The organism is Nostoc sp. PA-18-2419, from assembly GCF_005869855.1.
GTDB lineage: Bacteria > Cyanobacteriota > Cyanobacteriia > Cyanobacteriales > Nostocaceae > Nostoc.
Window position 1 is genome coordinate 115343 of record NZ_SZNH01000007.1, and the last position, 57671, is coordinate 173013.

The 57671-nt window shown below is 40.7% G+C and carries 46 protein-coding genes and 1 pseudogene (2 of these 47 running past the window's edge); 25 read left to right on the top strand and 22 right to left on the bottom strand.

Annotated elements, in window-relative coordinates; genetic code table 11:
• From FCR06_RS09590 to tilS, 5 genes are all read left to right on the top strand, one after another.
• Positions 1-474, top strand: the 3' portion of a protein-coding gene (locus FCR06_RS09590; protein WP_138498957.1) for a chorismate lyase. It extends 180 nt beyond the left edge of the window; 474 of the gene's 654 nt are visible here — the last part of the coding sequence; its start codon lies off the left edge, out of view; its stop codon occupies positions 472-474.
• 755 nt (positions 475-1229) lie between these two features.
• Positions 1230-2930 carry a DUF3352 domain-containing protein gene (locus FCR06_RS09595; RefSeq protein WP_138498959.1) on the top strand — a complete coding sequence of 567 codons (1701 nt, stop codon included), beginning with the start codon at positions 1230-1232 and terminating at the stop codon, positions 2928-2930.
• A 400-nt stretch (positions 2931-3330) separates the two neighbouring features.
• Entirely contained in the window at positions 3331-4404 is a 1074-nt protein-coding gene (ccsB, locus tag FCR06_RS09600) for a c-type cytochrome biogenesis protein CcsB (protein WP_138498961.1), read from the top strand.
• 162 nt (positions 4405-4566) lie between these two features.
• On the top strand, positions 4567-4875 hold the full coding sequence (locus FCR06_RS09605; protein WP_138498963.1) for a KGK domain-containing protein: 309 nt from the start codon (positions 4567-4569) through the stop codon (positions 4873-4875).
• Between the two features lie 139 nt (positions 4876-5014).
• On the top strand, positions 5015-6079 hold the full coding sequence (gene tilS / locus FCR06_RS09610; protein WP_138499199.1) for a tRNA lysidine(34) synthetase TilS: 1065 nt from the start codon (positions 5015-5017) through the stop codon (positions 6077-6079).
• A 91-nt stretch (positions 6080-6170) separates the two neighbouring features.
• Here tilS and hmpF read toward each other — a convergent pair whose 3' ends face one another.
• Positions 6171-7931 carry a pilus motility taxis protein HmpF gene (hmpF, locus tag FCR06_RS09615; RefSeq protein WP_138498965.1) on the bottom strand — a complete coding sequence of 587 codons (1761 nt, stop codon included), beginning with the start codon at positions 7929-7931 and terminating at the stop codon, positions 6171-6173.
• 589 nt (positions 7932-8520) lie between these two features.
• Here hmpF and FCR06_RS09620 point away from each other — a divergent pair.
• The 5 genes from FCR06_RS09620 (at position 8521) to FCR06_RS09640 (ending at position 19411) form a co-directional block, all read left to right on the top strand.
• Positions 8521-9696, top strand: a complete 1176-nt coding sequence (locus FCR06_RS09620; protein ID WP_138498967.1) for a response regulator — start codon at positions 8521-8523, stop codon at positions 9694-9696.
• Positions 9697-9952: 256 nt separating this feature from the next.
• Complete coding sequence (locus tag FCR06_RS09625) at positions 9953-10318, top strand: response regulator transcription factor (RefSeq protein ID WP_138498969.1); 366 nt, start codon at positions 9953-9955, stop codon at positions 10316-10318.
• Between the two features lie 13 nt (positions 10319-10331).
• Complete coding sequence (locus tag FCR06_RS09630; protein WP_138498971.1) at positions 10332-10862, top strand: chemotaxis protein CheW; 531 nt, start codon at positions 10332-10334, stop codon at positions 10860-10862.
• Between the two features lie 14 nt (positions 10863-10876).
• Entirely contained in the window at positions 10877-13795 is a 2919-nt protein-coding gene (locus FCR06_RS09635) for a methyl-accepting chemotaxis protein (RefSeq protein WP_138498973.1), read from the top strand.
• 105 nt (positions 13796-13900) lie between these two features.
• Complete coding sequence (locus FCR06_RS09640; RefSeq protein WP_138498975.1) at positions 13901-19411, top strand: response regulator; 5511 nt, start codon at positions 13901-13903, stop codon at positions 19409-19411.
• A gap of 242 nt (positions 19412-19653) precedes the next feature.
• Here the strand turns inward: FCR06_RS09640 and FCR06_RS09645 are convergent.
• Positions 19654-20232 (bottom strand): annotated as a pseudogene (locus FCR06_RS09645) (Uma2 family endonuclease).
• A gap of 220 nt (positions 20233-20452) precedes the next feature.
• Between FCR06_RS09645 and FCR06_RS09650 the strand changes: the two are divergent.
• Positions 20453-22519, top strand: a complete 2067-nt coding sequence (locus tag FCR06_RS09650; protein WP_138498977.1) for a prolyl oligopeptidase family serine peptidase — start codon at positions 20453-20455, stop codon at positions 22517-22519.
• A gap of 732 nt (positions 22520-23251) precedes the next feature.
• Positions 23252-26044 carry a M16 family metallopeptidase gene (locus tag FCR06_RS09660; protein WP_138498979.1) on the top strand — a complete coding sequence of 931 codons (2793 nt, stop codon included), beginning with the start codon at positions 23252-23254 and terminating at the stop codon, positions 26042-26044.
• A gap of 814 nt (positions 26045-26858) precedes the next feature.
• On the opposite strand, the gene FCR06_RS09665 is transcribed toward FCR06_RS09660, so the two are convergent.
• Positions 26859-27470: a DUF4231 domain-containing protein gene (locus FCR06_RS09665; RefSeq protein ID WP_138498980.1), complete on the bottom strand. Its 612-nt coding sequence runs from the start codon at positions 27468-27470 to the stop codon at positions 26859-26861.
• Between the two features lie 3 nt (positions 27471-27473).
• Positions 27474-28223: a hypothetical protein gene (locus FCR06_RS09670; RefSeq protein WP_138498988.1), complete on the bottom strand. Its 750-nt coding sequence runs from the start codon at positions 28221-28223 to the stop codon at positions 27474-27476.
• 334 nt (positions 28224-28557) lie between these two features.
• Here FCR06_RS09670 and FCR06_RS09675 point away from each other — a divergent pair, with 334 nt between their 5' ends.
• Entirely contained in the window at positions 28558-29463 is a 906-nt protein-coding gene (locus FCR06_RS09675) for an ABC transporter ATP-binding protein (protein WP_138498990.1), read from the top strand.
• Positions 29464-29465: 2 nt separating this feature from the next.
• On the opposite strand, the gene FCR06_RS09680 is transcribed toward FCR06_RS09675, so the two are convergent.
• On the bottom strand, positions 29466-30146 hold the full coding sequence (locus FCR06_RS09680) for a tetratricopeptide repeat protein (protein ID WP_138498992.1): 681 nt from the start codon (positions 30144-30146) through the stop codon (positions 29466-29468).
• Between the two features lie 682 nt (positions 30147-30828).
• On the opposite strand from FCR06_RS09680, the gene FCR06_RS09685 reads away from it, so the two are divergent.
• Together FCR06_RS09685 and FCR06_RS09690 are read left to right on the top strand one after the other, a co-directional pair.
• Positions 30829-31155 carry a YbjQ family protein gene (locus FCR06_RS09685; protein ID WP_138498994.1) on the top strand — a complete coding sequence of 109 codons (327 nt, stop codon included), beginning with the start codon at positions 30829-30831 and terminating at the stop codon, positions 31153-31155.
• 335 nt (positions 31156-31490) lie between these two features.
• A complete protein-coding gene (locus FCR06_RS09690) occupies positions 31491-32129 on the top strand; it encodes a hypothetical protein (RefSeq protein ID WP_138498996.1) in 639 nt (212 codons plus the stop codon).
• Positions 32130-32311: 182 nt separating this feature from the next.
• On the opposite strand, the gene FCR06_RS09695 is transcribed toward FCR06_RS09690, so the two are convergent.
• Positions 32312-32572 carry a hypothetical protein gene (locus FCR06_RS09695; RefSeq protein WP_138498998.1) on the bottom strand — a complete coding sequence of 87 codons (261 nt, stop codon included), beginning with the start codon at positions 32570-32572 and terminating at the stop codon, positions 32312-32314.
• 137 nt (positions 32573-32709) lie between these two features.
• Entirely contained in the window at positions 32710-33390 is a 681-nt protein-coding gene (gene sufR / locus FCR06_RS09700; protein ID WP_138499000.1) for an iron-sulfur cluster biosynthesis transcriptional regulator SufR, read from the bottom strand.
• Positions 33391-33633: 243 nt separating this feature from the next.
• On the opposite strand from sufR, the gene sufB reads away from it, so the two are divergent.
• From sufB to FCR06_RS09720, 4 genes are all read left to right on the top strand, one after another.
• On the top strand, positions 33634-35073 hold the full coding sequence (gene sufB / locus FCR06_RS09705) for a Fe-S cluster assembly protein SufB (protein WP_138499002.1): 1440 nt from the start codon (positions 33634-33636) through the stop codon (positions 35071-35073).
• A gap of 130 nt (positions 35074-35203) precedes the next feature.
• The gene (gene sufC, locus FCR06_RS09710) at positions 35204-35992 is read left to right on the top strand and encodes a Fe-S cluster assembly ATPase SufC (protein WP_138499004.1); all 789 of its coding nucleotides are present in this window, start codon (positions 35204-35206) and stop codon (positions 35990-35992) included.
• Positions 35992-37350, top strand: a complete 1359-nt coding sequence (gene sufD / locus FCR06_RS09715; protein WP_138499006.1) for a Fe-S cluster assembly protein SufD — start codon at positions 35992-35994, stop codon at positions 37348-37350. The genes sufC and sufD overlap by 1 nt, the downstream gene beginning before the upstream one ends.
• An 89-nt stretch (positions 37351-37439) precedes the next feature.
• Positions 37440-38705: a cysteine desulfurase gene (locus FCR06_RS09720; protein WP_138499009.1), complete on the top strand. Its 1266-nt coding sequence runs from the start codon at positions 37440-37442 to the stop codon at positions 38703-38705.
• 167 nt (positions 38706-38872) lie between these two features.
• Here FCR06_RS09720 and FCR06_RS09725 read toward each other — a convergent pair whose 3' ends face one another.
• Positions 38873-40693 carry an ABC transporter ATP-binding protein gene (locus tag FCR06_RS09725; RefSeq protein ID WP_138499011.1) on the bottom strand — a complete coding sequence of 607 codons (1821 nt, stop codon included), beginning with the start codon at positions 40691-40693 and terminating at the stop codon, positions 38873-38875.
• A gap of 112 nt (positions 40694-40805) precedes the next feature.
• Positions 40806-41582 (bottom strand): DUF6816 family protein, encoded by a 777-nt coding sequence (locus FCR06_RS09730; protein WP_138499013.1) that lies wholly within the window; start codon positions 41580-41582, stop codon positions 40806-40808.
• Positions 41583-41798: 216 nt separating this feature from the next.
• Here FCR06_RS09730 and FCR06_RS09735 point away from each other — a divergent pair, with 216 nt between their 5' ends.
• The gene (locus tag FCR06_RS09735; RefSeq protein ID WP_138499015.1) at positions 41799-42137 is read left to right on the top strand and encodes a carbon dioxide-concentrating mechanism protein CcmK; all 339 of its coding nucleotides are present in this window, start codon (positions 41799-41801) and stop codon (positions 42135-42137) included.
• Positions 42138-42142: 5 nt separating this feature from the next.
• Here FCR06_RS09735 and FCR06_RS09740 read toward each other — a convergent pair whose 3' ends face one another.
• From FCR06_RS09740 to ffh, 5 genes are all read right to left on the bottom strand, one after another.
• Positions 42143-42547: a ChuX/HutX family heme-like substrate-binding protein gene (locus tag FCR06_RS09740; protein ID WP_138499017.1), complete on the bottom strand. Its 405-nt coding sequence runs from the start codon at positions 42545-42547 to the stop codon at positions 42143-42145.
• A gap of 57 nt (positions 42548-42604) precedes the next feature.
• Positions 42605-43558: a PhoH family protein gene (locus tag FCR06_RS09745; RefSeq protein WP_138499019.1), complete on the bottom strand. Its 954-nt coding sequence runs from the start codon at positions 43556-43558 to the stop codon at positions 42605-42607.
• A 473-nt stretch (positions 43559-44031) separates the two neighbouring features.
• Positions 44032-44466, bottom strand: coding sequence for a KH domain-containing protein (locus FCR06_RS09750; RefSeq protein WP_138499021.1), 435 nt, complete (start codon positions 44464-44466; stop codon positions 44032-44034).
• A complete protein-coding gene (gene rpsP, locus FCR06_RS09755) occupies positions 44429-44689 on the bottom strand; it encodes a 30S ribosomal protein S16 (protein ID WP_138499023.1) in 261 nt (86 codons plus the stop codon). Before rpsP ends, FCR06_RS09750 begins: the two co-directional genes overlap by 38 nt.
• Before the next feature lie 140 nt (positions 44690-44829).
• The gene (ffh, locus tag FCR06_RS09760; RefSeq protein WP_138499025.1) at positions 44830-46293 is read right to left on the bottom strand and encodes a signal recognition particle protein; all 1464 of its coding nucleotides are present in this window, start codon (positions 46291-46293) and stop codon (positions 44830-44832) included.
• 192 nt (positions 46294-46485) lie between these two features.
• Between ffh and FCR06_RS09765 the strand changes: the two genes are divergently transcribed.
• Positions 46486-47115, top strand: coding sequence for a Uma2 family endonuclease (locus FCR06_RS09765; protein WP_138499026.1), 630 nt, complete (start codon positions 46486-46488; stop codon positions 47113-47115).
• Between the two features lie 43 nt (positions 47116-47158).
• Positions 47159-47803, top strand: a complete 645-nt coding sequence (locus tag FCR06_RS09770) for a DsbA family protein (protein WP_138499028.1) — start codon at positions 47159-47161, stop codon at positions 47801-47803.
• 119 nt (positions 47804-47922) lie between these two features.
• Here FCR06_RS09770 and FCR06_RS09775 read toward each other — a convergent pair whose 3' ends face one another.
• From FCR06_RS09775 to FCR06_RS09785, 3 genes are all read right to left on the bottom strand, one after another.
• Positions 47923-49743 carry a diguanylate cyclase domain-containing protein gene (locus tag FCR06_RS09775; protein WP_138499030.1) on the bottom strand — a complete coding sequence of 607 codons (1821 nt, stop codon included), beginning with the start codon at positions 49741-49743 and terminating at the stop codon, positions 47923-47925.
• Between the two features lie 9 nt (positions 49744-49752).
• Positions 49753-50733: an ABC transporter substrate-binding protein gene (locus FCR06_RS09780; protein ID WP_189523363.1), complete on the bottom strand. Its 981-nt coding sequence runs from the start codon at positions 50731-50733 to the stop codon at positions 49753-49755.
• A gap of 422 nt (positions 50734-51155) precedes the next feature.
• Positions 51156-51656, bottom strand: coding sequence for a hypothetical protein (locus tag FCR06_RS09785; RefSeq protein ID WP_189523364.1), 501 nt, complete (start codon positions 51654-51656; stop codon positions 51156-51158).
• 78 nt (positions 51657-51734) lie between these two features.
• On the opposite strand from FCR06_RS09785, the gene FCR06_RS09790 reads away from it, so the two are divergent.
• Positions 51735-52097 carry a hypothetical protein gene (locus FCR06_RS09790; protein WP_189523365.1) on the top strand — a complete coding sequence of 121 codons (363 nt, stop codon included), beginning with the start codon at positions 51735-51737 and terminating at the stop codon, positions 52095-52097.
• On the opposite strand, the gene FCR06_RS09795 is transcribed toward FCR06_RS09790, so the two are convergent.
• Both FCR06_RS09795 and FCR06_RS09800 read right to left on the bottom strand, forming a co-directional pair.
• On the bottom strand, positions 52087-53469 hold the full coding sequence (locus FCR06_RS09795) for an aminopeptidase P family protein (RefSeq protein WP_138499034.1): 1383 nt from the start codon (positions 53467-53469) through the stop codon (positions 52087-52089). The two genes, FCR06_RS09790 and FCR06_RS09795, sit on opposite strands and share 11 nt — an antisense overlap.
• A gap of 32 nt (positions 53470-53501) precedes the next feature.
• A complete protein-coding gene (locus tag FCR06_RS09800) occupies positions 53502-53735 on the bottom strand; it encodes a hypothetical protein (RefSeq protein WP_138499036.1) in 234 nt (77 codons plus the stop codon).
• Between the two features lie 264 nt (positions 53736-53999).
• On the opposite strand from FCR06_RS09800, the gene FCR06_RS09805 reads away from it, so the two are divergent.
• On the top strand, positions 54000-54800 hold the full coding sequence (locus FCR06_RS09805; RefSeq protein ID WP_138499038.1) for a PhzF family phenazine biosynthesis protein: 801 nt from the start codon (positions 54000-54002) through the stop codon (positions 54798-54800).
• A 7-nt stretch (positions 54801-54807) separates the two neighbouring features.
• Here the strand turns inward: FCR06_RS09805 and FCR06_RS09810 are convergent, their stop codons facing one another.
• Positions 54808-55272 (bottom strand): DUF29 domain-containing protein, encoded by a 465-nt coding sequence (locus FCR06_RS09810; protein WP_138499040.1) that lies wholly within the window; start codon positions 55270-55272, stop codon positions 54808-54810.
• A 445-nt stretch (positions 55273-55717) separates the two neighbouring features.
• Between FCR06_RS09810 and FCR06_RS09820 the strand changes: the two genes are divergently transcribed.
• The gene (locus FCR06_RS09820; protein ID WP_138499042.1) at positions 55718-56164 is read left to right on the top strand and encodes a DUF4332 domain-containing protein; all 447 of its coding nucleotides are present in this window, start codon (positions 55718-55720) and stop codon (positions 56162-56164) included.
• Between the two features lie 236 nt (positions 56165-56400).
• Here the strand turns inward: FCR06_RS09820 and FCR06_RS09825 are convergent, their stop codons facing one another.
• Complete coding sequence (locus FCR06_RS09825; RefSeq protein WP_138499045.1) at positions 56401-57039, bottom strand: histidine phosphatase family protein; 639 nt, start codon at positions 57037-57039, stop codon at positions 56401-56403.
• A 238-nt stretch (positions 57040-57277) separates the two neighbouring features.
• A protein-coding gene (locus FCR06_RS09830; RefSeq protein WP_138499047.1) for a TetR/AcrR family transcriptional regulator crosses the window boundary here: on the bottom strand, positions 57278-57671 show its 3' portion. It continues 221 nt past the right edge of the window; only the last 394 of its 615 coding nucleotides appear in the window; its start codon lies beyond the right edge, outside the window; it ends in the stop codon at positions 57278-57280.

Sequence of the window (57671 nt, forward strand, 5' to 3'; positions counted from 1 at the left end):
CTCACAGGTGAGCCAACAGAAGTGGATGTCATAGATATGTCATTAATTGGCATAAACTTGGATAATGCCCCAGACTTAATAGAAGCTGTACCAGGGCCGCGACTACGGCGACAAGTGTGGCTGCGTACCGCTTCTGGTCAGCGATTAGCCTATGCCACTTCGTGGTGGGAAGCCAGCCATGTAGATGAGTATTTGCAAAATCGCTCATTACCAATTTGGGCGAGTTTAGCTCGTCTCCGCACAGAGTTGTATCGAGATGTGCGAGGAATTTATTATGGTTATTCTTCGGCGCTAGAGTCAGGTTTTAATGTAACGGGGCCTTTCTGGGGTCGCCACTACTTGTTTTGGCATCATGGACAGCCACTTACCTTGATTTATGAAGTTTTTTCACCTTATTTGACTAAATATTTAGGCCCTATGCAGTTGAGTGCTGTGAATGCTCAGGCCAATATTCAAGCCAGGAATGACGCATAGTCAGGAAAAAGCAAGGATTTGGGTAGGTATAGCAGAAACGCAAAATTTTGTGTCTCTACTAAATTTTGCTGATTATAGCAGGAGGTAGTTCGCGTAGCGTGTCGAAGACAAGGCAGGAGGTAAAACATTACTATTCCGAACATCCACGCTTTCAAGATGTTCTAACCTTTAATTCGCTTGTCATAAAAGATTATTTAACTAGAAAAGCCAAATTAAATCTTAATTATTTAATTTTGATGAAAAAATAGCAGTTGTTTGTCAGCAAAAATAACAACTGTTTTTGTTCAAAACGATACAAATTATTAAACGCTATAATTCAACAATATATCTGGGTTACTAAGTAGATAAACATACCCAATATTAGATACGGAATTATTTTAGGTTATATGGAGTCAAGATAACAGATACCACTTCTATAGATATAAGGTAGTGTAGATTACTGATGACTTGCAGCTTTGTCAAGTTAGTTATATTCTCAAAGTGCTTGGAATAACCGATAGAACTATCGAAGATTTTCCTTAGAGGCATCTGTTCAAAGGAAGCGTCCTGCGAAATTCAACAAAGCGTGCTAAAAAAGGTAACTAACCACTAAAACACCGCTTTTGAAACAATAGAAAAATTAATTACGGCATTATCATCAATGTCTAGGGTGGAGAAATTTATGCACTTAGCTGCCCTAAAGAACGAGAAGCTTTTTGGTTGACTGAACCAATCAAGCAAGTAATGAGTTTGCAAGTATGAGGTATTAGGTTTTAATGGCACCGCCTCTTGTGTCTGTTCCTATGAAGAAAAATAAGAAGCCGTTTTTGGTGCTGGCATTATCATCTGCTGGGTTATTAATTGGTGCAGCAAGTGCAGCATATTGGTTGTTCGCCCAAAGACAACCATCTTGGAATGATTTGCTAGTAGGTGCAAATATTATTCCTAGTGATGCTCTGTTTGCAGTTTCCTTAACAACAGATCCTCAGCAATGGCAGAAATTACAGGAGTTTGGGACAAAAGAAACCCAAGCAGAACTAGACAAAAATTTAGTACAGTTGCGCGATCGCTTTCTAACTAATAATGGTTATGACTTCCAGAAAGATATTGCTCCTTGGGTAGGCAATGACGTTACAATCGCAATTCTGCCGTCAAAAACAGTGAGTAAATCTGCACCCAAACCAGTTACCACCAACGAAGATGTTGCTGGCGATCAGCAATCAATGGTAATGGTATTGCCAGTAAAAAATCCAGAAATAGCTAAAAGCATTTTTGCACAACCCAAAACCCTCAAACAAGGCAAATGGGTTGACCGCACTTATGAAGGAATCGCGATTAAACAAAATCAAGGACAACCAGGGGAAAACTTTTCGGCTGCACTGCTGGATACGCGTTTCTTAGTGATAACTGATAGTCTCAAAGCTACACAACAAGCGATTGATACCTACAAAAGTCAAACATCCCTAGCTACAGCAGCAGGCTTTGCAGAAAATTTTCCGAAAATTGCCAATAACCAAACCTTTGCTCAGTTTTATGTAAATGTACCAATAGCAGCAAAGATAGCTGCTGCTTCTCCAAACCATCCTTTACCTGCTCAAGTTTTATCTCAACTGCAAAATAATCAAGGTTTAGCAGCAACGATGACCTTAGAGCCAACAGGAATCCGCTTAAAAGGTGTTTCATGGCTCAATCCTAATAGTCAACGGGTGCTAGCAGTAGAAAACAAAGCTGGAAACATGCAAAGCCGCTTACCAGCAGAAACCTTAATGATGCTCTCTGGCGCTAACTTACAGCGGTTATGGGGAGAATATGTTTTAACATCTCAGGGAAATCCACTATCACCGATCGCACCAGAACAACTGCGAAGTGCTGTAAAATCTATTACCGATTTGGATTTAGATAAAGATTTGCTCAGTTGGATGAAAGGCGAATTTTCGTTATCAGTGATTCCCAATACCCCAAAACAAGATTCACCAGATAATTTTCGTGCGGGTTTGCTGTTCATGGTACATACAAGCAATCGCAAATCAGCTGAAGCATCCATTAGTCAGCTTGATGAAGTGATGAAAAATCAATATCAGTTCCAAGTCCAACCAGGAAAAGTCGCAACTCAACCTGTTGTTAACTGGATATCACCTTATGGCACTTTAACTGCCACCCACGGCTGGTTAGATGGAGATGTGGCTTTCTTTGCAGTGGGCGCTCCCATCAGCGATAAAATTGTTTCCAAACCTGCTAACACACTAGCTAATACTCTTTCCTTCCAGCAAACAGTTCCTACAGAACCAAATCCCACAAATGGTCAATTTTTCCTAGATGTGGAACGAACTGTGAAAAATTTTCCCCTACCAACTGTGATCCCCAATCAACAAACTTTGTTAAGTGCAACCCGCTCAATCGGTATGACATCGGCTGTCAGCGACAGTCGTAGTAACGTTTATGACATTTTTATATCACTCAAGAAAGTGAGTAGATAAAGGAATGTCGAAGATGTGGTTCGATTTGGCGGTAGTTGAACGTAGTCGAAACTCACCAACCAGGAAATAAGGGAGATAAGGGAGAATAATATCATGTTCGGTTGAAGACTTATCATGCGCTAACAGTGGACACTCTGAGGTTCTGACGCCAAGAGATTTTAATCATAAGTAATTATCCGAACTTGATATAATAACTCCTCACCGGAGCAACCCAAACGTCTTTGGCTTTGCTCAGCCTGGAGCTGGTGCGTTGCCCATTTTCCAACAGTTGTTTGCTTTTAGCGTTGCCTTCAGGTAGCAACTGGTTCTCAACACTCCTTATTCCCCATTTTCCTTTAAGCGGATAGGATCGGAACAGTCAAAATCGATATTTTTAAGAATCGACAACAGAGGAGATTTTATGAATCTGGTTGTACTCCAGAACTGGCTGGACAATGCTTCCTTCGCGGTATTATTCCTAACAATGCTGGTGTATTGGGTAGGAGCAGCTTTTCCAAATCTACCTTATCTAGCCGCTTTTGGGACAGCTGGCATGGCGATCACTAATTTGTCTATAGCTACATTATTAGGCGCACGATGGATAGAAGCTGGTTATTTTCCTTTAAGCAATTTGTATGAATCTTTGTTTTTCTTAACTTGGGGAATTACTACAGTTCATCTGATTGCTGAAAATAGTAGTCGTAGCCGCTTAGTAGGAGTTGCTACAGCTCCAGTAGCAATGGCAATTGTTGCTTTTGCTACCCTGACACTACCATCGCAAATGCAAATGTCAGAACCCTTAGTACCTGCTTTAAAGTCAAATTGGCTGATGATGCATGTCAGTGTCATGATGTTGAGTTATGCCGCTTTGATGGTAGGTTCGCTATTAGCGATCGCTTTTCTAATTGTTACTCGCGGTCAAAATATCCAACTACAAGGCAGTTCTGTCGGTAATGGTGGTTATCGCACCAATGGCTACCGCTTGCACAAAGCAACTGAACTTGTTTCTGAATCACCAGCACCCCCTGTGGAAAATAATGGTTTTGCTCGTTTTGAAAGTAGTAGCAACGGTAACGGTAACGGTAATACCGCTGTTTTAGGTTTAGTCACAACAACTCCAATCGCAAATCCCAAATCTCAAATCGAAAATTCACAACCCCTTTCACCCCAACGCCTTAGCCTTGCCGAAACCCTCGACAACATTAGCTATCGCATCATCGGATTGGGATTTCCCCTACTAACAATTGGCATTATTGCTGGTGGCGTTTGGGCTAACGAAGCCTGGGGCTCCTATTGGAGTTGGGACCCCAAAGAAACTTGGGCCTTAATTACCTGGTTAGTGTTCGCAGCCTATCTCCATGCCAGAATTACTCGCAGTTGGCAAGGCCGTCGTCCCGCAATTTTAGCTGCCACTGGGTTTGTTGTTGTTTGGGTTTGCTATCTCGGTGTAAATCTTTTGGGTAAAGGTTTGCATTCTTATGGTTGGTTCTTCTAAAAACCTCATTAAAATAGTGCTAAGTGTTAAGTATTTTTATTAATCACTTAGCACTCCATAACTCATAACTTATTACAACGACTAAATCTATAAAATCATCATTTTATTTCGGATGAACTGCTAAATCTCTGGAAAGTATAGATTTAGTAACAGGAGATTTTTATGGAAGATGGATTCGAGAGACTAAATCACGATGAAGTTGTGTCTATACAACCAGACACTTTTAATAAGTTAAATATTGCTAAAACTTTTAAAGTTCGTGATTTGATTACAGCAATTAAAGATTATATTGGAGCCGAGCAAACAGATGAAGTAAATTTGTATACTCAAGGATTAAATTGTGAAGTTTTGCAATTTAGTACTCAGGGATGGAAAAAAGGAAAAGTTAGACTTGCTTTAGAATTTTGTCCTGAGGGTTCGGAATCACCACTTGATGAAATTTTTCAAAAGCTCAAACAAGTAGAAAATTAAAATAATTCGTAATTCGTAATTCATACTTAAATTATGAATTACGAATTATTTTAAGTAGTGTTTTAGGATGTGAATAAAAGAATTTATATACACTAATACAAAAAAATTATTTGTGTCCATCTGTGGTGAAAAACTCAAAATGGTATGGACTACTTTACATGCAAAAATACATCGCACTATCCGATCGCGCTATTTATTTKAGCGTCATCAAAGGTTATTAGTCGCTGTTTCTGGTGGACAAGATTCTTTGTGCTTAATTAAATTGCTGTTAGATTTACAACCAAAATGGGGATGGGATTTAGGCATTGCTCATTGCGATCATCGCTGGCGTTCAGACTCCCAAGCTAATGCTAATCATGTAGAAAACTTAGCTACAAGTTGGGGTGTATCCTTCTATTTACAAACAGCAAACGAACCGATAAAAAGTGAAGCTGCTGCACGCGATTGGCGCTATCAAGCTTTAAGTGCGATCGCCCAAACTAATAATTATCAATATATAGTTACCGGACACACCGCAAGCGATCGCGCCGAAACTCTTCTCTACAATTTAATTCGCGGTACTGGTGCTGATGGTTTGCAAGCCTTGACTTGGCAACGCTCCCTAACTACAGGCATTATCCTAGTGCGTCCACTTTTAGAAATTACTCGCACCCAAACACAGCAATTTTGTCAAGATTTTCAACTACCAGTTTGGGAAGATTTCACTAATCAAGATTTGCAATATGCCCGTAATCGTATCCGCCAAGAGTTGATACCATATTTACAAGAAAATTTCAACCCACAACTAGAATCAGCCTTAGCCCAAACAGCAGAACTTCTACAAGCAGAAGTGGAATATTTGGAAAAAGCTGCTCAGCAGTTGCGGGAAGAGGCGATGGTCTGGGGCATGGGGCATGAAGAAGAGGACAAGGGGACAAGGAGAATTGGGCACAAGGGGAAAGACTTGTTGCAATTTATGTCCCCACTCCCCTCAACTGTTCCTCTTCCCTTGCGGCTAAATCGTCGGGTATTGCAGAAAGCGCCATTAGCCTTGCAACGTCGGGTGATGCGTCAGGTATTGCAGCAAGTACTAACTAATGCCCCTAGTTTTGAACACATAGAAAAATTAACGGCTTTAATTACAGCGCCAAATCGATCACAAACCGATCCATTTCCTGGGGGTGCGATCGCTCAAGTCCAAGGCGATTGGATCTGTTTAAAATAGTTCCTATCCTAAGTTTATTACTGTTCTTGAATTATCTTACACAGGATTAGATATATTACTCTTGATTAATTTAGGTGATGCTGATGTAATTTTAAGACGCTAACAATTCTGGTTGAGATGTCAAACTTTGAAGAGTATAGCGCATCTGAGCGATCGCTTGGAGTTGATGAGCGCCAGTTTCCTGGAATCGATCCAAAGATTCACCAATTCCTTGGAGCTTTTGTCGTAAGCCGTCTAAAGAATCCTGAATTGGTTGTAGTGCTTCTTCATAAAGATTCACTCGACCACAGCATTGAGCAGTTGCTGTTCTTAGAGATAGCAAGTTTTCCTCGATTGCTTTAAGTTCTTGGTGCTTTTCATCCAAATCGTGGGTTTGATTATCAATCATTCCCTGAGCTAGTTCGATACCAGCACGCATCTGCTCGAGATCACGTTCCAATTTTTGGATTTCCTGTGAATATTGTTGTCGCTGGGTTTCAATTTGTAACAGAATTGGTTCTAAATTAATTTGATTACCTTCTTTTTCCTCAGCAACAATATGTCCTTGCCGCCGCAGCAAGACATTTTGGTGTTGCTTGAGAAACTTTTGATGCTGTAGCATATTGCGGCGTTGTCCCACCAAACTGGAGTTTAGCATCTGATAAAGGTCGTTTTCATCCGTCAGTTCCATTTGCAAATTGATCTGCTCATGGTCAGATGCTTGGTTTATTTTATTTTGTAATTCTTCTATAGCTTCTTGTTTATATTTGAGTTCTTGTTCTTGGTCATGAACAAAACTAGCGTCTATTTCTAATTTATGCTGTAAGTCTTGAACTATTTTTTGTAGTTCTTCGAGAGGCATTTTCTGTAAAGCTTTTACATCAACTTGCCGCCCGAAAACTACATCACCAGATGTTGAAGCCAAAGTGTGAATTTGTTGATATAAATCTTCTTGATTGCGTAACTGTTCTTTAAGTATTTGAATATACTCTTGTTTGGTGTTAAGTTCTGCTGTACTTATTTGCAATTGGGCTGTTTGCTGGACTAGAGAATTTTGGCCTTGTTGCGATGCATTTTGGCGATCGCTCAATATTTGTGACAAGCGCTCAACTTCTTCTTGTTGTTGAGCGATCCCAGTTTTTTGTTGTTGGAGTTGTTCCCAATGTGGAATTAGAATAGCTTGCTGCTTTTCTATTAATTCAAAGGCAAGCTGAAGGTGTTGTGTTACTGTTTCTGTAGCAGGAATGCGACTTGATAAGCGATCAAGTAACTCACTCATCACTCGACTTTGCTCCTCATCCAAAACCGTTCCTTGTTGTAAATCTGCTTGACGCTCCTCTAGCCGACGCTGTTCACCGCGCAAATGCTCCCAAGCACCTTCTAATTCCTGACGGTTGCGCTCAATTTCTGTATGTAAGCGTTCAATCTCCCCGCGGGATGTATCAACTTCTTGTTTTTCTTGCTCTAGTTGTTGCAACTCATCTTCCATGTTTTGCAACTGTTCCAAGCGTGCTTCCATTTCCATTTCACGGCGATTCAACTCTTGCGCCTGAAACGTCAACGATTCTTTCCACTGATCAATCTCATCTTCCTTGAGCTTAAATTTCTCCAATTGGCGAGAAAAATTCTGCAAAATATTGACTAGCGGACGCCCTGCTTCTTGAATTCGCTGCACTTGACGATTCGGATTGAGTTCAGCCAGTACCAAGGCGCCATCATTTAACTTACTTGCGTCCTCACCAGCAATCACTTCTTCCGACACAGTACTCCAATTCTGGTCAGTTCGCTGACAAGCTAGTAGTTTCAGTTCGGTTTTGCCACCACCACTGAGTAAACCACCTTTCTGTTTTTGTACTTCTGCTAAATACAGCACACTGTTAGTCCTTACTGATGCACTTAAAGTTCGTTTTGAATATACCTAAGATAATTCTGTTAACTTGTCTCACCAAACCGAGGCTTAGGAAAACAACAACAGATAAAACTATTTATAGACGCGAAATATTACGTCTTGATATTTATAGAGGCGGCTTGGCCGCGCCTTTATATTCTGTACTGATGACAGTGACGATGACTTCCGTGTTAACACTAGCTTTGTCAAAGTGTATTACGAAAGATTAAGGTTTATAGCTTAATTTCTAACTTGATGAGAACAAGGAATAGGGTAAAAATCTTTCCAATATTCCATAATCAATGACTTAAACAAGAAGTCAGAATTTAGCAATACTTGAAGTGGGGAAAGCAGGTAAGAGAAATAACCTCATGTTCGGTTAAAGATTTATCATTAGGACTGATGCGGGGAAAAAAAGACACTCTGACGCAAAGAAATTTTAATCATAAATAATTATCCGAGCTTGATATCGCTCCTAACTTCTAAATTCAATTACCTGCTCGAAACTCCAAAAATTGACGCACACAATTAATAAATAATATAAATGCAATTATCAGGAGTGTTTTTTAGCTAAATGCAGGGAAATTTAAGTGAAATTGATATTTGCAGTATCTTGCAATTAATTGAGTTGGGACAGCGAACTGGGCAATTATGGGTAGAAGCTCATAGTTACCGTAACAACAAACCTAGTGGAACTATAGTTAGTGAATATACCCTAAAACAACAGTCTTGGTTCGTTTTTTTCCTCAATGGTCAAATTATCTATTGCCAACAAGGGGAAAGTAGCTTATCCAGGATTAGCGATTATTTACGTCATTACCGAGTTGAGATGCAACTTGCCGATAAACAAATTGCCTCCTTATCATCAACCGACGCCCCGGAGTATGCGTATCTTTGGGCACTCTTAGAGCAAAACATCATCAACCCCAAGATAGCTGCTAGTATTATCTACAACTTGGTGCATGAAACCCTGTTTGACCTACTGAGTTTACACCAAGGTAATTTCATTTTCCGTCAAGGTGCGGCACTTGCTCCCCAATTACATACTTTGGAAATTACTTACTTTGTAATAAAAATTACTAAAGAATTACAGGAGTGGAAGCAACTTTATCCACACATTCAGTCTCCCGAACAATTGCCAGTGCTATCTAACAAACTTCAGATAGAGTCGTCGCTACCAGCTGCAACCGTCAATAAACTACAACATTGGGCTGATGGTAAAACATCCCTGCGTCAACTAGCTCGTTATCTCAACCGAGACATTTTGACAGTCGCTAAGGCAATATATCCATACGTCCAACAGAGTTGGCTACAACTAGTATATTCAACGACAAATAAACCAGATACTCACACTGATAACTGGGAATTGAAGAGAAAAAGCAGGGGGCAGATAGTATGTATTGACGATGCGATCGCCATCGGTGAGACTGTAAATTCCATCTTACAAGCACAAGGTTATGAAGCGATCGTTCTCACCAATCCCCTAGAGGCACTTAGTCTAATTTTTCAACTCAAACCCGATTTAATTTTATGTGATATAGCCATGTCCCAATTGGAAGGGTACGAGGTTTGCGCCATGCTGCGACACTCAACAGCATTTCGGTTCACACCGATTATCATGCTTACTGGTAAAGATGGATTTATTGATCGAGTCAAAGCTAGCATGGTTGGCGCAACAGATTATTTAACAAAACCATTTACAGACACTGAATTACTCATCCTTGTAGGGAAGTATATCAATAACCAATGAAAAAAGGCATGGGGCATGGGCCAATTGATTATTTCTCCCTTGTCTTCTCAGTCTATGGGGTATATAAAAATCTAAGACTTGTGGATCTACGAAAAGATGAGGTAAAAGATGTTATCACAGAATGAATCAACTCAGTGAAATATCAATATACAGGAAATTAGTGAAAAACTAAATTTAATTTATACAGTTGATACTTAAGGGGGAATCAGGGAATGTTCCAAATAGGAACGTTACATCAGGAGGTAGATAGACACTTATGAGTACAGTTCTGATTGTAGAAGACAGTATCGCGCAAAGGGAGATGATTACAGACCTCCTGAAAGCAACTGGATTAACGGTCACCCATGCCAGTGACGGATTAGAAGCATTAGAGGCAATTCAAATAGCACCCCCCGATTTAGTGGTATTGGATATTGTTATGCCCCGGATGAACGGCTACGAAGTTTGTCGGCGGTTAAAATCCGATCCAAAAACCCAAAATGTTCCTGTAGTTATGTGTTCTTCCAAAGGCGAAGAATTTGATCGCTACTGGGGTATGAGGCAGGGTGCAGACGCTTACATAGCTAAACCCTTTCAACCAACTGAGTTGGTAGGTACAGTCAAACAACTGCTGCGAAGATAAGGATAAAAGCAATATGGTCAGCAAACCGGACTTTTTAAGTGGCAGTGGTCAAGATCATTTTCGACCAGAATTACAAGTAGAAAGTCCTGAAGGTGAGTTACATTTGAGGTTTTACATTCCCTCGCATCAGGAGTTTGCACTACAAGCAACTGGCATCCGGGAAGTAATTGAATTAAGTCCTGATAGAATCACCCCGATTCCTAATGCTTCTCCTTTACTTTTGGGTACTCTAAATTTACGAGGTCGAGTGATTTGGGTAGCTGATTTGGGGCAATTTTTAGGCGAACCAAGTGCATTAAACACAAATAAAGCTGAAATTCCGGTGATTGCCATTGAAGAACAAGACACAATAGTAGGTTTAGCAGTAGAGGAAATTGGTGGTATGGACTGGCTAGATGTCCAAAATCTCATTCCACCGACTAGTGTTCCAGATACTATGGCTCCTTTTTTACGTGGAGAGTGGGTATTAGGTGCTAAAACTAATCAGTGTCTAAGACTGCTTGATCAAATAGCAATTTTACGGAGTGCGCGGTGGGCAGGATGAAATTGGAGGAGGAAATGGCAGCAAGTATTGATGATTACCAGCCAACATATCAGCAGGCGATGACCGCCTATGTTCAGAGAAATTACGATGTTGCCGCCACTTTAGTTGACCAAGTGGTGCAAACTTTACCAAATGACCCGAACTCCCATTTGTTAAGGGGGCACATCTACTACGTTTTGCAGCAGTACGATGTCGCAAAACAAGAATATCAACAGGTATTACACTTGACTAATGACCCAGAAATTATTGGTTTTGCTAATAATGGAATTGAAAATATAAATCAATACCTAGAGTCATTTGGTGGTCAGGTTGATACATCCACAAGCCAAAAGCAAATAAATTCCCTAGATATATCTGATGCGCTGACATATGGCAAAGAAGAATTGGCTGCTAATGAGGAATTTGACAGCACAAACTTGGATTTGAACTTTTTTGAAGATAATTCTTCAAGTGAAAAACTATCTTCAAATAATCCTTTTGATATACCTACACAAGACAATGTTAGTACAGAAAAAACATCAGATTCTGCTACAATCTTTGGCGAAGATCCTTTTGCTTTAAATGAAGAATTAGAGGACCCAGAGTCGAATAGCAGCAGTGGGGAGGAAAAAACAGAATTAGAGTTACCTGCTTTCTGGCAAGAAGATACCTCGGAAGAAAGCCTAGAAGAATCATTAGTGAATAGTCATTTTACAGATAATGAAGTAAATTCTACTAACGAAAATTCAGCTATTAACAATCATAATTTTTTATCTTCTAATTCACAAACTGGTAATACTAAAAATAATTTTACTGATTTTTTTAGTGAGTCACAATCTGAAAATTATAGTGCTGGAAGTTTAGAGAATAAGCAGCTTAATTTTGAAGATGAAACTTTACTGATTGTTGAAAAAGAACTAAGCAATCAGTCTCCAACCAAAGACTTAGGATATAACACTCAAGAGAATTTGTCACCAACCAAACCTAAGAATTGGTTAGAACAAAAAGATTTGGATGCAGACTCAGAATTTCAACCAAATTTTTCTGATGATATATCTTTTGACAAAAATTTAATTTTGGACAAAAAGCAGTTTAAATCAGTTGAGTTATTAGAGCAAAATAACTTTGATGACGATGAAAGTTTTGATATAGAAGCATTTGAGTCTGCCTTTGGATCAGATAACATCACTTCTGATGAAGACTTAAGCAATGTACTGAGTCGAGAAAATTCTAAGAGCAATATAGAATTTTTAGATGACTTTGAAGAATTTGATGATTTAGGTAATATTCCAGGGTTTGACTTAATCGAAGGAGATGCTGATTTTGCTGATGTGGCAATGCATTCTGCCGTAGCAGAAACTACTGGTACTGGACGCCCTCAAATTGTGGAGGCTTTTATAAGTAATGCAGCAGATCGCGAAGAGGAACTATTTACAATTACTGGTTCACACGAACCAGTTCCAGTTTTTACTCATCAAACAGATGCCTCGAAGCTAGAACCGAATGTCAGCGTTGAGCAAGGCTGGTTAGCACCATTAGAAAATGCCCCCATACAAAGAAAGCAATGGCTAATTGCTGGGACTGTGGGTATTGCCTCGGCACTGGTTGTAGCCGCAGTCAGCTTTGTCGCCACCACATTTTCTCCACCTCAACAAAGGGAAAGTGTGCGAAACACAGGTTGGGCAATGGCACTAGCAGCCGGACTGACCGGTTTTACTACCGCAGGGTTGATGGGGAATCTCACACTCAAGCAAATTCGCCGCACAACCAAGGATTTGCAAACTCAGTTTGAGGCTGTACGTCAAGGAAACTTGAATGCTCAAGCCACAGTGTATTCCGAAGATGAATTGGGGCACTTAGCTAGTGGCTTTAATGAAATGGCGCGAGTAATTTTCACGACCACAAATGAAGCCCAACGCAAAGCCGATGAACAAGAGGAAGCTAAGGAAAATCTCCAACGTCAGGTAATTCGCTTGTTGGATGATGTGGAAGGAGCTGCCAGAGGTGATTTAACAGTCCAAGCTGAAGTCACAGCCGACGTACTAGGAGCCGTAGCCGACGCCTTTAACCTGACAATTCAAAACCTGCGGGATATTGTCCAACAGGTAAAAGTGGCAGCTAAGGAAGTAACCAAAGGTGCAACTAACTCGGAAACTTTTGCTAGAGCCTTATCTAGTGATGCTTTACGCCAAGCAGAAGAGTTGGCAGTCACGCTGAATTCTGTACAGGTGATGACCGACTCGATTCAACGGGTAGCAGAGGCGGCGCGGGAAGCCGAAACTGTCGCCCGCGATGCGAGTACGATCGCTCTCAAAGGTGGCGAAGCAGTAGAAAATACTGTGGCGGGGATTTTAGAAATTCGCGAAACCGTTGCCGAAACAACTCGAAAAGTGAAGCGGCTGGCGGAATCTTCCCAAGAAATTTCTAAAATTGTGGCGTTGATTTCTCAGATTGCTTCCAGAACTAACTTGCTGGCACTCAACGCCAGTATTGAGGCGGCAAGGGCAGGAGAAGCTGGACGCGGCTTTGCAATTGTCGCTGATGAAGTGCGCCAGTTAGCAGACAAATCTGCCAAATCTTTGAAGGAAATTGAACAAATTGTCATGCAAATCCAAAGCGAAACAGGCTCCGTAATGACCGCGATGGAAGAAGGTACGCAACAAGTAATTAAAGGCACAAAATTGGCAGAAGAAGCCAAGCGATCGCTCGAAAACATCATTCAAGTGGCAAATCGGATTGATATTCTAGTGCGTTCTATCACTACCGATACTGTGGAACAAACGGAAACCTCCCGCGCCGTTGCTCACGTAATGCAATCAGTAGAACTCACAGCCCAAGAAACTTCCCAAGAAGCACAGCGAGTTTCCGGTGCCCTACAACACCTAGTAGGTGTATCTCGTGACTTGATCGCTTCTGTGGAACGTTTCCGAGTGGAAACCCTTGAAACTAGATAAATTGTCATTAGTCATTTGTCCTTTGTTATCTGCCAATGACCAATGACCAATGACCAATGACCAATGATTAATGATTAATGACTAATGACTCTTGACTAAAAAACTATGCTGCCGGAACAACAACAGCGGATTTTAGGTTACTTTATCGAAGAAGCCAGAGACCACCTAAATACTATAGAGCAGGGGTTGCTGAATCTAGAGAGTACCCTCAACGACCCGGAAATGATTAGCGAAGTCTTCCGGGCGGCTCACTCTATCAAAGGAGGAGCGGCAATGCTTGGATTGACAAGTATCCAGCATACATCGCACCGTCTGGAAGATTGTTTCAAAGTTCTTAAAGAACATCCGGTTCAGATTGACCAAAAGTTAGAGTCTTTATTCTTAGGTGTCTCTGATACCCTCAAAGCACTGTTAGAGCATTTGAGTGCGCCATTTGGTCTTTCTGAAGAGACAGCTAATACACTGATGTCAGAAACCGAGCCTGTCTTTCAGTGGCTAAATGAGCATCTAGAACAACTTGTACAACAAGGAAACAGTGGAGTAACCACTCCCTGTGCAACAGAAGTGACTGGTTCTATAGAGAATGTCTCCACACTCACAGAACTTTTTCTACGGCGAGATATTCCCAGTTTGGCAGAAGACGCCCATCAGGAATCTATAGAAAAAGATATTTCTGTAGTACCTCAGGAGGTGTTATCGTCAGCCAACGCCAAAGAAAATCAAAATTGGAGCGAGTTTCAAGCCCAAGTACTACAAATACTGCGGCAAATGTTGCAACTGTTTAAGCAAACAACAACATCTTCAACTCGCCAAAACCTCGAGGAATGCTGTTACCAGTTGGTCAAACTTGGGTTAACTTGGAATTTATCCAAGTGGTGCGGTTTGTGTGAAGCGGCAGCCAGTGCGATCACCAATCCTCAAAACACTTATCTAACTTTAGCTAAAATCGTCATCACCGAAATCAAGCAAGCTCAAGAATTAGTTTTGCAAGATAGGGAAGCAGAAATTGCAATCAGTCAACAACTAGAAGCACTTTTGAACTTTGCAGAAATTGAGTTGTTAGAAATTCCCTTTAATTTAGTTGACGAACAGTCTCCACCAAAGCCAATTTCTCAAAAAATTGAAGAAACCGAACACTTAGCCATCACTAACTTATCTGAGCCAATTGAAGAATTTAAGCTAGACGACGATATCAATGAATACCCATCTTTAGAGTTACAACAAATATCACTAAACGCTACACCTGTAACTAACTTCACTCTTATTCCACATGAGGAAGTGCATCCAATCAGTAAGAATCTTGACCCCAATGGCCCAGAGGTAGGAATAGCTGAGTTAAATACCTTGGCTGATTTATTTGAAGGTGAAACTCCTGACTTAGATGAAAATTGGCAACAAGAAGAAACTTTAGATATTACTGTTACTAATGAATTAGGAATTGATTTCAGCAGCAGTGAAACTAACGATAGCGATTTATCAGATTTACTTTCATTCGATGAAGATACTGATAACGAGCAGCAAACCACAATCACAGCTAATACAGAAGATTTATCTTTATTATTTGGTGAGAACTTTATAGAAAAAGAAAATTATGATCTGCAAAATCAACAAACATCTCCTCTGACTAAAGAGTTAAATGATATCACTATAGATAACCTAGATTTCGACTCTTTTTCTGCCGAAATATATCAAATTTCTGACAGTTTTATTAACACAGAGCAGCCCTCTTTAGATATTGACCAAAAGAATGACAACGAAAACGATGTGCTTGCAGATTTGTTGGCACTGACACTAGATGATGACAATGAACTTTTAATTACAGGCGAAATAACTGAACCAGAAAATGAGGCGTCAGCCAGTATAAAATTATCTAGCAATCAAGAAAATAGTCTTGATAACTTATTTTTAGAAACTGAAAATAGAAATTGGGTAGAAGAAATTACCTCTAGTGATTATATAGAATTAACTCAGCCAAAAGACTTGTCTTTAGACAACTTATTTGGTGATGATATAGAAGAAAATTCACTACTAGCCACAAGTGATTCAAAACTTAGTGATTTATTTGATATATCTCTGGAAACAACAACTGAACTTTCTCAACCAGAAGATGATTTTAGTAACTTCTGGAATCAAGAAACTACAGGAAAACCAGAAAATGAATTCGATTCTATAGTTGAAAATAATTTACAAAATACATTAGAAAAAGATTTATTCATTGGAATTGATAATGATATTTTTACTGAAAGTCAAGAGTCTATAGCTTCTTATGACAACAGTTTTGATCTAGACAATTTTAATTTAAATTTTCCAGAAGATGAGCAATTAGATATATTATCATCTGATTATGGAGATGATTTATTTGAGGATTTAGCACCAAAAAATTTGACAATTTATCCTGAAATTAGCCAGAGCGAAGCTTTAACCAGTCTTGAAGGGTCATCAGCTACATTAGAAGATTCAGTTCCATTGTTCGGGCAACATCCTGTAAAAGAGGAAATTCATAATTTATCCCAACAGCCAGAAACTGTAGATTTTATTCCAGAATTTACTAATCAACCCTCAGAGATATCTACTGTTGATTATTCTCAAACATCTTCTGATGTCGAACTTAATTCCTTTAGTTCTTTTGATAAAAATTTACAATTACTGTTTGAGGATGTAGCCATTCATGACTCCACCTACATTCAGATGGAGATTACAGATGATGTGGTGGACGAACTATCGACTCCAGAAACTTTAGAATTAGCCCAAGCACAGTCAGGTGATTTGTTCGGCTCTTTTGATGAGAATATACAACTGCTGTTTGAGGATGTAACCATTCATGACTCCACCTACATTCAGATGGAGATTACAAATGATGTGGTGGACGAACTATCGACTCCAGAAGCTTTAGAATTAGCCCAAACACAGTCAGGTGATTTGTTCGGTTATTTTGATGAGAATACACAACTGTTGTTTGAGGATGTAGCTATTCATGACTCCACCTATATTCAGATGGAGATTACAGATGATGTACTGGATGAACTATCGACTCCAGAAACTTCCACTTCATTGCAAAGAAATCTAGAAGTTTTAAATACTGAAAATTATAGTTTAGAAGCGGCTTTAGAGTTTGCAGATAATGCAGCTTTGGAAAGTACAGAGCTAAGTTTAAAAAATAATTTATTGCTGAGAGAAACTCCTTTATTAGAAGTAGAAGTAAATAGCATAGTCGAAGAATTATCAACTGTAAATGAATTTGCACAAACGATTATTCAAGTAACTGTAGAAATAGATAAAAACTTAGACAAAAATTTAGTAACTGCACCACTACCAACGTTAGAAAATGCTGTTGGCGTAACTGAAGAATCGACAGTCACAGAAATTATTGAAGTAGTTACTCTAGAAGATGACTTTGCAAACTTAGAAGCATTACTAAAAGAGGAAGTACCACCTGCTAAAGCTAAGGAGATACCAGAAGTAGATTTTGCTGCTCTAGAAGAATTGCTAGGTACGGATAACAATCAAGCTGCTGTATCTAGTGCCCAGCCATCAACTCAATCAATCTCAGCCAAAAATGCTGCTTTCTCACCACGCATAGATGAATTTAGCGACTTGGAAAAGTTGCTGGCAGAAGCGGATCAAACAATATCACACTCGGCACTGACAAAATCGAATACGAATAAAACTCCACGTCCCTCTAGTCGTCGTGCTGCGAGATTTGAAGAAACAATGAAGGTTCCAGTGAAGCAACTGGACGATATGAGTAATTTAGTTGGCGAGTTGGTGGTAAATCGCAACACCTTAGAGCAGGATCACGAACGGCTGCGACAATCACTAGATAACTTGCTGATTCAGGTACAACAACTCTCGGATGTGGGAGCAAGGATGCAAGAGTTGTACGAGCGATCGCTCTTAGAAGCTTCTCTGTTGGCTGGACGCAAAGCCAAAGACTCTGGCTTCGATTCCCAAGACTCTAATTCTGACAGAGGTTTTAGCGAGCTAGAAATGGATCGCTTTACTCCTTTCCATACATTGTCCCAGCAAATGATTGAGCGCATTGTACGGGTACGTGAGTCGGCTAGTGACATTGATTTTGTCACCGAAGAAACTGAACGAGTAGCACGGCAATTTCGTCAAGTAACCACCCAGCTGCAAGAGGGACTAACAAGAGCGCGAATGGTCCCTTTTGCCCAAACTATTGATCGCTGGCGGCGGGGTGTACGTGACAATGCCATTAAGTGTGGCAAACAAGTAGAGTTGGTAATTGAAGGTGGCGATACTTTAATTGACAAGATGATTTTGGATCATCTTACCGATCCGCTAACACACATGCTCAATAATGCGATCGCTCACGGTATTGAAACGCCAGAACAAAGGCAAGCTGCTGGTAAGCCACCTGTGGGAATTATTACTATCCGTGCCTTTCACCAAGGTAACCAGACTGTAATTTCTGTGGGCGATGACGGCGCAGGTATCGATCCGGCAGGCGTTAAGGCTAAGGCAGTCAAAATTGGTATGATTACGGAAGCCCAGGCAAAAACTATCTCTCGCCTAGAAGTCTACGACTTACTATTCCACTCTGGTTTTAGCATCAAAGACCAAGCAGACGAAATTTCTGGTCGCGGCGTAGGTATGGATGTAGTGCGATCGGCAATTAGCGAAATTCGGGGCACAGTAAACACTGATTCTGCAATTGGCAAAGGAACCACTTTCACCATTCGTTTGCCACTGACTTTGAGTATTTGTAAAGCTCTGTGTTGTGTCTCCGATAGAGCCAGAATTGCCTTCCCAATGGACGGCGTAGAAGATACCCTCGATATCTCAGTCAAAAATATTCAACATAACGCCAATGGGCAATCATTTATATCTTGGCGCGATACTCTGCTGCCATTCCGACCTTTGAAGGAACTTTTAACCTTTAATCGTCAAATTACTCGCGGTAATGTGTATGGCGGTAACCGAGATGATGATATGGTTTCTGTGGTTGTGGTGCGATCGGCAAATACTCTAATTGCCTTACAGATTGACTTGGTGTTAAGCGAACAAGAAATTGTAATTAAGCAATTTGAAGGCCCGGCACCTAAACCTATAGGTGTAGCAGGTGCTACAGTTCTCGGTGATGGTCGGATTATGCCCATCGCTGACGTGCTAGAAATTATTGACATCTTCCAAGGACGAATTTCTACACAAGTTGGTAGCAGTTCTTGGCAACAAAAAACTACTCCTACAGACACTCCCGCTACTAAGATTGACCCAACAGTGCTAATTGTCGATGACTCAATTACAGTCCGAGAATTGCTCTCTCTAACATTCAGCAAGGCAGGTTATCGTGTAGAACAGGCGCGTGACGGTCAGGAAGCTTGGGATAAACTCCGCTCCGGTTTGCCTTGCGATATCGTTTTTTGCGACATCGAAATGCCCCGTTGCGATGGTCTGGAGTTACTCTCTCGCATCCAGAAAGACTCTAACCTCAACCACCTACCGATCGCAATGCTCACCTCACGAGGTGCAGACAAGCACAGACAAATGGCAGTTCAACTCGGTGCAAGTGGCTACTTTACCAAGCCTTATCTCGAAGAAGCGCTATTGGAAGCTGCGGGGCGGATGGTCAAAGGAGAGAAACTTGTTAGCTAAACGAACTAAGCTTTGGCTACGATTCGGTATGTTTACTAGCAGCATTCAATCAAGCATTAATACAGGTATATAGAAATCCGCATAAAGGTTTAGTTTGCCAGGAAGTATCAAGGTATTAAGTTTTGCTTTTAATTCAATTTAGTAGTACTATTGTTCTATAGGTGAAAATAGCACGTATTCGCCCCGGCTTCTGACGGGGCTTTTTATTTTAGAACGATTATAATTTTTGTTAGCCCTGTGATTTATCCCAAAATTGGTTGGAGATTTAAAATAAAATCTGGAAGAACATCTTCACCAGATAAACTTGTGGGGAACTGTAAAACTTCTGGTGCTTGATGAGGACGATAATTTTCTACTTGTTTATCTTTAGGATTAATTAACCAACAGAGTTGTAAGCCATTTGCTAAGTATTCGTGCATCTTAGCTTGAGCATCTTCCAAATCATCAGTTTCAGAAATTAATTCCACGGCAAAATCTGGACACAAAGGGATAAATTTCTTTGTTTGTTGTAGCGTGAGAGCATTCCATCTTTCTATCTTTATCCAAGAAGCATCGGCGGAACTAGTTGCACCATTAGGAAGTTTAAAACCAGTGGAAGAATCAAAGGCTTTACCTAAATTATTTTTGCTGTTCCAAAACCACAGTTGTCCTAATAAATCAAAATTACGATTACCAGTTTCTCCTCCTGTGGGTGGCATAATTACTAGTTATCGTTGAGCCGTTAATTCTAAACGCAAATCTTGATTGACAGCAATAATCTGTTCAAATTCTTCATCTGTAAATTGAAGATTAGGGGGTAAGTGTAGAGTTAAAGTCATAATTAATTCGTCTCCATTCAGCACAATTACTTTACTAGCCATTCGCAAATAACAAAGTGCGAAGTCAGCAGCATCAACTCCCGGCGAACAGAACTTTGTAACAAAGGAGTAATGATAGTCTTAACCAAACAATCTGCAACTTTGGTACACATTAGCTTAGTATATACTCCAAATCTTGGGTCTATCTTTGTAATATGTAAAATAGTACTTTTAACCTGATATTATGTCGTCTGAAAAATCCCTCGCCTACCCACCCAGTCATAAGAGCAATCAAGTCGATCACTACCACGGTACTTTAGTTACAGATACTTACCGTTGGTTGGAAGATCCTGACTCCCAAAAAACAAAGACTTGGATTGAGTCACAAAATCAAATCACTTTTGGCTACTTGAGTGAAATTTCTGCTAGAGAAAAAATTAAACAACGCTTGACTAAACTTTGGGATTATGAAAAATACAGTATCCCCTTTAAAGAAAGTGAGCAATACTTTTATTTCAAAAATGATGGACTACAAAATCAAAGTGTCCTCTACACTCTAAAATCTCTTGATGCTGAACCTAGAGTTTTACTCGACCCTAATAAACTCTCAGAAGATGGTACTGTTGCGCTTTCAGGGTTGTCTATTAGTGAAGATGGTAAACTTTTAGCATACGGTATCTCCACATCTGGTTCTGATTGGCAAGAGTGGAAAGTCCGGGATATCGAAACTGGAAAAGACTTAGAAGACCACTTGGAGTGGATTAAATTTTCTGGTGTATCTTGGACACACGATAGGCAAGGTTTTTTCTATAGTCGCTACGATGAACCAAATGAAAAAACTCAATTAGAAGATGTTAATTATTATCAAAAACTCTACTATCATCAACTAGGTCAATCTCAATCAGAAGATATACTAATTTACCATCGTCCTGATCAAAAAGAATGGGGTTTTAGTGGCGATGTTACTGAAGATGGACACTATTTGATAATTTCAGTTTGGCTAGGAACTGATTCCAAAAACTTAGTTTTTTACAAAGATTTGACTAATCCGGATGCTGAAGTTGTAGAACTAATTAATGAATTTGAAGCTGATTATAGCTTAATTGATAATGATGGTAGTGTCTTTTATTTTCGTACAGATTTAAATGCACCACGAGGCAGATTAATTGCTATTGATACAAAAAAACCTACTCCAGAGAACTGGCAAGAAATTATTCCTCAGTCAGCAGAAACTCTAGAAAGTATTGGAATACTCAATAACCAATTTGTTGTTGATTTTTTGAAAGATGCTCATACCCAAATCAAAATTTTTGACCTCAAGGGTGAATTGATCCGCGAGGTAGAATTACCTGGACTCGGTTCAGCAGGTGGCTTTGGTGGTAAGCGTGATGATACTGAAACTTTTTATAGTTTTACCAGCTTTACCACACCAGGGACTATCTATCGCTACGATATGGTAACGGGAAAAAGTGAGGTTTTTCGTGAGCCAAAGGTAGATTTTAATCCTGATGATTACGAGACAAAACAAGTCTTTTATCAGAGCAAAGATGGTACTAGAGTACCGATGTTTATCACTCACAAAAAAGGCATTAGATTAGACGGAAATAATCCGACATATCTTTATGCTTATGGTGGTTTTAATGCCTCAATGACACCTGGTTTTTCTGTGAGTGTGTTGGTGTGGATGGAAATGGGTGGTGTGTATGCAATGCCGAATTTACGTGGTGGTGGTGAGTATGGTGAAGAATGGCATCAAGCAGGAATGAAGGAGAAAAAACAGAATGTTTTCGATGATTTTATTAGTGCAGCTGAGTGGTTAATTGCTAATAAGTATACTAAAACTGATAAGTTGGCGATCGCAGGTGGAAGTAACGGCGGCTTGTTAGTCGGTGCTTGTATGACACAGCGTCCTGATTTGTTTGGTGCAGCTTTACCAGCAGTTGGCGTGATGGATATGCTGCGGTTCCACAAATTTACTATTGGCTGGGCTTGGACTTCCGAATATGGTTCGCCGGATAATCCAGAAGAATTTCCTGCACTCTATGCTTATTCACCATTGCACAATCTCAAACCAGATACAGCTTACCCCGCAACCTTGATTACTACAGCCGACCATGACGATCGCGTTGTCCCTGCTCATAGTTTCAAATTTGCCGCAGCTTTACAAGCAAATCACCTTGGTAATGCGCCAGTATTAATCAGAATTGAGACTAAGGCAGGACATGGAGCAGGTAAACCCACAGCTAAAATTATCGAGGAAGCCGCCGATAAATGGGCTTTTTTGGTACGTACTTTAAATGTTGAAGTTTAGAAGAATACAATCTTAAAACAGAAGTCATAATTCAGAATTCAGAATGTAATCTGTGGGAATTTAGACTTGCCTTTTAGAAGCACCAGGGACTTCCAATTAAAAAATATTCTATCGATAGGGTAGGCAGGGGAGCAGGGAGCAGGGGGGAGATAAAAATATCACCTGATTGAATTGGATAATTTATTTTTTGGAAGTCCCCACCACAAATTTTTCAAATTTGATGAAGTGTTTCACAGTTTATTCACCAGTTGTACTTAGGTAAATTCTGAATTATGACCGCTAATTCCTTGGTTATTCTCGTTAAATTAATGATTATAGGGAAATATTATCTATCAAATAGTTAAAAATTGGTAAGGATAAACAATCACAAAATCTACCTTGAAAAGTGAAGTAAATACAGTTAAATTATTATGAGTTCAGGAAAAAGAAAATATTCTTTTGATTAAGGATAATAGCCCAAACTATTTGTTTTAAAAATTATCTCTAAATTATTTATTAACTATATTTCAATAGTGAATCAAAATTATCGCTATTTGATTCAAAATATTATCTATTTTACAAATATCCTAATAGTTACATTCATGAAATATAAGAACTTGATAGCTCACGTTTCAAAGTTTTTATATTAGGATGATTACGAGGCTCAATCTTTGAACGTTCAAAACAACGCTCTGATTTCTTTACAAAAGAAATTATATTTTATCAACTTGAATTTTTCATTTTCCACTGCTTATGAAGCCACGCGCATACATGCTTATCGGATTTTTGCTGAGTATTCTCCTAAGTTTAGTGCCGTTTTCAGGCAACTTTACCATTGGAGCAACACCAACAACCACCACACCCGTATCTGCGCTCTCATTCACCCAAGGAGTGCAAGAAACCGTATTGGACAATGGTTTAACTGTGCTAACTAAAGAAGTCCATACTGCTCCTGTAGTTAGCGTGCAAGTTTGGTATAAAGTTGGTTCACGCAATGAGGTTAAGGGACAAAATGGTATTTCCCACCAGCTAGAACATTTGATGTTCAAAGGCACAACCGACCGTCCAGTACAGTTTGGCAGGTTATTTAGTGCCTTGGGTAGCCAGTTCAACGCCTTCACGAGTTATGACGAAACAGCCTATTTTGGTACAGTGCAGCGAGACAAACTCGAAGCATTGCTGACGCTAGAAGCTGATCGCATGGAAAATGCTTTAATTGGGGCTGAGCAACTCACAAGTGAAAAGCGAGTAGTAATCTCTGAATTACAAGGGTACGAAAATTCACCTGAGTATCGTTTGAATCGGGAAGTTATACGAAATGCTTTCCCCAATCGAGCTTATGGCTTACCAGTAGGAGGTACAAAAGCTGATGTCGAAAAATTTACGTTAGAACAGGTGCGGAATTATTACCAAACCTACTACAGCCCAGAAAATGCCACCTTGGTAATTACCGGGGATTTTGCCACACAACCTGTACTGAAAATTGTCAAAGAAACTTACGGAAAATTGGCAAAAAGAGGACACAGGGACACGGAGAGTTCATTAACAGCGTCAGCGCGTCCCCCACTGCCTGCATCTTCCTCCGGTGTTAATCAAAAAGCACCCATTGTCCTCAAGCAACCTGGAAGTGCAGCACTATTACAAGCGATGTATCCTCTGCCAGATATCAAGCATCCTGATGTTCCAGCAATTGATGTGATGGATGCCATCCTCACAGGTGGACGGAGTTCTAGGCTTTACCAGGCTTTGGTGGAATCTGGACTCGCTAGTTCAGCTAGTGGTGGTGCTGCGGAACTCATTGAGCCAGGTTGGTATGAAATTAATGCTACAGCGGCTCCGGGTCAACAGTTAAGCAAAATTGCTCAGGTACTCCAGGAATCTTTGACAAAACTGCAACAGCAGCCAGTGACCCCAGAAGAATTAAGCCGAGCAAAGACGCAACTGCAAGCCTCATACATATTGGGTAACCAAGATATTACTAGTCAGGCCAACCAACTAGGATATAACCAAACTGTAGCGGGGGATTATCATTTTATTGAAAAGTATCTAGCTGCGATCGCCAAAGTTACTCCAGCCCAAATACAGCAAGCAGCTAAAACTTACCTGAATCCAGCTAAACAAACCATTGGCTACTTTGAGCCGACTCAACCAGATGGTCAACCAGGAGCCTCTAGTGCTGGTTCTAGTCGCACTGTGGAGAATTTCAGCCCTGGTAAACCTGTAGATCCAGCAGAACTGGCTAAATATCTACCACCTGCCACATCAACTACAGATTCCACCAAACAATCGCTTCCAGAAGAGTTTACCTTAAATAATGGGATGCGGGTTCTGCTGTTAAGCGATCACAACGTTCCTACTATTAATCTCAGCGGTAAAATTGATGCTGGTAGTGAGTTTGACGGTAATCAAAAAGCTGGATTAGCGAGTCTAACTGCAATCAACTTAATGAATGGAACGCAGACTAAAAATGCTCTCACCCTAGCAAAAACTTTAGAAGACCAAGGAGCCGGTTTGGACTTTGGCGCTAGCCGCGAAGGCGTAAATATCAGTGGTGAGGGCTTGTCAGCAAACCTGCCAATTTTGATTCAAACTTTAGCAGATGTTTTACAAAAAGCGACTTTTCCCGGTGACCAGTTAGAACTGAGTCGACAAAGGGCACTCACCAGTCTCAAAATCCAGCTAGATGACCCCAGTGGTCTGGGACGACGGGTATTTCAACAGGCAATTTACCCAGAAAATCATCCATTCCACAGTTTTCCTACAGAAGAAAGTTTAAAAAGCATTACTCGTGATGATTTGCTTGGCTTCTACCAAACACATTACCGACCGGATACCACAACCATCGCTTTAGTGGGAGACTTCCAGCCAGATAAAGTCAAAGAATTGCTCAATCAGGTATTTGGCAAATGGCAAGCCACAGGTAAGCCGCCTGTTCTAAAAGTGCCGTCCGTAGCATTGCCGCAAACTTCGACACGTTTAAATAAGGTAATTCCTGGTAAGGCTGAGGCTGTGACCTACATCGGCTACAACGGCATTTCCAGGAAAGACCGACGTTTTTATGCAGCATTAGTGCTGAATCAAATTTTGGGTGGTGATACATTAGCAAGCCGCTTGGGTACGGAAGTGCGCGATCGCCAGGGTTTAACCTACGGTATCTACAGTGCTTTTGCCGCCGGAATTAATCCCGGCCCCTTCTTAATTCAAATGCAGACTGCTCCTGGAGATGCCCAAAAAGCGATCGTCAGTACTGTTGCTTTACTCAAACAATTACGCGAACAAGGAGTTACTGAAGCTGAATTAAACGCAGCAAAACGCTCAATTACTAACAGCTACCCTGTGGATTTAGCCAATCCTAGTAATGTTTCTAGCATCATTTTGGATAATGCAGCCTTGGGACTTCCACGCGCAGAAATTATCGAATTTCCCCAACAAATTCAGGCAATTACTATGACTCAAATCCAACAAGTAATTCAGGATTTAATTAAGCCAGAAAATCTAGTAATTGTCACCGCTGGTCTTGGAGATACTGTGCCCAAAGGTAAATAAAACAGTTAAGAAGTGGGGAGTGCTCAGTTATATCATGTTTGGCTAATCACTTATGATATATCCGAAGCGAGTGTAACGAGTTGGGAATAAGCAATCACTTTATCTATGCGATTGCTTCACTTCCTACCCTACAGGAACGCCAGGAGCGAAGGGAATCACAAGTATTTACCCGAACATGATATTAGGAGCAAAGTCAAACACTCCAACTACAAAAAAATAGAATTTTTAAGCCTCTCCCTGTTTCGGGGAGAGGTATGGAGAAGAATTCTTGATTTTTCTGATATGGAATACAAGAGATGTCCTTTAAGATTAGAGTGCTGAAGAATACATCCATCAGAATATTGAGTGGTTATTTATCTATCTAACGAAGGAATTGAGAAAGATATTATCAAGACAAAATAAACAGATATTCCGATCACCTGACGAACTTTAACTCCATATTCCCCCATTTCTTTCTAGTAATGGGGAATTTTTTTAAAAGCTACCAAAGTAGAATTCTGATGAAATATTTATCTGTCTTTAGGAGGAATAAGATAAAGTTGATAAATAATAAAAACTTAGATAGCCCGATTACCCTACCGGACTTTAGTTTTAGCTCTCCCCATGTTTTTATCTAACAGGGGAGAGTTTATTTGAAAAAGTTAAAATTCAGAATTGATATGAAGTTTAATATAATTTGTATCTTCATTTATTACATTTTATGTTGAATTATTACACTTTGAAGTTGTATAATCACTCCCTAAGTTTGTTGAACTTTAACAGTTAACAATTAATATAAAAAGATATACAAGTTAAATGCAAGGATAGCTGATAACTATTCTTCTTTCTTGTCTTCAACATTAGTTATTTTAGGATTTTGCATGAGAATATAGTTTTGTTGATTCTGGTGTTCTTCTTTCTTCTCTTGTACAACTTGAGTGGCATATACTTCCACATCTAGCTGAATAATATTTTCTACTTGACCTGCAAAAAAATTAAAAGCCTGTTCGTGACTTGTATAATTCTGATAAGGGCCTGTCAACTGAGAAAATTGCCATCCTTGGGTTTTTAAAGATTCCACGGTGCGGCGATAGTGTCGCCAGCGTTCTCCATAGTGAAAAAATTCTTCAATGGCAGCACTAATAGCAACTAATTGACTGAGCGCAAAAGTTGAGCCAATAATTAAATTTCTGGGAATCTTAATTTCAGAAGTAGTACTAATATTTAGACTGACTAATGCCGGGAGAATTACACCACCAATAATGGTTGTTAATCGCAAAAAATAATAGCGATCGCGTGCTAAATTCGCCTTACCTTCCATCCAAAGTACTTGGTCTAACCAGCGCGAGCGCAAAAAATGTCTTTGCACGTCGCCTAAGTTCATGCCTACAAATAATTTGTGAAAATCTTCCTTTAAAAATTCTTGATAACTATCTTTTTTTGCCATTATTTACTCCTTGGTAGAAAGCAAACCCTTAATTATTTCTCCTAAGTTATCAACTCCCTTTTCGATGTCGATTAAGTCGATGTATTGTAATTTACCAGATTTTGCTAACTCTTGAGCGCGATCGTCCGTTACTTTTCCAACCAAAGCACTAGCAAGTATATCTGCGGTTCTACCACTGCCAGCGATCGCTAGAACTAATCTACCAGTATTAATACTAGAAAAAGCATCTTTAAAGGTAACTTCACCACCGTTTAAAAGCACTGTTAGTGAAGGTGCACCACTAGCTAATACCGTTGCAACTTCAGATATCCAAGGAGACTCATCCCCCCAATCACTACCAGGAACTAGCACAAAATGAGTATGGTTTGGCTCTAAGGGCGTCAAATCAGCAGCTTTTAACTCATTGGGTAAAGCCACTTTCCTTTCAGGTGTCACACCAACCAAAGCAAAGCTAGCATCTATCTGGGTACGAGCCGCACCCATCAATCGCATGACTCCCGCATCCGTACCTCCATCTACAACATAAGTGCCCAAAGTTTCTGCAATCGGGGCTAAAACCTCTACAAACAAGCGTTGGATACGCAGAAAGTCGGCTTCACTGATATTACTTGCACCTCCCACCACTACTAAAACAGGACGTGAATTACTAAGTCCTATTTGCTCTAAAGCATTGGGCAATTCTGCTTGCTGATTAACTCGAATAGCTAATGCTGTTTGTCCGCTATCAAAAGTAAATTTTAAACAATTTTTCATTTATCCAAAATACCGACTGCCTAAGTTTTCCAGAGTAGAGCTTCGCAGTCATATTCCGCAATGGTTGTATTACGCACGGTAGTCAATTAATTATGTTTCCATAACGTTTTCATTCTTCTTAAAGGAGGTCTTTTAAACTACGGCGGCCTCAAGAGTTTCCAGGGACATGAGGTAGGTGTAAAATATGGGCTGAGTGCGGATTTTAAGGAAAGTGAAATAGACAACGTGAGTCTAAAAGCTTGGAGTAAAGCCTGTTTTACTTCTAAATTCAGAAGTCAGAGGGTGGGCTTGCAGCCATCAAAACTTAGGTGATTTGGAATTATTTAATTGGAGCATGACCATGACTGCTGTCTTTTTAGAAAACGTCTACAAGTTTTACAACAACATACCTGTAGTTAATGACCTGTCATTCAAAATTGAAGCCGGGGAAATATTTGCTCTACTTGGCCCCAACGGTGCAGGAAAATCCACCACAATTCGGATGCTGACTACATTAACCAAACCGTCCCAAGGACGGATAGAAGTAAATGGATATGATGTGGTCAGCCAACCAATGTTGGCGAAAAACAGTATTGGCGTAGTCTTGCAACAAGTCAGTGTGGATAACGATTTAACTGTTTGGGAAAATATGGAACTGCATGGAAGACTACATCACATTAGCAACCCGCAGCGACAACAATTGATTAATCAATGGCTAGAGTATGTAGAATTAACACAAAAACGCAATCATTTGGTCAAAACCCTATCTGGAGGTATGAAACGGCGGTTGCAGATAGCGAGAGCTTTATTACATCAACCGCAAATTTTGTTTTTAGATGAACCAACGGTAGGACTAGACCCCCAAACCAGGCGACGCCTTTGGGAAATTATTCGAGATTTGAATAAGCAGGGAATGACGATGCTACTAACGACCCATTATATGGATGAGGTCGAATTTTTATGCAATGCCTTCGGCTCTACCAAGCCAGGACGCATCGGTATTATGGATGGCGGTAAGCTGATTTCTTTGGGAACGCTAAATCAACTGCGTTCTGCTCACGGTGAAGGTTTGGTGATGAAACAATTGAGTTTATCTAAAGTAGGAAGTGACAGTGCCTTAGCTTGGGAATATTTGTTTTTTCCTTCGTTGGAACAAGCAAATATCTACTTGAATGAACAGCCGGATAAAACTGGAATGATGGTGCGTCCCTCTAACTTGGAAGATATTTTTGTGGAATTAACGGGACGCCAGTTAGATTGATTTCATCCTCCTAACTGTCGCAGCATGGCTTCTACTCTATCTACCCCATCTAAGTCATTGCGTCGCCGATACAAGTCACGGGCTTTCTGAAGCGCAGTGTTCGCTTGTTTAGTTTGCCGTCGCTGTTTATACATCGAACCCATCAATTCATAAGTCTGGGCATTGTTTTTATCTAAGCTGAGTGCTTGCTGATATGCCCAGTTAGCTGCACTATAATCTCCTAGACGAGATTGAGTGACAGCTAATCCTAAGTAAGCGTTAACGTTGTTACGGTTGAGTTGTATGGCACGACGGTAACCTTCTTTTGCCCCAGCGGTATCTCCCAAATTGGCTTTGATGTAACCGACGGCGTAATAAAAATCACTATTGCTCGGATTAATAGCGATCGCCTTACGATAAGACGTTAATGCTGCTTGATAATTTCCTTGTTGAGCGTATAAATATCCAATACCTGAGTGAATTTTAGCATTTTTGGGATCTAAGCCAGCTGCTTGCTGATAAACAGTGATCGCTCCTCCAAAATCGCCTGTATCAACTAACCTCCGTCCTTCCTCTAGTAGTTGCTTTAACTCTTGATTTTTGGTTTGTGCCACTAATACTTGAGCCTGAGTCGGCATCGGCATTGTAAAGGCAAAGCATCCTAGTAACACCACACTAAACACAAATGATGTTGGCTTGTACACAGTAAATTTCCTGAAATTTTAGAGAACTTTTTTCTTGTACATTAAAACAAAAATGTGGACTTTTGAAAACTGTATTTTTTCGCATTGATTAAGATGTTGATAGTTCATTTGCTCTTTACTTTACAATCAACGCTACATCACAGAGTTTTTACTGAATCAGGAAGTGTAAGTTCTCAATCAACAAAGTAAATTCTTCCAGATATAAATCAGTCAAACAGAAAAAACTACATTGTTTTTCAGTGCTTATACGTATAGGATTACAAACTAATGGTGTCTGAGTTAATTATCAATAGACAGTGCACCAATATTAGGAAGAGTTGAATATTCATCTGCTGTTTGTTATTTTATTTAACAACTTACTGAGTCTGTATCCAATTTGATAATATTTTTAATCCTTGACGTTAACTTGAGTAAACTAATATCCAAGTGTTTACATCTTTTTTTAGTTATTAGACGATAAGATAAATGCAACAAGCAAAATGTTCCTGAAAGTCAGTTTGTGCTTAGACAATAATCTAGAGTAAAGTGGCGATCGCTTTTCTTAATTCTGTGAGAGTATATTTATTAAACCCTTCTACAACACAGGGCATTTTTATAGGTATAAATAACTTTCAATCGCTAGTTTAATTATCTTCACCTAGTTAATAAATATCAAATTATATAATATTCATGAGGTTAATTTATGATTATAACTACCACTGATGTGATTCAAGGAGCTGTTATCGAATCATATTTAGGTATTGTCACAGCAGAAGTTGTCTATGGTAGCAATTTTTTACGAGATTTTTTAGCCGGCATTCGCGATATTGTTGGTGGACGCACTGGTAGTTACGAGCGTTTATTTGAGCAAGGTCAACGCAAAGCGCTAGAAGAATTACAACAACGGGCACAACGTTTAGGAGCAAATGCTGTAATTGGGATTGAAATTGATACTGGCACAATCAATGTTGACCAGTCAGGAGTTCTATTGCTGATTACCGCCACAGGTACTGCTGTGAGAACGCGTTAATTTTTTGATTATTTTGCTTTTGACAATGCTGAGAATATTTTGCCTTAAATCTAATTGCATCTACTGTTAAGCTATTTTTCAAAAAATTAATATTTTTCTCTTAATTTTATTTAAACGCCGACAATTTTTTATAAATATTTATTCTTGACTTTAATTTTACACCAGATTATATTACGAATTGTTAAAAAAATAATTTTTTTTCTGACCAAAGATAGACATATTAATTCTTTCTATTGATGGATAGTAAAGCAGATAATTCAGTTATTTAATTAAGGATACAACAAGAATATACCTGAATAGAAACTTTGCTGAAACAGCGCTGGAGAGCATAATTTATGTCATACGTGAATCGAACAGGCGACGATGTTATTCCTACTGGGTCTGTGGTACCAGGCCGAGTAGTTGAATATCACGATCTTGTTCGCTGGGGGCCAATTATTGCTGGTTTGTTAGTTGCTTTAGCTACTCAATTAATTTTGAGCGCTATAATTGGCGCTGTTGCAGCTGGTACAGTTGAAGGTTCGGGTGCGCCTAGAACGATTGCCTCTAACGCTGCGGGTAACGCAGGACTTTGGTCAACGATTGCTTTGTTAATTTCCCTATTTACTGGTGGTTGGGTTACAGCGCGTGCTTGTGGGCCAATGAACCGTAATACAGCTCTTCTTAACGGCGCAATTCTTTGGGCAACTACTTTGGCAGTTAGCTCATGGCTGTTTGCAAGTGGAGTATCTGGTGCTTTTGGTGTTGCTGCTTCCAATGCAGGGGAAGTCCTAAACCAGGTACAACAGCAAGGTGGTACTGCTAATTTACCGCGAACAAATGTAACTGCTCAAGAAGCTCGTGACATTGCAGGAAATGTACGTTCGGGGTTGTGGTGGTTTGTGTTTGGTTCCTTGTTGGGTTTAGTAGCCGCAATGATAGGCGCTGTAACTGGTACTCGCAGTCCCCGGACTACTAACACTTATAATCCTTAAAGAATTGTCTGAAAAATCAAATATTATTTTCTTAAAAAAAGCACCTTGAAAAAAGGTGCTTTTTGTTTATTATTTAAGGCTGGGCTTTGTATAGCAATGGCGAAGATGCTTAAGACATCAACAAATGATAAAACCTAAATACCTATAGACTTTTCACTCACTCCCCAGTCCACTGCTGTAGCTTACCACTTCAAATATGAAGCTTCAATTCCCTGCTCGCGTCTAATTTTGCTATCTTTTTCAAACCAGATGATTACTTGTTGTGCTGTCAAGTCTTCTATAGCAATACCGTATTCTTGAGCAATATATTTTAAAAGTTTAAGTGATGAAATTGTCAATCTTGTTAAAAATTTTTCTGGAGAAGATAATAAAGCCGCATCTACTTTTGCTGACTCTTCCAATGTTAAAAATTGGGTTGATGGTTGCTGTGGTGCTACATCCATAAAACGCTATCTCAAATTTAGTTGATTATTGGGGAGTGGAAATTGGCGACTGTGCCACATGAGGGAGATGGGGGATGGGGAAGGTGGGGCCCCCTCTGGGGATAAGGGGAGATAGGGAGAAAAACTAAATGAAACTTTTACTTACGAACTTTTACTAAATAACCACAACGGTGTTCGCCGTTGATAATCCAGTGGGTGCGTTCTACGGTACAATCAGGTAAGACAGCTGCAAACATTTCTAATTCATGACCACAGATGGTGGGGAAAGATTCAGCAACGTTGGAAATAGCGCAGTTATGCTCAATGAAAATAAAGCTTTCGCCTCTAGAGGAGTCATTAACATCTACTGGGTGATACTCCGCCATGAAACCTTCTGCTTTTCTCAATTCTACTAAACTGGCAACACGGTCTCTGAGCGAACCATTACCCAAACGATCGCGATATTCTTGAGCTTTACGCTCCCACTGCTTCTGTAAAATCGATTTGAATTGGTCGTGTCCCACAGTTTGAGCTAAGGTATCCAGCAGCGAAACAGCAAAATTGCCACTGGCATCACCAAAGCGATCGCTCATGGTACGATGCAAGCGATCGCGTCCCTGATGACTCAGTTGATAAACGTGCTGCGGACGCCCCATTCCAGCTTGCTCTGATGTCGAAAACAAAACTAGCTCTTCTGTCTCCAAATCTTTGAGATGGCGACGAATCGCTTGCTTGCTGACATCTAATACTTCAGCTAGCTCAATAGCCGTTGCTTTTTCGTGTTTGTGCAGATACTCTAGGATTTCTTGCTTGGTTGAGGACTGGTGAATAGTCGCCATCTTCTGATGTCAGACGCTGCGGGAACGTCCCAAAAATTTCTGGGAAAATTTGACTTTGACAACATTGTTGTTGTTAATTTAGCGTAAAATGAAGATACATAAAACAACATAGTTGTTGTTTTACTCTCCACTACCATTCTAGCAGCCGTGTAACTATTCCGTAATGCCAGATGGGAGTCACCAAAATAAGAGCTTGTCTCCCATTCTTAAAGAGATAGAACCGAACACGAGAGATTATTACCGATGAGTGCCACTGTCAAAACCTTAGTCAACCAACCTTACAAGTACGGCTTTGTTACCGATATTGAGACGGACACTATCCCTCGCGGACTGGACGAGGACGTTATCCGCTTAATCTCGGCGAAAAAGAACGAGCCACAGTTCATGTTGGATTTTCGCCTCAAGGCTTATCGCCAGTGGCAAAAAATGACAGAACCAACTTGGCCTAATGTCAAGTATCCGCCAATTAATTATCAAGATATCATTTATTACTCAGCACCAAAAGTCAAAAAAGAAAAACTCAACAGTTTGGATGAAGTCGATCCCACCCTCCTAGAAACCTTTGAAAAGCTGGGTATTTCCTTATCGGAACAAAAGCGACTGGCAAATGTTGCTGTGGACGCGATTTTTGATAGCGTTTCTGTTGCCACTACATTTAAGGAAAAGCTAGCCAAAGACGGGGTTATTTTCTGCTCGATTTCCGAAGCGTTGCAAGAACACCCAGAACTAGTAAAAAAATACCTGGGTAGCGTCGTTCCCACAGCAGACAACTATTTTGCCGCCCTTAACTCTGCCGTATTTAGCGATGGTTCCTTTGTCTACATTCCCAAAGGCGTCAAATGCCCAATGGAACTGTCTACCTACTTCCGCATCAACTCCGGTGACACAGGGCAATTTGAGCGGACTTTGATTGTTGCCGAAGAAGGTAGCTATGTTTCCTACCTGGAAGGTTGCACCGCGCCAATGTATGACAGCAACCAGCTGCACGCTGCTGTAGTGGAACTCGTCGCCCTCGACAACGCCGAAATTAAATACTCTACCGTGCAAAACTGGTACGCTGGCGATGCTAACGGCAAAGGCGGTATTTACAACTTTGTCACCAAACGCGGTTTGTGTCAGGGGGTAAATTCCAAGATTTCCTGGACTCAAGTAGAAACAGGTTCGGCAATTACTTGGAAGTATCCTAGCTGCGTGTTGGTAGGTGATAACTCTGTGGGTGAATTCTACTCGGTGGCGCTGACAAATAACATGCAGCAAGCCGATACGGGTACAAAGATGATTCACGTTGGCAAGAATACCCGCAGTACAATTATTTCTAAAGGAATCTCCGCAGGTAAATCTAGTAACAGTTATCGGGGTTTGGTGAAAGTCAACCCGAACGCTAAAGGAGCGAGAAACTATTCCCAGTGCGACTCAATGCTGATTGGGGATAATGCCCATGCCAATACTTTCCCTTATATCCAGGTGCAAAATAATACTGCCAAAGTAGAGCATGAAGCTTCTACTTCCAAGATTGGGGAAGATCAGCTATTTTACTTTGCTCAACGGGGAATTTCCTCAGAAGATGCGATTTCGATGATGATTAGCGGCTTCTGTAAGGATGTTTTCAATCAGCTACCGATGGAATTTGCTGTGGAGGCTGATAAGTTGTTGAGTTTGAAGTTAGAAGGCAGTGTTGGATAAAGCTTGTAGTCAGCATTTTAGTGCTGGAAAATCACTACGAACCGAAAAGATCAACCCTTGGAGTTAGGCACTTTAGTGCTGGATAAAAGCGCTTTAGCGCCGACTACAAATCTAAGAGAAGAGAGAGAAGATGATTATTGAAAATAGTGAACTTGTGCTGTCAGTACGGGATCTGACAGCTAATGTTGATGGAACACCAATTCTCAAGGGTGTGAATCTAGAGGTGCGATCGGGTGAAATTCATGCGATTATGGGGCCGAATGGTTCTGGTAAGAGTACCTTTTCTAAGGTATTAGCTGGACACCCAGCGTATGAAGTGACTGGTGGTGAAGTGATTTTCCAAGGACAAAATTTGCTGGAGTTGGAACCAGAGGAACGCGCCAGAAGTGGTGTGTTTTTGGCTTTTCAGTATCCTTTGGAAATTCCCGGTGTGAGTAATTTGGATTTCTTGCGGGTGGCGTACAATTCCCGGCGAAAAGCACAGGGTTTGGAAGAAATAGATGCCTTTGATTTTGACGATTTAATTGAGGAAAAGCTGGATGTCGTAAAAATGAATGCCGCTTTCCTCAATCGGAGTTTGAATGAAGGGTTTTCTGGTGGTGAGAAAAAGCGCAATGAAATTCTGCAAATGGCGTTGCTAGAACCGAAGTTGGCAATTCTGGATGAAACAGATTCAGGTTTAGATATTGATGCGCTGAGAATTGTGGCCAATGGCGTAAATCAGCTATCAACTCCAGAAAATGCCACGATTTTAATTACCCACTACCAACGGTTACTCGATTATATTGTGCCAGATTTTGTGCATGTAATGGCTAACGGACGGATTCTCACTAGTGGTGGTAAGGAATTGGCACTAGAATTGGAGTCTCGCGGTTATGACTGGGTACTGGCAGAATTTGCAGCTGAGGTGGGTGTCTAATGACTATTCAAGTTTCTCCTAGTCCAATTCCTAACTCGGATGCAGATAGTTTGACAGCAACTGTGTTGGATAAAGATGATTATTTAACTAACTTGTTAAATCAAGTAGCTGTATCAAACACACAAGGATGGCTGCAAAATTTACGTGAAAGTGCTGCTAATTTGGTACGTCACTCCAGTATCCCTAAAACCCGCGAAGAAGAATGGCGATTTACTGATTTGTCATCTTTGCGACAGGTGCAATTTCATGTAGAAACAGCAAATCTCACATCTCCACAATTCGAGATTTTGCCAGAAGCGGCTAATAGTCGTTTGGTTTTTGTAAATGGTGTTTATGCACCTGGATTATCCGCAGTCGCAGATTTACCGCTTGGGGTGGTAGTGAGTAATTTGGCTGGGTTACCTGTGGCTGAACAGGAAGCTGTACAACAGTATTTAGCTCAAGCTGAAGGAGCGCAGGAGGTTTTTACGGCTCTCAATACTGCGGGAATCACTGATGCAGCAGTGGTTTGGGTGAAAAAAAATGTAGTAGTTGAGACGCCAATTCATCTAGTATTTATTGCAGTTACGGGTGAGAGTGCGACGATTTCCCAACCCCGTTGTTTGGTTGTAGCGGAAAGTGGCTCGCAAGTGACTTTGGTTGAAGAGTATAGGAACCGTACAGAACAAAAGGTTTACTTGACTAATGCGGTTACGGAAATTTGGATTGGTGAGAATGCTGAAGTAAGTCACACTAGGGTTGAGCAAGAAGGTAGAGAGGCTTTTCATATTGGCAAGAGTGCGATCGCTCAAGCTCGTGATAGTCGATATACTTGTCATGCGATAACTTTCGGTGGAAAATTATCGCGGCATAATTTAGAAATTTTGCAAACTGGCGAGCAAACCCAAACGACTCTCAATGGGTTGACGATGATTTCAGGCAGACAACTGGCGGATACCCACAGTGCGATCGCTCTGAATTATCCTTATGGTACAAGTAAACAATTGCATAAGTGTATTGTCGGCGATCGCGCTCATGCAGTATTCAATGGTAAAGTTTTTGTTCCCAAGCCGGCGCAGTTGACGGATGCAGCCCAGTTAAATCGCAATTTGCTGCTATCATCAAAAGCCAGAGTCGATACCAAACCCCAATTAGAAATTACTGCGGATAATGTCAAATGCGCTCACGGCGCTACCGTCAGTCAATTGGAGGATGATGAAATCTTCTACCTGCAAAGTCGGGGAATTGACGAAAATGATGCTCGTAAACTGTTAATTAACGCCTTCGCTGCGGAAATTATCAACCAAATACCCATTCCCTCTCTTAGAGAACTATTACTAAACACAGTCAATAGTCTTAAGTCTCTAACTAATGAGTAATGACTATTGTACAGACGTGATTAATCCCATGACTATTGTACAGACGCGATTAATCGCGTCTCTATCAAAGACTAATAACTAATCTACCAATGACTTTTACCACTACTAAAACCCTTGCCGATAAAGTTCGCGCTGACTTCCCAATCTTGCATCAGGAAGTCAATGAGAAAACGCTAGTTTATCTCGATAATGCCGCAACATCCCAAAAACCTTTGCTCGTATTAAATACCCTGCGGGATTATTACGAGCAATATAATGCCAACGTGCATCGGGGTGCCCATACTCTCAGTGCTAAGGCTACCGATGCTTATGAAGCTGCACGAGACAAAGTTGCTAAATTTATTAATGCTGCATCGCGTCAGGAAATTGTTTACACCCGCAATGCTAGTGAGGCAATTAATTTAGTTGCTTACAGTTGGGGAATGAACAATTTGCAGCCGGGAGATGAAATTATTCTCTCGGTGATGGAACATCATAGTAATATTGTGCCCTGGCAATTTGTTGCCCAAAAAACTGGTGCAGTCTTGAAATTCATTGAACTAACGCCTGAAGAAACTTTGGATTTAGAGCAGTTTAAAAAGCTGATATCCGAGAAAACAAAATTGGTATCAGTGGTGCATATTTCTAATACTTTGGGTTGTATTAATCCCGTAGCAGAAATTGGGGCGATCGCTCACAGTTACGGTGCGAAATTCTTAGTCGATGCTTGTCAAAGTGTACCCCACTTTCCCATCAATGTCCAAAAAATAGACTGTGATTGGTTAGTAGCTTCCGGTCATAAAATGTGCGCTCCAACTGGCATCGGATTTTTGTATGGCAAGTTGGAATTATTACAATCAATGCCGCCATTTTTTGGTGGTGGGGAAATGATTGCAGAAGTGTTTTTAGACCATTCTACTTATGCAGAATTACCCCATAAATTTGAAGCCGGTACACCTGCGATCGGGGAAGCGATCGCCCTTGGTGCTGCTATAGATTATTTAACTAATATTGGCATGGATAAAATCCACGCCTACGAAGCTGAATTAACAGCTTATTTATTTCAACAATTAGAGCAAATTCCCCAAATTAGAATTTACGGCCCCAAACCAAACGCTCAAGGAGAAGGTAGAGTCGCTTCAGCTACATTCACCGCCAGAGAAGTTCACCCCAACGACTTATCTACATTATTAGATCAAGAAGGCGTCGCCATTCGTTCTGGACACCACTGCACTCAACCATTACACCGCTACTTAGGGCTTTCTGGAAGCGCACGAGCAAGTTTATCTTTCTATAACACCCGTGAGGAAATTGATATTTTTATCAAAGCACTAAAGGAAACCCTAGACTTTTTTGCTGAATTCTCTAATTCATAATTCTTAAATTCTTAACTACGAATTACGAATTAATTTAACCTGAGTTCGATAAAATCTAACCCCTTCCCTTGTAGAGAAGGGGCAAAAAATCTCCAACTTGATACCAAAGAATAGGTTTTTTAAGTCTCTCGCGGAAGCGGGGTTCTTGAGAATCTATCAAACTGACGTTAACTTAAAAGTTCTCCAGTTTCTTGGAGGGAGTGCAAGCGGCGATAAATACCCTCGTGACGTAAAAGTTCATTGTGGCTACCCACTTCTACAATCCTTCCTCGATCTAGAACTACAATCTTATCTGCTTCCCGTACTGTACTCAGACGGTGGGCGATGACAATCGTAGTACAAGTACCCTGAATCGATCGCATCGCTAGCTGAATGGAACGTTCGGATTCATAATCTAAGCTAGAGGTGGCTTCATCAAAAACTAGCACGTCTGGTTTTACTAGCAACGCCCTGGCAATTCCCAAGCGTTGTCTTTGTCCTCCAGATAAGCGAACGCCTCGTTCCCCGACGACAGTGTAATAACCTTCAGGTAAGTGCTGCACTACTTCATCGACTCTGGCAATTCTACAGGCTTCTTGAACCTCCTCCAAACTAGCATCCGGCTTACCATAAGTGAGGTTATCCAATACGGTACCGTTAAAAACGTCTACTTCTTGATGAACGATCGCTAATCTTCGTCTATATTTACCCACATCTAAAGTACGAATATCTTGACCATCAATTAAAATTTCACCTGATTGGGGTTCAAAATATCGCAATAGCAACTTCACTAAAGTAGACTTCCCAGAACCAGAACGTCCCACTAATGCCACTGTTTGATATGGCTCAATCAACAAGTTAATATCTTGCAAAACTTGACGGTTGACATGATATCCAAAACTCACATGAGTTAACTCAATTTTGCCGCTAAATTTATAAGGTGATTCTATCTGCTTATTCTGTTCTAAAAGATTAGCTGAATCAGACGCAGCTGGCTCTTGCAGAAATTCGTGAAACCGCAGCATGGGAGAATAGCGACGGGCAAAAACTTCTGCCAAAGTGCTAATAGGTTCTAATTCAGCGTATGCCATGCTAGAAAGAGTTAAGGTCATGATAAAGTGACCGAGAGAAATTCTCCCGTCTAGTGTTGCTGCTAAAGTCAAACCCAGAATTGTAAATACACAAAACTGAATTACGGTTGTTTGCCAAGTATGTAATTTTACATACCCCTTATGGATGCGATAATCAAGCACTATTAGTTCGCGATCTAAACGTTGCTCTTGGCGCTTAAGTTCCCTAGCTTCTGTAGCAAATGCTTTCACTGTTTTAATATTAGTGATCAGTTCGGAAGTGCGGCTTTCAGTGTTCTCTGAATATTTATCCAAACGACTTTCGTACTCAATCAATTGCTGTAAATTTTTCAGCGTTAAGCTGAGAATGATTACAAAAGAAATTAGATATAAAATCGCAATTCGCCACTCAATCACCAAAATAAACACAAAAATTCCTATTAGACGAATTAGTTTCGGAATCAACTGTCCGGCGATTTCGGGATATGCCCAAGTGTGGTTAGTAACACCTCTAGATACTCTACCGGCGATGCGTCCGGGGTTATTTTCATCATAAAATTCCAGTGGGAGAGTAAGAACTTTAGCGATGGCTGCTTGATTTTTTTCTCGACGCGACCTAAGAGCTATATCCCAATGAAACCAAACAGTCAACCAGGGCTGTGTTGGCGCTTTCACTACGGTGACAAGGAAAATTAAACCCAGTAACACCCCTAAAGATAAAGTTTTATTAACTGGGTAATTGGTGATGTCAGAAAAAATTGCGATCGCACTTGCAAGTGGTTTATCCAAGGGTTGATTGGACAAAACGTTTAAAATCTGCCCAATCGCATAAGGTACAACTAAATCAATAACTTCGTAAATGCTAGATGCTGTAATACTGAAAATACTCAACTTCCAGTCAGCATGAAAGTAATTGACAATATCTCGAAATGTCGCCATGATGCACACCTTCCAAGAGCGCGATCGTTAACTTGGAACTTATAAACTACAATTATACTACAAAAATTTCCACGGTTAAAATTTGAAATCACTCTTTTGAAGTAGTAAGCATTTATGCAGGGACAAATTTTAGGTGATAGCGATAAAGAGCAACTGGCCGAGAACCTGCGGTAAAGTAACTTGGATCTTGCGGTGAAAGATAAACAGCAGTCACTTGATCTGCTTCAATTGTTGGATTATTTGGAGAAAGTTTATGGTAAGCCGTAGTAGATTCTACAGAGTTTAAATAGGGGCGAGAATTGCCTTTAAATAGTTGTTGAAATACCTCTGTGGTAATGAACTTGCTATTAGGAGTAGTTTCTGTAGCCCGTGCAGTCACAATAGAAACTAGTTGGTGACTACTACGTAAGAATGTAATTTGACGATTAGGTGAATCTGGATCTACTTTAACTGCTAACACCGCTTCCTTTCCTAAAGAAGCCCGTGCTAAATTCAAACTATTAAATGCTCTATCTGCTACTAAAATTGATGATTTTTTATCTATCCAAGGGAGTATTTTTAACCCAGTGAGATGTGGTTGCTCTTTTACAAATTTTACTAGAAAACTCACAGGTTGATTTAATTGTCGGCGGTTACCTTCAAACCCTGGCGTAACGATATCTGGTGCTAAAGGCGCAACCAGATCTACCAACGTACTTGTCACTTGCCAAGTACCAGCCATCCATTCTGGGTAAACTAAATCACCCGAAGCTGGTTGCACAGAAGTTAATTTTTCCCACTGAGGAAAATTAGCTAAACGTTGAGATAACTCTCCCGCAATAGCCTCACCACTCCCCAATAGAAATAAAATTACCAAGCAAAAACTAAAAAATACCTTGATTATAAACATCAGCAGTTTTTTATTAAACGTTGATTATTAATTGAATAAATATTAATTTATTGGATAATAAAGCACTTAAGATATTGCATATTATCTAAATAGAAAATATGGTTTAATCATTAACTTTATACAGTTTACAAAAATCTTTGCAACAAAATAAATTCACTGTAGGGGGATACAGCTGTACGCCCCTACCCACATATAATCTTAAATTTTGGTACAAGCATGACATTGGCACTAGGCATGATTGAAGTTTACGGCGTTCCCACAGCAGTGGAAGCGGGAGATGCTATGTGTAAAGCTGCCCGTGTCACTCTTGTTGGTTATGAAAATACTGATTTGGGACGAATTACCGTATTAATTCGAGGGGTTATAGGCGAGGTGAATGTAGCAATAACGGCAGGACTAAAGGCAGCCTTGCGAGTAAACGGTGGTGAGGTGCTTTCTCATCATGTTATTCCCCGCCCTCACGAAAATCTAGAATATGTTTTACCAATTTATCACAGCGTTAACGTCGAACAATTCAGTGCAGATATCCGATTTCCTCCACCGCTATCTGTTTAGATAAATTAAATTTCTGCTGGTAAAGGTTGCCAAATTTGCCCATACTTTTCTTTTAAAGTCTGCCAATTTTCTACTTGACCTGGTTCATATTCTCCTGGCTTACCCCATTGTAAAAATAAACTTAAAGCAGGTTCTTGTTTATCATCTAAAAATCGAATAGCATAGGTTGTAAAATTACCTCTTTTTGCTTCACCTGTTTCAAATTTCACTTGAGTAATTTTGTCCATATTCAAGTGAAATTCAAAGCCTTCTGTGTGCATATTTGCATATTTTCCTTTGGGTAATTCAGCATAAAATAGCTTTTCTAACTTACCCCTTGCTTCTAAAACAGCACCGCTGCTAGTAACAATTAGACGCAAAGTTCCGAGATTCTCACAAGCTGCTAAAAATTCTTTTAATGTTGTAGTCATTTGTTATTTGTCCTTTGTCATTAGTTAATTAATTTATTTCCCCCAATTCTCTAATCCTTATTTTTCATATTGTTCATAAGCAGCCACAATTCGTTGAACTAAAGGATGGCGAACGACATCTTTTTGAGAAAATTCACAAAAGGCAATGCCTTCAACATGTTTTAAAATTTGCAACGCTATTGTTAAGCCTGATGGTTGGTTAAGTGGCAAGTCGGTTTGGGTAATATCACCAGTAATCACCATTTTGGAACGGAAGCCTAAACGAGTCAAAACCATTTTCATCTGACCCGGTGTAGTATTTTGGGCTTCATCTACAATTACAAAGGCATTATTGAGAGTACGTCCGCGCATATAGGCGAGTGGTGCAACTTCAATCACACCGCGTTCGATTAAGTTGGGTATTTTTTCTGGGTCAATGAATTCATAAATAGCATCATAAAGTGGGCGGAGGTAGGGGTTGACTTTCTGCTGCAAGTCTCCAGGTAAAAAGCCGAGTCGTTCGCCAGCTTCCACAGCAGGGCGAGTTAAAATGAGTTTTTCAAACTGGTTAGCCAGAAGTGCTTGAACGGCGACAATCACAGCGAGATAAGTCTTGCCAGTACCGGCAGGCCCAACGCCAAAGATGAGGTCACGCCTGCGTATTGCGTCGATGTACTGACGTTGGCGAAAGGTTTTGGCGCGGACTTCTTCGCCTCGGCGACTTTTGGCAAGGACATCTCGCTGTAAATCTTGCAGTTCTCCTTGCCGATCGCTATCCAAAGCTTGACGAGCTGTTGAAATATCAGCAGTGGAAATAGTATTGCCTTTAGTCCAGAGTTCTTCAAGCGATCGCACTAATTTACTAGCCAGATCGATTTGCTTATCTGTACCAGAAATCAGTAATTCTTGCCCGCGCAGTACCAAGTTAGCTCCTGTTTGCCGAGATAGGTATTTGAGATTTTCTTCTCCATCTCCTGCTAGAGCGATCGCACTCGGAATATTCGGCAACTGAATTGTTAAAGCACCTACCATAGTAATTCTAGATTTTGGTCGCACCTTTAGTGCGCTGAGAGCATAACTTAGATTTTGGATTTTGGAATTGCTTTTTTAGTACCCTTACTTTTAAAGCTTGCGACATGCCCTACCCCTTGTGCATGGAATAAATCTTAATTACACTCATACCTCTATTAAATGAGCAAGCTAAGCGTAGCTTGTCGCAGACAGTACTCGACCTAGCTAGGCTTAGCAAATTAAAATTCTTAAGCTGCAATCCAAGAATGGGTACAGTCAATTTAAAAGACGCTCACTAACACGGCAAATCACTACTCTATAACAAATCTCAAATCCAAAACTGATTGACATTCAGAACATATTACCCACTTTCAAAAATATGGGATTGGTGAAGAGGCTGAAAAAAGACATAAAAATCTTTGTGCCACTTTTCCATTTTCACAATAATTCTGAGCGGAGTTAACCACAACCGCTCAGATTTCTTTAGTTTTAATCTAGCGAATGCGGGGTTTAACAATGGGTTTAGGCCCATTTATTCGCGGTTCTCTTGTTTTTGGTGGTGGGGGCGATCGGTCTTCTGTATCTTCATCAAAAGACATCCCCTCCCGTCCTGGAGTAGTGCTGCCATAGATATCCAGGTATACCGATTGCCCAACTGCTGCTGCGGCTGCGGCAATTACTGTACGAATCGCCTGAATATTGCGTCCTCCTCGACCAAACACTTTTCCTTTATCCGTGCTTTCAAAGGCGATGCGAATCCAAACCCGATTCAGGGTATGAGAAATTTCACTATCGACGCTTAAAGTCTCTGGAGATTCTAAAAACGGTTGCACCAAAAATCTAACCAGCCCAACATAGTTGGGACTAGCTATTAGGGATTTTGTTCCGAAATTATGATGAGGCTGTGGCACTGACCTGTTCAAAAACATTGGCTTTTACTAAGATGCGACGTACCGTGTCAGTGGGTTGAGCGCCTTGTTGTAGTCGCTTGACGATGCCGGGAACATCTAGTCGCACTTCATCGGTTCTGGGGTTGTAGAATCCCAATTCTTCTAGGGGACGACCATCGCGACGAGCGAGGTTGTTAATCGCGACAATGCGGTAACTTGCTTCCCGTTTTTTACCGTATCGCTTCAAGCGCAGTTTGATCATGGCTGAAGAATCATTCTCCTGTTAGTTAAGTATACCGAAATGCTAATTCTAGCACTCGTCTCGTGTTTGCTGCTATTTGTCATCTGTCATTAGTCATTAGTCATTGCTTATTTCTTCCCCTGCTTCCCCATCTCCAATCCCTAAAGATTACCGAATCCTTTTTTCTTTTTATCTTTCTTTTTCTTCTTCGTAGCTGGGGCGCCAGCATTGTAACCCCGCCATCCGGGGGCAGGGGGACGATTGCCTGCACCTGCGAAGGCGTTGCCCATACCACCGCCGCCGAACATTCCCGGCATCCCAGGGAAGCCTCCTTGACCCATTTGCTGCATGAGCGATCGCATTTTTTGGAAGTCGGCTACCAGTTTACTCACGTCGGCTTCTTTATAGCCTGAACCAGTAGCAATCCGTCGCCGCCGACTGGGAGAACTTGCCAATAAATCGGGGTCGTGGCGTTCTTGGCGGGTCATGGAGTTAATCATCGCTTCACAGCGTTTTAGTTGGGTTTCTCCATGTTTTAGCTGGTCGTCTGATAGCTTGTTCATCCCTGGAATCATCTTCATGATCCCTCCCAGTGAACCCATGTTTTTTAGCAAACGTAGCTGTTTGAGAAAGTCGGTGAAGTCGAACTTTGCCGTCAGGATTTTCTCCTGCATTTTCTCGGCATCTGCTAAATCAATTTCTTCCTGGGCTTTTTCTACCAAGGTTAATACATCACCCATTCCCAGAATCCGCGATGCCATGCGATCAGGATAAAACGGTTGCAGTGCCTCGACTTTTTCACCAACGCCCACAAACTTGATTGGCGCTCCCGAAATTCGTCGTACTGAGAGCGCTGCACCACCCCGGCTATCGCCATCCAACTTAGTGAGAATCGCTCCTGTAATCCCGATTTGCTCGTGGAAGGTGCGGGTCAAATTGGCTGCCTCTTGACCAGTCATGGCATCTACCACCAACAGAGTTTCGTCAGGTTGGACAGTTTCTTTGATCCGAGCTAATTCCGCCATCATGTCTTCGTCAATTTGCAGACGCCCAGCGGTATCGATAATAACTGTATTTACACCTTCTGCTCTGCCGCGTTCTACGCCTTGCCGCGCGATTTCTACAGGGTCGGCATCACTTCCAAGTTCAAAAACTGGTACGTCAATTTGCTTACCCAGCGTTACGAGCTGGTCGATGGCTGCTGGGCGATACACGTCTGTCGCTACCAACAAGCAACTACGGTCTAATTTCCTCAGATGTAAAGCTAGCTTCGCAGTAGCGGTGGTTTTACCAGTACCTTGCAACCCAGCCATTAGCACAATGGTAGGTTGCTGTTGGGCTTCTACTAAAGGAACATTCTCATCCCCCATTACCTCCACTAGCTCATCGTGAACAATTTTGATGAACTGTTGGTCAGGTCGCACGCCGGAGATTACCTCGGCTCCCTGTGCCTTGGTTTCGACTTCGCTAATAAAATCTTTGACTACCAGGAGATTGACATCTGCTTCCAACAAGGCGCGGCGTACTTCTCGCAAAGCGTCTTGAATGTTGGCTTGAGAAATTTTGTCTTGTCCCCGCAGTTTTTTCCAGGCGGCTTCTAAACGGTCAGATAGAGCATCAAACATAATGTAATTACAAGTAGTTCGCCAGTGAGGAATTCTGAACCACCCCTAAATGCGATTCAGAGTTTCCAGTAAAATTTCAACGTGCTATTTACCAGCTTAGTAGTTTTCACCTCGACTGTAGCAACTAGATACCTACGTTTGTTGAATTGACATCCAAAAACCAGCAACTTACAAAATACTCAAAAAATAGCTATGACTAGCAACACTCTGATTCAACCCACAGAAATCATCCACTTATCAGGTATCAGTTGGCAAACCTATGAAAACTTGCTAACCGAACTTAGTGCTAATCGCCGCCTCCGGCTTACTTACAATCGAGGTACTCTAGAAATCATGGTTCCTTCACCTGAACACGAGAGTTGCAAAAAAGTCTTGGGACGATTTGTGGAAACTCTAGCCGAAGAATTAGAAGTCAATATTCAACCTCTTGGTTCTACTACTTTCAAGCTTCCAGAACTGAGTGGTATAGAACCAGATGAATGCTTTTATATTAAAAATATTAATGTCATCAGAGGCAAAAAAAGAATAGATTTAGCCCAAGATACACCGCCAGATTTAGTAGTAGAAATTGATATTACTAGCAGTTCTAAAAATCGCTTTCAAGTCTATACTGATATGGGGGTGCCTGCAATATGGCGATATGATGGTAAAGATTTTAGTATTAACGTTCTACAAAATCAGAAATATATATCTATTGAACAGAGTTTAGCATTTCCCAATTTGCCACTAACAGAAATTTCTAATTTTTTAGAACAGGTGGGCAAAAAAGATTATTTGGAATTAGTTAAAGAATTTCGCCAATGGGTTAAAAGCAAAATTTAATATCAAAATAGCGAATTAATTGAGATAGCTATTAAAAGAACATATGTCCCAGCGAATCAAAGTTTACTCATACTCGATATACCACTCAGCGAATTCATACATTGGGATCATTCTTGCCCAAAGAGCGTTGCAGGGGTTACCTGTTGATATTGAACGACGACCGATTTACATTCCCAAGGAGCGAGGTATTAAAGTAGCCGATCTCCAAGGAGGAAGTGAAAGTGCGGTTGTATCGTTGTATCACAAAGAAGATTGTCTGCGGTGGGCAAAAAAGTACGGTATTGAAATTCGATTTAAGGAACTTGAGGAATTTCGGAGGTGGGTAAAGCGCTGGCAAAAAATGAAATTTAGTCGGGAAGAACTTCCCGCTAGAGCATATTACGCGGCTCATGGAAGTGGGAAGGAGCATCTTCTGGATGCTGCTTTTTATCGAGCCAGCTATGTTGACTTGCTTGATGTGAATGATGAGTCTGTAATTAGAAAAGTTGCTGATGATGTCGGGTTAAATGGCGATCGCATTTTAGAATTAGCCCACGGTGAAGCAGCGGGACTTGCCGCAGTGGCAGCTTTAGCAGAATACGAGCAATTTGCCTGTCCTGGTGTACCAACTTGGGTGGTGGAAGGCGAAAAGTTTTGGGGCAAGGATCGTGTCGATTGGCTGACTGAAAAAGTAAAACAATTATCCTAACTGTTAGTTATTAAATAAAAGCCTGCTTTTTAAGTAACGTTGTAACTTCTGTTTATAAATTTTCTTGTTTTGCAATCACTTTGTGCTGAGTCTACAATTTTGTACGTGCAGTAATAGTTTCAGCCTATATTGCCCCTTGTGAGAGCTACACCATCTAATGAGTAACAATAGCGATCGCGCCCCTTTTGTTTGGCATCGTACAGTGCTTTATCAGCTGAAGCAATCAGAGCATCTGGCTTTACATCCAAAGTGGGTATGCGAGAGCTAATTCCTATACTAACGGTGACGATATCCTTGACATCAGACTTTGCATGGGGAATGACCCGGTCGTGAATTGCTTGCTGAATATTTTGTGCTACTTTGATGGCTCCCACTAAGTCAGTATTGGGAAGGAGTACCGAAAATTCTTCTCCACCGTAACGCGCTACTAAATCGGCAGGACGACGAGCTGCCTGTTGCACTGTTTGCGCTATTGTGATTAGACAATCATCACCTCTTAGATGACCATAATAGTCATTATATGATTTGAATTTATCAACATCAAATAAAATCAGTGACAGGAATTGTTGTTCTCGGGCAAGGCGTTTCCATTCTGCTTGCAGTCGTCCATCGAAGCAGCGACGGTTAGCTACCTGAGTCAAACCATCTAGATTTACCAGTTGTTCTAGTTTTAGATTTGCGTCTTCTGCTTTTTCTTTAGCAATTACTAACTCTGCTGTTCTCTGTTGTACGCGTTGTTCTAAAGTTTCAAAAGATGTTTGTAACTCAAATGCCATGTCGTTAAACGATTTTGCCAGTTGACCTATTTCGTCTTTTGAACTAATTTTGGCGCGGATATCTAAGTTACCTGCGGTAAACTGGAAGACTATATTGGTAAGGTAAATTATCGGCTTTGTTAGTAGTTGCCCAATGGCAAAAGCGATGAGTGTGACTACTGAAGCGATAATTGCAAATAGAAACATTGCGTCACGAATTTGCTTTTCTACAGGTGCTAGGGCAACAGTAAGGGGCTGTGCGAACAACACAGACCAAAGTTTATATTTTAAACGAGCGATCGCAATCAGGTTCAGCCGATCGCCTGTTGCTGACAAAGATGTAATTAAATACGACTGTTGATTATCCAATGCTTGCTTAAGTTTGGACTCATTAGTTGCTAATTCTTTGAGAGAATAATTAAGCAAACGCCCTTGACTTTGTAGTTGAGTTACAACGTCTAAAGGCAGTGGTACAATTGATTTAAAAAGCAGTTTTGGTGCACTACTATGTGCTAAATAAATATTATATTCATCTAAAAGAATAGCAAATGATTTTGCCCCAGCCCTTTCAGTTTCTCGAGTTACTAATTGCTGGACAACAGTAGCATTGTATGAAACACGCAATACACCCAAGATATCTCCCTTAGCATTGCGAACCGGACTGCTAAAAAAGAGGTTGACAAGGTCAGGAATTGTCAGCGATCGCTTCATACTAGAAACAAACGATAACCCAGTTTGCAGCGGTTTTTTAAAATAATTTTCAACTGATTCATCTTTGCCAATATTCGATGTACGTGTATCCAATACATTTTTGCCATTTAAGTCGAGCAAAGCATAGGAGAGAATATTGAGCATATCTTTGCGGCTGAGACGAATTAATGTTTCTATCGCCAATTGCATTTCCGGGCTGTCATCTCGCTGTTTTGGAGTTAGGCTGAGGTAGCGTGCCAAACCTGGTAAAATCGCCTCTACACGTACGGCATTGAGATTTCCATCAATAAAGGCATCTATTCTATTAGCGGTTTCGTTAGCAGCCACAGATAAGGCTTGTCGGGCGTTGTTAGTTAGTATTTTTTCGGTTGTCTGTTTGTTGATAAATGCCAACACCAGCAAAGGAATTAAAGCAACAATGAGAAACGAGGCGATCAACTTTCTACGGATACCACCCAAAAAATGCTGCTGCATAGTTTTAAACTAGGAGGGAGGATTCAAGAACGAAGAATTGAACAAACTTTTTAGTTCAGGAATGCGGGTTATATTTCCAGAGCGAATAAAAAAGTCTGCATATATCTTGGCTGCTTTGTAAATAGAGTTAGGATCGCTAGCTTGAAATAATTTTTGATTTTCAGCTAGATTGGTTAGGTTTACTCCTTCCAAAGAGAGTGTATTGCTAGGAATATTTAAGGCTTTGCTGACAATCGCGTTTCCTTCTTGAACATTTGCTTTCCAGTAGGCTGCGGCTTGCAGCCATCCTCGGATAAATGCACGAATATCTTCGGGGCGATCGCGGATTATTTCACCGCGAAAGATAATCATATCTAAAATCAAGCCAGGGGTTTGTTTGCTGCTAAATAGGACATGTCCTCCTGATTTAATAGCTTCAGAAAGATAAGGTTCCCAAGTGTGTCCGGCTTGAATAACATTATTTTTCAGACGTTGAGGAATTTCTGAAGCATCTAATTTAAGCAAATTCAGATCGTCGCTGGTTAAGTTGGCACTTTTCAACATCTCAGTCACAAAAACTTCGCTAAAACCGCCTAGATTTGCACCCAGCTTTTTTCCTTTTAAGTCAGCAACAGTTTGAATTTGTGATTGGGCAACTACCACATCTGCTCCTGTTGATTCATCCATGATTATCACGCTTTGTATATCAGGATTTGTGGCACTCAACATTATAAAACTGCCCAAGGATAATGTAATACCATCATATTTACCCGCATTGAAATTTGCTTGTTCCAATTGGGTGTATCGTTTATGAATGAGTTCCACATTTACCCCTTGGGCTTTGAAGAATCCTTTTTTTTGAGCAATGATACCTGGATACTCCCCAATAAAAGATGCAAATTCTACTTTTAAAGGAGGATGTTTTAATTCGGTTGGTGCTGAACTATTACAAGCAAATAGCAAATAGGTGGTAATAATAAAAATATTAAGGTATTTGAGTAGTTTGAACATAAAATCTTTAGTTTTTTATAATTATTTATTAACTCTTCAACTAAATAAACTATCTGTTACAATTTCAATTTATGAAGAAAGAGTTTGAGAAATTAAGTTTTTAATATTCATTCTTTCATTCAGCAACACTGAAACGAAACTATTCCAAGAAAAGTAAGCATTTAGATGATTACATTTCGTCAAATATCTGGTGACAGCTCGCCTCCAGCCGCGACCGAACAAGAAGTGGGAATAGCACTAGCTCTCAAAAGTATTGATACAGCTTGCTTGTACCAACTAAAGTAAGAAATTAAATTCTGAAGTTTCTTACTTTAGAGGTTTTTTAAAGCATTTCTCGCTCTCCCTGGTACCAGTCAGCAATGCCTATGCAGTTGTGAAAAGTGAGATAAGTAAACACCCTCTTTGCCCACTTGCTGAGTTTCTTAAGAACTTCCTCTTGAGCGTTGGGTTGCTGCTGGTTTTGAGTGCTGTTGTTGGTAAAAACTGACAACTTTTTGCACATAGTCAGCAGTGAAGCCTTTGTTGCAGCCTGTATAGCTACCAGTCATCCACCAACAAGCGACGCCACGCACAGATGCAATTTCATTATTTTTAGTGACGGCGAACTGATTGGTTAACTCGCGCCGAGTGATACATGATACAACAGAACGGGCGATCGCCGGACTGTTTTCAAACTGCGTTGGTGTTAATTCTCTTTTGAGACAAGTTCTTGACCAGCCTTTGAGGGTTTCTGGTTTCACTTGCCATTCACTGTAAAGTCCATCGTTGGGATTTTTTGTTTGCGGTGCAGCTTGTCGTAACGCTTCTACCATTGCTGCAACTTGGGCATCGGAAATCGGCTGTTGTGCTTGAGCTAATGATGGTAATACTCCGAAGCTGAGAATAACTCCACTCAGTAGTAATCCTATAGGGTTTTTTGTCATGAATTTGAAATTATTTTAGATATCAGGAGGTATCATATTATATTTTTACCAAGCCACCAGAGTAATTTTATTTTTACTATGCCAATAGCCAAACGGAATAATTGGAAAACAGAACCTATGCCTTCTGCATCCACAAATATAAACGTAGAAAAGCTTTATTCCCACAAAGAATTTGACCGAATTGCCGCTGGAGTAATTCCCCAGCAGATGGAAGATAAGTGGTTTATTTTCTATGAGGCTCCTTGGTTATACTTGCATCGTAGTTGGACTGGTTTTTGTATTTTTAAAGTGCGTTTTGAGATAGTTGGAGAAAGCTTCAAAATTGCCCAAGTAGAGGTAAATCGAAATCCAGCAGAATACTCTAACACCAACGATGAGCGTGATGTCTCTTTGTTAGAAGCCTTGCTGGATTTGTTAGCTAAGAATAGACTCAGCTATTAACTAGATTTTCTATAATATTGGCATCATTGGGTAATGCAGCTGTTAAAACTTCGCTGCCTTCTGTGGTAACTAAAACATCATCTTCAATCCGAATTCCGCGGACATCAGCAAATTCTGATAACCGCTGCCAATTTACTACATTTTGATATGTTGAGCGGACATTGGCATCATTTAAAATTGCTGGTACTTGGTAAAAACCAGGCTCAATTGTAACTAGCATTCCTGGACGCAAAGGACGATTCAAACGCAAATAGCCCAAGCCAAAGCGATCGCTTCTTGTTCTTCCCTCTTCATATCCTGCCAAATCGCCTAAATCTTCCATGTCATGGACATCTAAACCCAATAGATGACCAATACCGTGAGGAAAAAACAGCGCGTGGACATCCATTTCTACTAAATCTTGCGGATTTCCTCGGAGAATTCCTAAATCCACTAAACCTTCAGCTATTACCGTGGCAGCTAACAAATGAATATCCCCATACTCTACACCAGGATATATCTTGGCTATACAAGCATCGTGAGCTGCTAAAACAACATTATAAATCTCTCTTTGGGTAGATGAAAAATTACCAGAAACCGGCCATGTGCGAGTCACATCAGCAGCCCAACCAGTCTCGGTTTCAGCACCAACATCAGCAAGCAGTAAGTCGCCTGGTTGCAAATGATGGTGATAGTGTTCATTGTGCAAAACTTCGCCGTGAACAGTGACAATGCTGTTGTAAGAAGTGGTCATATTGTTAGCAATAATTACCCCTTCCATTGCTGCCCTAACTTCTGCTTCCAACTTGGCTTGAGGTGTTGCAGCCATACCAGCTTTATGTACTTGGACAGTTACAGCCGCAGCTTTTCGCAACTCGGTTAATGCAGCATCATCATGGGTGAGACGGAGAAAAACGATCGCCTTCGCTAACTCTAAATCAATTTCTTGGGGAAGACTTTGGGGCAAAACCCATCTATTTAAAAGCTGTGATTGCTGCGTCCAAGTAGCGGCATCTTGGACAGCAATCGTTGCAGCATCTTCTAACCAAGAGCCTAATTCTGCCATTGGTCGAGCCACGTCTGCCCCAATTTGCTCAGCGATTTCTTCTCGCGTTGGCATTTCTCCATGCCAAAGGGCGCTGCTGGGTGAAGGGTCTTCCATGAATAATTCTAGCTTGCCCGCTTCTAGGCGAATTGCCGCGTTTGCTAGAGGTAGTCCCGCGAAATAGAGGAAATGACTATTAGCGCGAAAAGCAAAGGAATTTGCCGGAAAGTTACGCGGACTGTTGCTACCTGACCAGAGAATTGCGGGAAAATCAATCAGGCTGGCTAGTTTTTGCCGTCGCTGGCGTAAAGTATCAACCAGGGAACTAGAAGTTTGGGGAATAAGCATAAATAGAAACTCGAAAAAAGGATAAAGGTTATTTAGTCTTTATCATCATTCTTTTTATCATCATTGTCTCCATCGTCATTGTCATCATCGTGTTTATCATCTTTATTTTTGTTATTCGGGTTCGCCTGGTTAGGTTCTACCGTTGGTTTTTGTTGCTCAATTGGAAAAAGTGGTTTCGGTGCTTGAGGAATACAGCTAACTAATCCTGCACAAATTAATACTAAGTTGAAACTAGCAAAGATGCCTTTGAAGATTTTTAGCTTCATGCTTCGGTTTACTGCTTTCATGAATACATCCTTTGCAGATAATCCTGCTATGAGTAGCGATGGAGAAGTGAAAGTGTATTATAAAGGAAGCGATGTCTGCCTTTTACCGCCACAAAGATTGTCATTATCATCTATATCCTATATCTGTCTAAAGATAGGTGACTTGATACATTAGTAGAACTCATGTAAAAGTTATCTTTTGCTACCTAGTTCTGGTTGTCAGGATTCACGAACAGTAACTAACACTACTTTAAGACTAATTTCATGGGACAAATCATTACTCAAGTTGATGCCTTTACGAATACACCGTTTGCAGGTAATCCTGCTGCTGTCTGTGTTTTGCCTACTCCCCAAGATGATGTTTGGATGCAAAATGTGGCGCAGGAAATGAATTTATCTGAGACAGCTTTTCTATTTAAACAAGATGATGGCTTCAATCTGCGTTGGTTTACGCCAACAGTGGAAGTACCGCTTTGTGGTCACGCAACTTTAGCTAGCGCCCATGTACTTTGGTCAGAAGGACATTTGTCACAAAATGATATCGCACGTTTCTACACTAAAAGCGGAGTACTCATTGCTAAATTACAAGGTGAATGGATTGAGTTAGATTTTCCCGTAAATCACTCCAAAGCAACGATCGCTCCTCCACAATTAAACCAAGCTTTGGGTGTACCATACAAATCTGTGTTGGAAAATTCACTCGGCTATTTAGTGGAATTAGAATCTGAAGAATTAGTGCGGCAAATACAGCCCAATTTTCAGCTATTAAAAACATTGCCCATTTCTGATGTGATTGTTACCAGTACTACTCATCCTGATTCTGAATATGATTTCGTTTCGCGCTTCTTTGCACCAGGATTAGGTATTAATGAAGACCCAGTGACAGGGGCGGCTCATTGTTGTCTTGCTGCCTTTTGGCGCGATCGCTTGCACAAACAGCAGTTTTTAGCTTATCAAGCTTCGAGTCGCGGTGGCGTGGTGAAAGTGTATTATGATGGGGGCGATCGCGTTTTACTTGCCGGACAAGCAATAACTGTTCTGCGAGGCGAATTAACCACTGCTTAAACTTGCACTACAAATTAATTGCATCCGGCAAAAACTCAGCATCAAGAACTTGGGCAATAGAATAAGGACATTCTGCTGGAAAGGTATTTACTGGTAGTTTAGTTTCATTACTAGCAGCTTTTAACCCCCGATTATAGGACTGAGCTAATACTTCTTCTAAATAGGACTTGAGGCTGGGACTCTCTTGCAGCAAATCTGTAATTCGGTTGCGTTGCTCGTCAATCGTATTTTGCCAGGAGCCACTTTGCAAACTAGACTGATATTGCCATTTGAGCAAATGTTGTAATAATACCTCCAAGCGGCTTTTCAACTCCCGCCGTTCTGAGTGTCCCAAGCTTTCAATCTCTTCAATCACAGCATCCCAGTCTACTTGTTCAAATTCTCCAGCACGAATGAGTTGCACAGTCTGTTTTGTCCATGCCACAAAATCTGTTTCATACAATTGGGCTGTGATTTTTGGAATTGGGGTCATGAATTTTCTGCAATCCCCAGTCAACTAGTTAAATTTGAGATATCTGACTTTATGTTAACGCTAAGCGCTTGTGATTGCTTCTCTACGAAACGCTCTTGCTAGCTTGCTTCCACGTTGCGTAGCGTCCCGCAGGGAAGTGGTGCATTTCACTTAGCTACACTCGCTTCCGACATATCACAAGTAATTTCCCACACATGATATTAAAAATGCAAGCCGAGGCATTAACAATGCAAGCCGAGGCATTAACAATGCGAGTCGATGCATTAACAATGCGAGCCAATGCATTAACAATGTAAGCCGATGCATTAACAATGCGAGCCAATGCATTAACAATGCGAGCCGATGCATTAACAATGCAGGTCGATGTATTAAAATTGCACGTTAATACAAAACCTTAAAAGCAGTTGTCACAATATTTAAATAAGCTTATATTTTAGTTTTACAAATGTTTCCTAAACAGACAAATCATCGAAGTCCTGTCACATCTAGTGACTGGCCAATTGAGCAATTACCTGGACTCAGCCAAGACGAACAATCTCGACTGCAAAATTGTGGGATTCCCACTACAGTAGCACTACTTAAACAAGGAAAAACTCCACAGGCAAGACTGGCGTTAGCAAATAAACTCCAGATTCATCTTCAGTATGTAAATAAATGGATGGCTTTAGCTGACTTGGCGCGTATTCCCAGCGTCGGAACGCAATATTGCGGTTTATTGCTTCATGCGGGTATTGGTTCTGTGGCACAGTTAACTCAGACTCCAGCTCACAGATTGCACAGACAGATTTTGCGCTTGCAGGTAGCAACAATCCAGCGGCGAGATTTGTGTCCAGCAATTGAGTTAGTACAGCAGTGGAGTCAGGAAGCAAAGATGGTGGGGAGTGGTGAATGATAACTGATGAAAGCCAGTTACCTCAACGGGGAAACCCCCGCAACGTACTGGCTTGTGATGAATGCTGACTAGTCACTGATGACTTATAGGACTTTGTAAAAAACAAATGGCACAGACTTACTTGCAATGCGACTGGGTTGAGGTATTTTAATCCCCTAATACATGTCGATTTAGTGTTCAGGTTCACTCTGGGTCGCTTGTCACTAACTGTGTATACCTATTGTTAGAATTGACGATTATGTTCCCGGACGAGAGCGAATAGAATCGGGTATATGATGGCGATCGCCTAATATTTCTAACAAAGGGCCATTAACGTCAAATTTAATCATACTTACCGACGCGACCAATATATTCACTCGATAGCGATAGCGTCCCAGATCGATTCCCAGTAAATTGCAAATCATAATCCGAATCGTGGCTTTATGGGAAACTACTAAAACATTACCTTTGGCATGTTTTTCTTGAATTTCAGCAATTACAGGTATAGAACGGTTAGCAATATCTACCGCAGTTTCTCCATTTAGTGGTGCATTCCAAGCGGGTTCTGTCAACCATTTTACATAGTTTTCTGCGTAATTCTCTTGGACAAACGATTTACTTTTAGTTTCCCATTCGCCGTAACTACCTTCTCTAAGTCCGTCACGCAACTGCATATCCATACTGATAGCATCACAAAATGGCTTGGCAGTTGCAATTGTGCGCTTCATCGGGCTAACATAAACAGCCTCCCACTTCAATTTTTGATAAACATCGGCAAAACTCTCTGCCATCTGCGTCCCTTCAGAAGTCAACTCGGCATCGGTTTTACCGCAGAAATTACCACTTTGACTAAAAGTAGTTTCTCCATGTCGCAGTAAATATAAATTGAGTGTCATAGTTTGTATAGCGATTGGGATAAAGGAGTTGTGCAAAAATAAAATACCATCAATCTCACAATCGAGTCTGTGACACGAGGACAAAGTAATCAACCAAAAAAGTCAATAGACCTCTTGCAAAAGGTCTACTGATGATTAATGACTATTTAGTGAGAAGTTATTATTCGCTCCTCTGCTCTCTCATCCCCTGATCTTTCTATTCCCCAATCAACCATCAATCGTTAACCATCAACCATTCCTAATCTTTCATCAAAACCCCGTTGAGAAAGATATCAGCTAGTCCTTCGGCCATTTGTTGCATTTCTTGGGGGGAGGCGTTCGGTTCCATGAGGGTGTTGTTGGAAAAACCGGCGATCGCGAACATTCCTAAAAAAACTTTGGCGACTAGATTGGCATCCATTTGGCGATAAATGCCTTTATCCATAGCTGTTTGAAAGAACACTTCCGCAACATCGGTCATTTTGGTAATCACTTCTAATTGAATGCGATCGCGCAAATCGGGATGAAATTGCACTTCCATAAAACAAACGCGCATCATATCAGCATTTTTTTGGAAATTCCACATCCGCCGCCGCATTACTTGCGCTACAGCTTTATAGCTGCCCATTTCACTTAATTCTGTAAGTAAATCC

Excerpts from the sequence above, each read along its gene's own strand:
- FCR06_RS09595 (WP_138498959.1), top strand. The coding sequence starts at position 1,230 with ATGGCACCGCCTCTTGTGTCTGTTCCTATGAAGAAAAATAAGAAGCCG.
- ccsB (WP_138498961.1), top strand. The coding sequence starts at position 3,331 with ATGAATCTGGTTGTACTCCAGAACTGGCTGGACAATGCTTCCTTCGCG.
- FCR06_RS09605 (WP_138498963.1), top strand. The coding sequence starts at position 4,567 with ATGGAAGATGGATTCGAGAGACTAAATCACGATGAAGTTGTGTCTATA.
- FCR06_RS09620 (WP_138498967.1), top strand. The coding sequence starts at position 8,521 with ATGCAGGGAAATTTAAGTGAAATTGATATTTGCAGTATCTTGCAATTA.
- FCR06_RS09625 (WP_138498969.1), top strand. The coding sequence starts at position 9,953 with ATGAGTACAGTTCTGATTGTAGAAGACAGTATCGCGCAAAGGGAGATG.
- FCR06_RS09630 (WP_138498971.1), top strand. The coding sequence starts at position 10,332 with ATGGTCAGCAAACCGGACTTTTTAAGTGGCAGTGGTCAAGATCATTTT.
- FCR06_RS09635 (WP_138498973.1), top strand. The coding sequence starts at position 10,877 with ATGGCAGCAAGTATTGATGATTACCAGCCAACATATCAGCAGGCGATG.
- FCR06_RS09640 (WP_138498975.1), top strand. The coding sequence starts at position 13,901 with ATGCTGCCGGAACAACAACAGCGGATTTTAGGTTACTTTATCGAAGAA.
- FCR06_RS09650 (WP_138498977.1), top strand. The coding sequence starts at position 20,453 with ATGTCGTCTGAAAAATCCCTCGCCTACCCACCCAGTCATAAGAGCAAT.
- FCR06_RS09660 (WP_138498979.1), top strand. The coding sequence starts at position 23,252 with ATGAAGCCACGCGCATACATGCTTATCGGATTTTTGCTGAGTATTCTC.
- FCR06_RS09665 (WP_138498980.1), bottom strand. The coding sequence starts at position 27,470 with ATGGCAAAAAAAGATAGTTATCAAGAATTTTTAAAGGAAGATTTTCAC.
- FCR06_RS09670 (WP_138498988.1), bottom strand. The coding sequence starts at position 28,223 with ATGAAAAATTGTTTAAAATTTACTTTTGATAGCGGACAAACAGCATTA.
- FCR06_RS09675 (WP_138498990.1), top strand. The coding sequence starts at position 28,558 with ATGACCATGACTGCTGTCTTTTTAGAAAACGTCTACAAGTTTTACAAC.
- FCR06_RS09685 (WP_138498994.1), top strand. The coding sequence starts at position 30,829 with ATGATTATAACTACCACTGATGTGATTCAAGGAGCTGTTATCGAATCA.
- FCR06_RS09690 (WP_138498996.1), top strand. The coding sequence starts at position 31,491 with ATGTCATACGTGAATCGAACAGGCGACGATGTTATTCCTACTGGGTCT.
- FCR06_RS09695 (WP_138498998.1), bottom strand. The coding sequence starts at position 32,572 with ATGGATGTAGCACCACAGCAACCATCAACCCAATTTTTAACATTGGAA.
- sufR (WP_138499000.1), bottom strand. The coding sequence starts at position 33,390 with ATGGCGACTATTCACCAGTCCTCAACCAAGCAAGAAATCCTAGAGTAT.
- sufB (WP_138499002.1), top strand. The coding sequence starts at position 33,634 with ATGAGTGCCACTGTCAAAACCTTAGTCAACCAACCTTACAAGTACGGC.
- sufC (WP_138499004.1), top strand. The coding sequence starts at position 35,204 with ATGATTATTGAAAATAGTGAACTTGTGCTGTCAGTACGGGATCTGACA.
- sufD (WP_138499006.1), top strand. The coding sequence starts at position 35,992 with ATGACTATTCAAGTTTCTCCTAGTCCAATTCCTAACTCGGATGCAGAT.
- FCR06_RS09720 (WP_138499009.1), top strand. The coding sequence starts at position 37,440 with ATGACTTTTACCACTACTAAAACCCTTGCCGATAAAGTTCGCGCTGAC.
- FCR06_RS09725 (WP_138499011.1), bottom strand. The coding sequence starts at position 40,693 with ATGGCGACATTTCGAGATATTGTCAATTACTTTCATGCTGACTGGAAG.
- FCR06_RS09730 (WP_138499013.1), bottom strand. The coding sequence starts at position 41,582 with ATGTTTATAATCAAGGTATTTTTTAGTTTTTGCTTGGTAATTTTATTT.
- FCR06_RS09735 (WP_138499015.1), top strand. The coding sequence starts at position 41,799 with ATGACATTGGCACTAGGCATGATTGAAGTTTACGGCGTTCCCACAGCA.
- FCR06_RS09740 (WP_138499017.1), bottom strand. The coding sequence starts at position 42,547 with ATGACTACAACATTAAAAGAATTTTTAGCAGCTTGTGAGAATCTCGGA.
- FCR06_RS09745 (WP_138499019.1), bottom strand. The coding sequence starts at position 43,558 with ATGGTAGGTGCTTTAACAATTCAGTTGCCGAATATTCCGAGTGCGATC.
- FCR06_RS09750 (WP_138499021.1), bottom strand. The coding sequence starts at position 44,466 with ATGTTTTTGAACAGGTCAGTGCCACAGCCTCATCATAATTTCGGAACA.
- rpsP (WP_138499023.1), bottom strand. The coding sequence starts at position 44,689 with ATGATCAAACTGCGCTTGAAGCGATACGGTAAAAAACGGGAAGCAAGT.
- ffh (WP_138499025.1), bottom strand. The coding sequence starts at position 46,293 with ATGTTTGATGCTCTATCTGACCGTTTAGAAGCCGCCTGGAAAAAACTG.
- FCR06_RS09765 (WP_138499026.1), top strand. The coding sequence starts at position 46,486 with ATGACTAGCAACACTCTGATTCAACCCACAGAAATCATCCACTTATCA.
- FCR06_RS09770 (WP_138499028.1), top strand. The coding sequence starts at position 47,159 with ATGTCCCAGCGAATCAAAGTTTACTCATACTCGATATACCACTCAGCG.
- FCR06_RS09775 (WP_138499030.1), bottom strand. The coding sequence starts at position 49,743 with ATGCAGCAGCATTTTTTGGGTGGTATCCGTAGAAAGTTGATCGCCTCG.
- FCR06_RS09780 (WP_189523363.1), bottom strand. The coding sequence starts at position 50,733 with ATGTTCAAACTACTCAAATACCTTAATATTTTTATTATTACCACCTAT.
- FCR06_RS09785 (WP_189523364.1), bottom strand. The coding sequence starts at position 51,656 with ATGACAAAAAACCCTATAGGATTACTACTGAGTGGAGTTATTCTCAGC.
- FCR06_RS09790 (WP_189523365.1), top strand. The coding sequence starts at position 51,735 with ATGCCAATAGCCAAACGGAATAATTGGAAAACAGAACCTATGCCTTCT.
- FCR06_RS09795 (WP_138499034.1), bottom strand. The coding sequence starts at position 53,469 with ATGCTTATTCCCCAAACTTCTAGTTCCCTGGTTGATACTTTACGCCAG.
- FCR06_RS09800 (WP_138499036.1), bottom strand. The coding sequence starts at position 53,735 with ATGAAGCTAAAAATCTTCAAAGGCATCTTTGCTAGTTTCAACTTAGTA.
- FCR06_RS09805 (WP_138499038.1), top strand. The coding sequence starts at position 54,000 with ATGGGACAAATCATTACTCAAGTTGATGCCTTTACGAATACACCGTTT.
- FCR06_RS09810 (WP_138499040.1), bottom strand. The coding sequence starts at position 55,272 with ATGACCCCAATTCCAAAAATCACAGCCCAATTGTATGAAACAGATTTT.
- FCR06_RS09820 (WP_138499042.1), top strand. The coding sequence starts at position 55,718 with ATGTTTCCTAAACAGACAAATCATCGAAGTCCTGTCACATCTAGTGAC.
- FCR06_RS09825 (WP_138499045.1), bottom strand. The coding sequence starts at position 57,039 with ATGACACTCAATTTATATTTACTGCGACATGGAGAAACTACTTTTAGT.